52 protein-coding genes (2 of these 52 cut by a window edge) are annotated in these 56,145 nt (G+C 69.7%); 21 read left to right on the forward strand and 31 right to left on the reverse strand.

All coding sequences use genetic code 11. The features are described 5' to 3' along the window. Positions 1-279 carry the 3' end of a RimK family alpha-L-glutamate ligase gene (locus tag ACIQBL_RS33725; RefSeq protein ID WP_401948548.1) on the forward strand. 597 nt of this gene lie to the left of the window's left edge, so the window shows 279 of its 876 coding nt (coding positions 598-876); its start codon lies beyond the left edge, outside the window; its stop codon occupies positions 277-279. Here ACIQBL_RS33725 and ACIQBL_RS33730 read toward each other — a convergent pair whose 3' ends face one another. From ACIQBL_RS33730 to ACIQBL_RS33775, 10 genes are all read right to left on the reverse strand, one after another. Next, positions 280-873, reverse strand: coding sequence for a hypothetical protein (locus ACIQBL_RS33730; RefSeq protein ID WP_401948551.1), 594 nt, complete (start codon positions 871-873; stop codon positions 280-282). It lies immediately after the preceding gene. Next, complete coding sequence (locus ACIQBL_RS33735) at positions 761-1,711, reverse strand: FkbM family methyltransferase (protein ID WP_401948554.1); 951 nt, start codon at positions 1,709-1,711, stop codon at positions 761-763. The genes ACIQBL_RS33730 and ACIQBL_RS33735 overlap by 113 nt, the downstream gene beginning before the upstream one ends. Beyond that, on the reverse strand, positions 1,708-1,917 hold the full coding sequence (locus tag ACIQBL_RS33740) for a Trm112 family protein (RefSeq protein WP_401948557.1): 210 nt from the start codon (positions 1,915-1,917) through the stop codon (positions 1,708-1,710). Before ACIQBL_RS33740 ends, ACIQBL_RS33735 begins: the two co-directional genes overlap by 4 nt. Then, the gene (locus ACIQBL_RS33745; RefSeq protein WP_401948559.1) at positions 1,914-2,819 is read right to left on the reverse strand and encodes a hypothetical protein; all 906 of its coding nucleotides are present in this window, start codon (positions 2,817-2,819) and stop codon (positions 1,914-1,916) included. Before ACIQBL_RS33745 ends, ACIQBL_RS33740 begins: the two co-directional genes overlap by 4 nt. 22 nt (positions 2,820-2,841) lie before the next feature. After that, the gene (locus tag ACIQBL_RS33750) at positions 2,842-3,591 is read right to left on the reverse strand and encodes a methyltransferase domain-containing protein (protein ID WP_401948562.1); all 750 of its coding nucleotides are present in this window, start codon (positions 3,589-3,591) and stop codon (positions 2,842-2,844) included. Next, positions 3,588-4,934, reverse strand: coding sequence for a condensation protein (locus ACIQBL_RS33755; protein ID WP_401948565.1), 1,347 nt, complete (start codon positions 4,932-4,934; stop codon positions 3,588-3,590). The genes ACIQBL_RS33750 and ACIQBL_RS33755 overlap by 4 nt, the downstream gene beginning before the upstream one ends. After that, the gene (locus ACIQBL_RS33760; protein ID WP_401948809.1) at positions 4,931-9,343 is read right to left on the reverse strand and encodes an alpha-(1->3)-arabinofuranosyltransferase family protein; all 4,413 of its coding nucleotides are present in this window, start codon (positions 9,341-9,343) and stop codon (positions 4,931-4,933) included. Before ACIQBL_RS33760 ends, ACIQBL_RS33755 begins: the two co-directional genes overlap by 4 nt. Then, complete coding sequence (locus ACIQBL_RS33765; protein ID WP_401948568.1) at positions 9,340-10,065, reverse strand: class I SAM-dependent methyltransferase; 726 nt, start codon at positions 10,063-10,065, stop codon at positions 9,340-9,342. The genes ACIQBL_RS33760 and ACIQBL_RS33765 overlap by 4 nt, the downstream gene beginning before the upstream one ends. A gap of 104 nt (positions 10,066-10,169) precedes the next feature. Next, on the reverse strand, positions 10,170-11,357 hold the full coding sequence (locus ACIQBL_RS33770; RefSeq protein ID WP_401948571.1) for a glycosyltransferase family 4 protein: 1,188 nt from the start codon (positions 11,355-11,357) through the stop codon (positions 10,170-10,172). A gap of 205 nt (positions 11,358-11,562) precedes the next feature. Next, positions 11,563-12,540: a DUF3068 domain-containing protein gene (locus ACIQBL_RS33775; RefSeq protein ID WP_401948574.1), complete on the reverse strand. Its 978-nt coding sequence runs from the start codon at positions 12,538-12,540 to the stop codon at positions 11,563-11,565. Positions 12,541-12,727: 187 nt separating this feature from the next. Here ACIQBL_RS33775 and ACIQBL_RS33780 point away from each other — a divergent pair, with 187 nt between their 5' ends. The 4 genes from ACIQBL_RS33780 (at position 12,728) to ACIQBL_RS33795 (ending at position 15,936) form a co-directional block, all read left to right on the forward strand. Beyond that, on the forward strand, positions 12,728-12,880 hold the full coding sequence (locus tag ACIQBL_RS33780) for a hypothetical protein (protein ID WP_401948576.1): 153 nt from the start codon (positions 12,728-12,730) through the stop codon (positions 12,878-12,880). A gap of 4 nt (positions 12,881-12,884) precedes the next feature. Next, positions 12,885-14,156: a helix-turn-helix domain-containing protein gene (locus ACIQBL_RS33785; protein WP_401948579.1), complete on the forward strand. Its 1,272-nt coding sequence runs from the start codon at positions 12,885-12,887 to the stop codon at positions 14,154-14,156. A gap of 167 nt (positions 14,157-14,323) precedes the next feature. Further along, the gene (locus ACIQBL_RS33790) at positions 14,324-15,097 is read left to right on the forward strand and encodes an IclR family transcriptional regulator (RefSeq protein WP_401948582.1); all 774 of its coding nucleotides are present in this window, start codon (positions 14,324-14,326) and stop codon (positions 15,095-15,097) included. After that, positions 15,094-15,936 (forward strand): SMP-30/gluconolactonase/LRE family protein, encoded by an 843-nt coding sequence (locus ACIQBL_RS33795; RefSeq protein WP_401948585.1) that lies wholly within the window; start codon positions 15,094-15,096, stop codon positions 15,934-15,936. The genes ACIQBL_RS33790 and ACIQBL_RS33795 overlap by 4 nt, the downstream gene beginning before the upstream one ends. Positions 15,937-16,239: 303 nt before the next feature. On the opposite strand, the gene ACIQBL_RS33800 is transcribed toward ACIQBL_RS33795, so the two are convergent. From ACIQBL_RS33800 to ACIQBL_RS33810, 3 genes are read right to left on the reverse strand one after another with little or no spacing between them, the layout of a single operon-like run. Further along, entirely contained in the window at positions 16,240-17,415 is a 1,176-nt protein-coding gene (locus ACIQBL_RS33800; protein WP_401948588.1) for an MAB_1171c family putative transporter, read from the reverse strand. Then, entirely contained in the window at positions 17,412-18,599 is a 1,188-nt protein-coding gene (locus tag ACIQBL_RS33805) for an MAB_1171c family putative transporter (protein WP_401948591.1), read from the reverse strand. Before ACIQBL_RS33805 ends, ACIQBL_RS33800 begins: the two co-directional genes overlap by 4 nt. Further along, positions 18,596-19,135, reverse strand: coding sequence for a toxin (locus ACIQBL_RS33810; RefSeq protein WP_401948594.1), 540 nt, complete (start codon positions 19,133-19,135; stop codon positions 18,596-18,598). The genes ACIQBL_RS33805 and ACIQBL_RS33810 overlap by 4 nt, the downstream gene beginning before the upstream one ends. A gap of 274 nt (positions 19,136-19,409) precedes the next feature. Between ACIQBL_RS33810 and ACIQBL_RS33815 the strand changes: the two genes are divergently transcribed. Genes ACIQBL_RS33815 through ACIQBL_RS33835 form a run of 5 tightly spaced genes read left to right on the forward strand, consistent with a single transcriptional unit; the run spans position 19,410 to position 25,098 of the window. Continuing rightward, positions 19,410-20,768 (forward strand): extracellular solute-binding protein, encoded by a 1,359-nt coding sequence (locus ACIQBL_RS33815; RefSeq protein WP_401948597.1) that lies wholly within the window; start codon positions 19,410-19,412, stop codon positions 20,766-20,768. Continuing rightward, a complete protein-coding gene (locus tag ACIQBL_RS33820) occupies positions 20,765-21,706 on the forward strand; it encodes a carbohydrate ABC transporter permease (RefSeq protein WP_401948600.1) in 942 nt (313 codons plus the stop codon). The genes ACIQBL_RS33815 and ACIQBL_RS33820 overlap by 4 nt, the downstream gene beginning before the upstream one ends. Beyond that, positions 21,703-22,566 carry a carbohydrate ABC transporter permease gene (locus tag ACIQBL_RS33825; protein ID WP_401948603.1) on the forward strand — a complete coding sequence of 288 codons (864 nt, stop codon included), beginning with the start codon at positions 21,703-21,705 and terminating at the stop codon, positions 22,564-22,566. Before ACIQBL_RS33820 ends, ACIQBL_RS33825 begins: the two co-directional genes overlap by 4 nt. 60 nt (positions 22,567-22,626) lie before the next feature. Then, positions 22,627-23,556: an arabinan endo-1,5-alpha-L-arabinosidase gene (locus ACIQBL_RS33830; protein ID WP_401948811.1), complete on the forward strand. Its 930-nt coding sequence runs from the start codon at positions 22,627-22,629 to the stop codon at positions 23,554-23,556. 21 nt (positions 23,557-23,577) lie between these two features. Then, the gene (locus tag ACIQBL_RS33835; RefSeq protein WP_401948605.1) at positions 23,578-25,098 is read left to right on the forward strand and encodes an alpha-N-arabinofuranosidase; all 1,521 of its coding nucleotides are present in this window, start codon (positions 23,578-23,580) and stop codon (positions 25,096-25,098) included. Between the two features lie 14 nt (positions 25,099-25,112). Here the strand turns inward: ACIQBL_RS33835 and ACIQBL_RS33840 are convergent, their stop codons facing one another. After that, positions 25,113-28,088 carry a beta-galactosidase gene (locus ACIQBL_RS33840; RefSeq protein WP_401948608.1) on the reverse strand — a complete coding sequence of 992 codons (2,976 nt, stop codon included), beginning with the start codon at positions 28,086-28,088 and terminating at the stop codon, positions 25,113-25,115. Positions 28,089-28,206: 118 nt separating this feature from the next. On the opposite strand from ACIQBL_RS33840, the gene ACIQBL_RS33845 reads away from it, so the two are divergent. Next, complete coding sequence (locus ACIQBL_RS33845; protein WP_401948610.1) at positions 28,207-28,665, forward strand: RrF2 family transcriptional regulator; 459 nt, start codon at positions 28,207-28,209, stop codon at positions 28,663-28,665. A gap of 98 nt (positions 28,666-28,763) precedes the next feature. After that, the gene (locus ACIQBL_RS33850) at positions 28,764-29,339 is read left to right on the forward strand and encodes a TlpA family protein disulfide reductase (RefSeq protein WP_401948613.1); all 576 of its coding nucleotides are present in this window, start codon (positions 28,764-28,766) and stop codon (positions 29,337-29,339) included. Positions 29,340-29,531: 192 nt separating this feature from the next. Here ACIQBL_RS33850 and ACIQBL_RS33855 read toward each other — a convergent pair whose 3' ends face one another. Then, positions 29,532-30,383, reverse strand: coding sequence for an intradiol ring-cleavage dioxygenase (locus tag ACIQBL_RS33855; protein WP_401948616.1), 852 nt, complete (start codon positions 30,381-30,383; stop codon positions 29,532-29,534). A 268-nt stretch (positions 30,384-30,651) separates the two neighbouring features. Here ACIQBL_RS33855 and ACIQBL_RS33860 point away from each other — a divergent pair, with 268 nt between their 5' ends. Further along, positions 30,652-31,308: a DUF4360 domain-containing protein gene (locus ACIQBL_RS33860; RefSeq protein ID WP_401948619.1), complete on the forward strand. Its 657-nt coding sequence runs from the start codon at positions 30,652-30,654 to the stop codon at positions 31,306-31,308. Positions 31,309-31,405: 97 nt separating this feature from the next. Here ACIQBL_RS33860 and ACIQBL_RS33865 read toward each other — a convergent pair whose 3' ends face one another. The 3 genes from ACIQBL_RS33865 to ACIQBL_RS33875 form a co-directional block, all read right to left on the reverse strand. Next, positions 31,406-32,185 (reverse strand): intradiol ring-cleavage dioxygenase, encoded by a 780-nt coding sequence (locus ACIQBL_RS33865; RefSeq protein WP_401948622.1) that lies wholly within the window; start codon positions 32,183-32,185, stop codon positions 31,406-31,408. Between the two features lie 595 nt (positions 32,186-32,780). Next, entirely contained in the window at positions 32,781-33,149 is a 369-nt protein-coding gene (locus ACIQBL_RS33870) for a catalase (protein ID WP_401948625.1), read from the reverse strand. A gap of 70 nt (positions 33,150-33,219) precedes the next feature. After that, positions 33,220-33,633 carry a hypothetical protein gene (locus tag ACIQBL_RS33875; protein WP_401948627.1) on the reverse strand — a complete coding sequence of 138 codons (414 nt, stop codon included), beginning with the start codon at positions 33,631-33,633 and terminating at the stop codon, positions 33,220-33,222. Positions 33,634-33,686: 53 nt separating this feature from the next. Here ACIQBL_RS33875 and ACIQBL_RS33880 point away from each other — a divergent pair, with 53 nt between their 5' ends. Beyond that, positions 33,687-34,052, forward strand: coding sequence for a MerR family transcriptional regulator (locus ACIQBL_RS33880; protein WP_401948630.1), 366 nt, complete (start codon positions 33,687-33,689; stop codon positions 34,050-34,052). A gap of 127 nt (positions 34,053-34,179) precedes the next feature. Here the strand turns inward: ACIQBL_RS33880 and ACIQBL_RS33885 are convergent, their stop codons facing one another. Further along, positions 34,180-34,416, reverse strand: coding sequence for a DUF397 domain-containing protein (locus ACIQBL_RS33885; RefSeq protein WP_401948633.1), 237 nt, complete (start codon positions 34,414-34,416; stop codon positions 34,180-34,182). Further along, positions 34,413-35,237: a helix-turn-helix domain-containing protein gene (locus ACIQBL_RS33890; RefSeq protein ID WP_401948636.1), complete on the reverse strand. Its 825-nt coding sequence runs from the start codon at positions 35,235-35,237 to the stop codon at positions 34,413-34,415. Before ACIQBL_RS33890 ends, ACIQBL_RS33885 begins: the two co-directional genes overlap by 4 nt. A gap of 130 nt (positions 35,238-35,367) precedes the next feature. Here ACIQBL_RS33890 and ACIQBL_RS33895 point away from each other — a divergent pair, with 130 nt between their 5' ends. The 3 genes from ACIQBL_RS33895 to ACIQBL_RS33905 all read left to right on the forward strand — a co-directional run bounded on the left by ACIQBL_RS33895 (position 35,368) and on the right by ACIQBL_RS33905 (position 38,914). Then, on the forward strand, positions 35,368-35,826 hold the full coding sequence (locus ACIQBL_RS33895) for an ATP-binding protein (protein ID WP_401948639.1): 459 nt from the start codon (positions 35,368-35,370) through the stop codon (positions 35,824-35,826). A gap of 287 nt (positions 35,827-36,113) precedes the next feature. After that, on the forward strand, positions 36,114-37,298 hold the full coding sequence (locus ACIQBL_RS33900; RefSeq protein WP_401948642.1) for a 4-hydroxybenzoate 3-monooxygenase: 1,185 nt from the start codon (positions 36,114-36,116) through the stop codon (positions 37,296-37,298). Between the two features lie 17 nt (positions 37,299-37,315). Further along, positions 37,316-38,914 carry a methyltransferase gene (locus ACIQBL_RS33905; RefSeq protein ID WP_401948645.1) on the forward strand — a complete coding sequence of 533 codons (1,599 nt, stop codon included), beginning with the start codon at positions 37,316-37,318 and terminating at the stop codon, positions 38,912-38,914. A gap of 80 nt (positions 38,915-38,994) precedes the next feature. Here ACIQBL_RS33905 and ACIQBL_RS33910 read toward each other — a convergent pair whose 3' ends face one another. The 8 genes from ACIQBL_RS33910 to ACIQBL_RS33945 all read right to left on the reverse strand — a co-directional run bounded on the left by ACIQBL_RS33910 (position 38,995) and on the right by ACIQBL_RS33945 (position 49,704). After that, positions 38,995-40,716: a pyridoxal phosphate-dependent aminotransferase gene (locus ACIQBL_RS33910; protein ID WP_401948647.1), complete on the reverse strand. Its 1,722-nt coding sequence runs from the start codon at positions 40,714-40,716 to the stop codon at positions 38,995-38,997. 180 nt (positions 40,717-40,896) lie between these two features. Beyond that, positions 40,897-42,051 carry an aldose epimerase family protein gene (locus ACIQBL_RS33915; RefSeq protein WP_401948650.1) on the reverse strand — a complete coding sequence of 385 codons (1,155 nt, stop codon included), beginning with the start codon at positions 42,049-42,051 and terminating at the stop codon, positions 40,897-40,899. 73 nt (positions 42,052-42,124) lie between these two features. Beyond that, positions 42,125-43,369: a multiple monosaccharide ABC transporter permease gene (gene mmsB / locus ACIQBL_RS33920; protein WP_401948652.1), complete on the reverse strand. Its 1,245-nt coding sequence runs from the start codon at positions 43,367-43,369 to the stop codon at positions 42,125-42,127. Continuing rightward, complete coding sequence (gene mmsA / locus ACIQBL_RS33925) at positions 43,366-44,916, reverse strand: multiple monosaccharide ABC transporter ATP-binding protein (protein WP_401948655.1); 1,551 nt, start codon at positions 44,914-44,916, stop codon at positions 43,366-43,368. Before mmsA ends, mmsB begins: the two co-directional genes overlap by 4 nt. Positions 44,917-44,962: 46 nt before the next feature. After that, positions 44,963-46,075 (reverse strand): multiple monosaccharide ABC transporter substrate-binding protein, encoded by a 1,113-nt coding sequence (chvE, locus tag ACIQBL_RS33930; protein WP_401948658.1) that lies wholly within the window; start codon positions 46,073-46,075, stop codon positions 44,963-44,965. 374 nt (positions 46,076-46,449) lie between these two features. Further along, a complete protein-coding gene (locus ACIQBL_RS33935; protein ID WP_401948661.1) occupies positions 46,450-47,424 on the reverse strand; it encodes a hypothetical protein in 975 nt (324 codons plus the stop codon). 121 nt (positions 47,425-47,545) lie between these two features. Continuing rightward, entirely contained in the window at positions 47,546-48,550 is a 1,005-nt protein-coding gene (locus tag ACIQBL_RS33940; RefSeq protein ID WP_401948664.1) for a zinc-binding dehydrogenase, read from the reverse strand. Beyond that, the gene (locus ACIQBL_RS33945; RefSeq protein WP_401948666.1) at positions 48,547-49,704 is read right to left on the reverse strand and encodes a mandelate racemase/muconate lactonizing enzyme family protein; all 1,158 of its coding nucleotides are present in this window, start codon (positions 49,702-49,704) and stop codon (positions 48,547-48,549) included. Before ACIQBL_RS33945 ends, ACIQBL_RS33940 begins: the two co-directional genes overlap by 4 nt. 223 nt (positions 49,705-49,927) lie before the next feature. Between ACIQBL_RS33945 and ACIQBL_RS33950 the strand changes: the two genes are divergently transcribed. After that, a complete protein-coding gene (locus ACIQBL_RS33950) occupies positions 49,928-50,692 on the forward strand; it encodes a hypothetical protein (protein WP_401948668.1) in 765 nt (254 codons plus the stop codon). Positions 50,693-50,834: 142 nt separating this feature from the next. Here the strand turns inward: ACIQBL_RS33950 and ACIQBL_RS33955 are convergent, their stop codons facing one another. Next, complete coding sequence (locus ACIQBL_RS33955; protein WP_401948671.1) at positions 50,835-51,251, reverse strand: ATP-binding protein; 417 nt, start codon at positions 51,249-51,251, stop codon at positions 50,835-50,837. Positions 51,252-51,410: 159 nt separating this feature from the next. Here ACIQBL_RS33955 and ACIQBL_RS33960 point away from each other — a divergent pair, with 159 nt between their 5' ends. Together ACIQBL_RS33960 and ACIQBL_RS33965 are read left to right on the forward strand one after the other, a co-directional pair. Further along, positions 51,411-51,953: a GntR family transcriptional regulator gene (locus tag ACIQBL_RS33960; RefSeq protein WP_401948674.1), complete on the forward strand. Its 543-nt coding sequence runs from the start codon at positions 51,411-51,413 to the stop codon at positions 51,951-51,953. Beyond that, the gene (locus ACIQBL_RS33965; protein WP_401948814.1) at positions 51,950-52,729 is read left to right on the forward strand and encodes a GntR family transcriptional regulator; all 780 of its coding nucleotides are present in this window, start codon (positions 51,950-51,952) and stop codon (positions 52,727-52,729) included. Before ACIQBL_RS33960 ends, ACIQBL_RS33965 begins: the two co-directional genes overlap by 4 nt. 49 nt (positions 52,730-52,778) lie before the next feature. Here ACIQBL_RS33965 and ACIQBL_RS33970 read toward each other — a convergent pair whose 3' ends face one another. Then, complete coding sequence (locus ACIQBL_RS33970) at positions 52,779-54,872, reverse strand: tetratricopeptide repeat protein (RefSeq protein WP_401948676.1); 2,094 nt, start codon at positions 54,870-54,872, stop codon at positions 52,779-52,781. A gap of 412 nt (positions 54,873-55,284) precedes the next feature. Then, positions 55,285-55,722: a MarR family winged helix-turn-helix transcriptional regulator gene (locus ACIQBL_RS33975; RefSeq protein WP_401948679.1), complete on the reverse strand. Its 438-nt coding sequence runs from the start codon at positions 55,720-55,722 to the stop codon at positions 55,285-55,287. Between the two features lie 105 nt (positions 55,723-55,827). Between ACIQBL_RS33975 and ACIQBL_RS33980 the strand changes: the two genes are divergently transcribed. After that, positions 55,828-56,145, forward strand: partial view of an NADP-dependent oxidoreductase gene (locus ACIQBL_RS33980; RefSeq protein ID WP_401948682.1) — the start only. Its footprint extends 681 nt past the window's final position; only the first 318 of its 999 coding nucleotides appear in the window; it begins with the start codon at positions 55,828-55,830; the stop codon falls past the right edge of the window.

Consider the following 56,145-nt stretch of genomic DNA (forward strand, 5'->3'; position numbering starts at 1 on the left):
GCGCGGGGTACGGCCTACGACGACGACAAGGTGTCCCACCCGGACCTGGAGCCGTGGACCGCGACCGAGGCCGAACTCTCCGTCGCCGAGCGGGCGTTGGCCGCCGTACCGGACGCGCCGGAGCTGCTGTACGCGCGCGTGGACCTCGTGGACGGGCCGGACGGGAAGCCGTGTGTGATGGAACTGGAACTCGTCGAGCCGAATCTCTTCCTCGATCTGCATCCGGGGTCGCCGGCCGTGGTGGTGGACGCGGTGCTGGCGGCTGCCGCCAGTCGCTGATCATCGGTCATTGATCGCCGTTCGCTGGAGCAGGCCCCAGGTGAACTCGGCGGCGCAGCGATGCCGTACGCCCTGCCCGTCCGGGGCGGTGAAGGCCAGGCCCCAGCGGGTGGGGGCCGTGCCCTCCAGGGGGCGGGCGGGGGCGAAGGCGCGGGCCGCCTCCTCGACCGTGCAGGACCAGGGGGTCAGGTCGTCGAGAGTGTGGAGGGCGGGGCCTTCGGTACCCGGGGCGCGGACCAGCCACTCGTTCCATACGGCGCCGTTCGGGGCGGTCAGCACCTCGAAGCGGAGGCCGGGCCAGAGGGGGAGGGGCCACTGCCGGGCCTCGCAGTCCAGGTCGCCGATCCTGCGGTGTGCGGTCGACTCCGGGGTGCCGAGGATCTGGCGGTAGCGGGAGGCCGCGGCCCGGCCGCGCGGGGAGTGCAGCATGGTCTGCCAGCGTCTGTTGGCCTCGCGCATGTCGGCGATCGAGACGCCCAGCTCATGACGGGCGTCCTCGACCAGGTCCGGGTTGTGGTCCGCCATGCGGCGCAGCAGGACCAGTTGGAAGTCGAGGGGGCTGAAGGGGCTCGCGGGGCGTTTCGCTTCGGGCATGCGATCCATCGTCGCGCACGGCACTGACACCGGCGCTCGCACCGGCACTGACACCGGGGCTGCGGCCGTCGGCGAGGAACAGGACCGAGTTGACGTAACGGGGGCCGCGCGCGAAGGGCAGGACGCGGCGCAGCAGTCCCTGGGAGACGACGTACGAGGTCAGGGCCTGGTGTGCTTCCAGGGGGAAGGCGGACAGGCGGACCCAGTCCCTGTTCCTGTCCGGGAGGACCCAGCCCTCGTAGCCGAGCAGCGACAGGTAGGTCACCACCGGGGCGATCGGCTGGATGCGGGACTCCAGTTCGACGAAGAGGGCGGGGCGGTCGCGGGTGAGGAGGCCGGTCGCGCCGTGCAGGACCGCCAGTTCGTTGCCGTCGACGTCGATCTTGATGAAGCCGACGTCCTTGAGGGCCAGGCCGTCGAGCGTGACGCAGGGGACGTGCAGGGCGCGGGCGTGGATGTCCCGGCGGACCAGTGAGGAGACACCCCGGTCGCCCTCGTCGTGCGGCGGCAGCCACAGGCGGGCGGTGCCGGGGCGGTCCGAGGCGGCGGCCGGGATCACCATGGCGTTCGCGGGGGCGGCCGAGGCGAGGAGCCGCGCCAGGTGGGGGACCGGTTCCACGGTCACCACCCGGCGCGCGTGTCTGCAGAGGCGGTGCGTCCAGGGGCCGTACCAGCCGCCGACGTCGACCGCCGTGCCGCAGTCGGGCGGCAACAGGTCGGTCAGGCGGGCCAGTTCGGGTTCGAAGCGGGGGTAGACGGCCCGGGCGGTGGCGGCGACCAGGCGGGTGGGGAGGAGGGGCGCGAGGCGGGCGGTGAGCGTGCGAGGGGTGCGGGTCATGGGATCATCCGTTTGAGGAGTTCCTCGTGTTCGCCGTCGTCGGTCACTTGCTCGCCGGACGAGGGCAGGAGCTGGGGGATGCCGTCGACGATGGGGTAACGGCGGCGCAGCCGCGGGTTGTAGAGGGCGTCCGTGGGCAGCAGATGCAGCGGGCCCTTGTCGAGCGGGCAGGCCAGGATCTTCAGCAGGGGGTCGTCCGGGTTCATGGCGGAGTCAACTCCTTGGCCGCAACCGGGGGTTGGGGCGCGTTGTCGTGCTTCGGCATGGTCAGCAGAACCGTGACCGCCAGTACGGTGCCCCCGATCCGCAGGGCCAGTCGCAGCGGGTCGTGCGGCAGGGCCTCGCCGAACGAGAGCGTGCCGAGCACCGCCGTGAACAGGCTCGTCACCGTCGTACAGACCGGCACGATCAGCGAGGCCCGGCAGCGTTGCAGCGCCGCCTGGGACATGACCAGGCCGAACGCGCCCGTGAAGAGAAGGAGATAGGGGTACGGGGACTTGAGCAGGGCAACCACCGCCCCTCCCAGGTCACTTGTGGTCAGATAGCTCGACACCCCCTTGATGGCGAGCGAGCTGACCCCGTACAACAGGCCCACCGCCACGCCGTATTCGACACCCGTGGTGGGCAGCCGGTGGCGGTGGCCGGCGCTGCGCTCGGTGGACCGGTACAGCCAGACGCCGGCCGCCAGCGAGGGCACGCACACCAACAGGATCAGCGGATAGGGCGCGTTGCGGCTGACGTGGTCCGAGCCCTCCTTCAGCGACAGCACCACCATCAGCAGCGCCACGAGGATCGCCGCCAGCGCGTACCGTTCACGGCCGCTGGTCTCCTCGCCGAGCATCCGCGCGGACAGCAGCACGAGCAGGACCAGGCCCGACACGAAGATGCCCTGCGCGGCGGCGATCGGCAGCGTCCGGTACACGGCGAGCTGCGCGCCGAACCCGGAGGCGAGCGCGAGGGACCCTCCGATCCACAGCGGACTTCCGAGCACCAGCCGCAGCAGCCGCACCGGTTGACGGACCGTCACCTCGGGCAGGGCCGCGAGCGCCCGTTTCTCCAGGACGAAGCCGGTGCTGTAGAGCACGTTCGCCAACAGGGCCGCGGCCACCCCCCACCACACGGCCGCGCCCCTATGTCTTCCGCGCGTGCAACAGCAGGATCGACGCCAACGACGGTCTGGCACAGGCCAGTCGGTCGAGCGGGCGCAACGGTCGCGGTACGCCGTGGAAGGGAGCGCCCGTGAGCCGTACGACCTCGAAGCCGGCCGCCGTCACGAACTCCCGCAGCGCACGCGGGGTGTAGAGCCGCAGATGCCCTACGACCTCCTTGCCGGGGCGGCCGTGGATCGCGCGCAGGCTCACCTCCGAGAACACGGGCTGGACGCCGGCGAGCAGCAGGGCGCGGTTGTACCAGGCCGCCAAGTTCGGTGTGGACAGCATGAGATGGCCTCCCGGGCGCAGGACACGGCGGATCTCGGCGAGCGCCGTGTCCGGGTCGACGAGGTGCTCGATCACCTCGCTGAACAGCACGGCGTCGGCGGAGGCCGTCCGCAGGGGCAACGCGGTGAGTTCACCGCGGACCGTGTACGGCAGATGGGTGCGGGCGCGGGTGAGGGCGTCCTGGGACCAGTCGACGCCGACGACGCGGTGGCCGGTGAGGAGAGGCGCGGCGGTGGCTGCGGCGGTGCCGTCGCCGCAGCCGATGTCGAGGATCGTGCGGGCCTGCCGGGTGGCCGTCGCCGGGCCCAGGGCGGCGGCCAGGACGCGGGCCTGGCGGAGCGTGCGGGAGGGGCCGGAGGCGACGGGGACGGCGGGGTTCTCGTAGAAGTCGCGGAGGTCGTCGTGTGTCGTGGGGTGGTGCGGGGGCGTGGTGGTCGTCATCGCGAGTGCTCCTCCGTCGTGTGCAGGTAGTGCTCGAACAGGTCGCGGAGGTGGGCGCCGTCGCCGGGGCCGAGGAGGGTGCGGGACCAGCGCAGGGCCACGTGCAGCCTGCCCGCGGTGGAGGCGGTCGTCACGGTCAGGCCGCGGGGCATGCGGGCCGGGGCCGAGAACCACACGGCGTGCGCACGGCCCGCCTCGTCGCCGAAGTCCAGGGTGTAGGGGATGCGGCCGATGTTGCTGAGCAGGGTGGTCGAGGTCCAGGGGGCGGCGGCCCTGCGCAGGCCGCGGGTGAGGGTGGCGCGCCAGGCGACGGGGACGACGGGGGTCGTCAACAGGGTCGCGCCGTGGCCGAGTTGGGGGCGGGGGAGGGCTTTGAGGGCGCGCGTCCGGGTTGCTGTGCGGTGGAGCAGTTCGCCCATCCGGGCGGGGTCTGCTCCGGTGGTCAACTCGTCTGGGGCGAAGGTGACTTCCACGAGTCGCGTGCCGTTGCCTATCGGCATGTCCGTGTCCCGGGGGCGGTCGTCCACGGGCATCGTGATGCGCATCGGGCGGGGGTGTTCGCCGTGTTCGCGGTTCCAGTGGGCGATCATCAGGGCCGTCGTGACCATGAGTTGGTCGTTCACCGTGTACGGGGAGCCCTTGGGGCGGTGCGGGACGGGGAGTTCGACGAGGAGGAGGCCGTTGCCGCCGGGGGAGGGGTCGGGGGTGCCGGGGGCGACTCGGGCGGGCGGGGTCCAGACGGACGGGGTGTCCGTGGGGGGTTCGGGGGTGTCCGGGGGGCGGGTCGGTGGGGCGGTCGGGGAGTTGTCCTTTCCGCCGTACAGCTCCGCTGCGGTGGCGAGGACGCGGAGGCAGGCGGGGCCGTCCAGTGCGGTGTGGTTGACGGTGAGGACGAGGGCGGTGCGGGGGCCCGTGCCGGGGGCTGAGCCGCTGTTGTGGGCGAGGGGGATTGCTTCGAGGCGGATGGGTGGGGATGCGGTGAGGGGTGGGGTTCGGTCCAGGGCGCGGGTGCGGGCGTGTTGGAGCGCGTCGCGGGTGGGGGGCGGGAAGGTCACCACCTCTACGTCCGGGGAATCCGTCAGCTCCCATTCGTAGCGGCGGCGGTACCAGGGGCCGGGGGCCTCGCGCATGAGGATGCGGGGGTGGCGGTGCAGGGCTTCGGTGACGGCGGTGCGGAGCCGTTCCGGGTTTAGGGGGCCGGGGAGGTGTACCTCGATGTGGACGGTTTCCGGTTCGGTGGACTGGTGGCAGTGGCGGGCGATTTCGTCGACTGTGGGGAAGGGGATGCGGGGGAGGGGGCGGGCGGGGTTGTTGGCTCGGGCGGGTTGGTCCAGTGCGGTCATTGGGGTGCGTCCTTTTGCTGCGGGTCCGTGGGGGCTGGGCGCGCCCACGCGGCGGAGCCGCAAATGTCAGAGCCCCGCGCCCCTTCGGGGGCGCCCTCGGGTGCCGTTGGTTGAGAGCTGGGCCCGGGGATCGGAGTAACGGGGGCCTGGTGTTCCGGGCCCCGTGCGGAGATCGTCGAGCTGGACTCCACCGGTCCTGGCCTCTCCCCCGCGCCCAGCGCGCTCGTCCCCCGTTCCCTGTGCGGCAGGGGTGCCGGTGGCAGCACCAGCGTGGAGCCCAGAGCGCCCGGCTCTCTCCACTCCCGCACGCTCACCAGACCCGCGAACAAGCCGATCAGCGCGAGGAGTTGGGCGGTGTGGCTGAACGCTCCCTCGCCCGCGCCCACCGGGGCACCGGCGCCCGTCGCCGCCGCGACACCCGAGCCCGCCAGCGCCACGAACGCGATCGGGACCAGCAACGCGTGCCGGCGGTATGCCAGTAGCGCCAGTGCGGGTACCAGCAGGGCGAACCAGCCCGCTATCACCACGCCGACCAGCGTCAGTGCCACCGTGCCGAGCCACAGGCCGGGGAGGGGTGGGGGTGGTTGCACCTCGTCGGAGTTCGGTTCGTCGCGGCGCCAGATCACCAGGGCCAGGAGGATGACCAGTGCGGCTCCGCTGCCGATGAGGCCGGCCTTGTACGTCGTCGCGGGTTCGTAGGAGAGCTTGACCGTGCCGCCCGCGCCTGCGGGGATACGCCAGCCCTGTTGCCAGCCGTCCAGGCGGACCGAGGTCAACTCCTTGCCGTTCAGGGTGGCTTTCCAACCGTTGTTGTAGTTCTCGTAGGTCGTGAAGTAGGAAGCGGCACCCGCGCCCACCGTCACCTCGCGGCGGTCGCCCAGCCAGTCCTGGATCGTCGACTTCCTTGTGTCGGCGGTGGGTTCGGTCACCGTCCCTCGGGTCAGGGTCACGTCCGTGAGTTCCAGGGGGCCGGCGTCTCCCGCCTCCACCCGGTGGGTGCCCGACGTCAGCTCCAACCCGCCGTCGCTCCGCCCCTGTTGACAGAGCGTCACATCCACCGCCCGCCGCTCCGTCAGGTCCCCTACCGTCCCCGTCACGCTCGTCTGGTACAGCTCGCCGTCCACCGCCACCACCGGCCCCTTTCCGCAGGCCAGCGTGAAGGTGCGGGTGGGGTCGGGCTGGGGGGTGCGGTACTGGTCCAGGGCCGGGATGTAGGCCTCGGTCAGGCCCACGGGGAGCTGGAGGTTCTCGTCCGCTATCGGGTTGTGCAGGGTGAGCGGGGCCGTTTTCGTGATCGTGATGTCCAGGCGGTCCGTGGTGATCGGGTCGAAGCGGACCACGCCGTTCTCGTCCACGCCGGCGATCGTCGCGCCGTCGGGGGAGGTGATGTCCACCTCGGTGGCGCGCGTCGACAGGCCTCCGGCAGGGGCCAACACCACTTCCCCTACGGCCTGTTTGCCGGTCCAGCTGAGATGGATCGTCGGTCGCGCGCCCGCTATCCAGCCCGTCGTCAGGTCTCCGTCCGTGAGGTTGCGGGCCGAGAGGCCCGCCCCCAGCGCGGCCGTGGAGTCCGCCGTCGCCGTGATGCGGTGCTGCTGGGCGGGGGCCACCTCGTAGAGCAGCTTGTCCAGCTCCTCGCCGGGGACCGCCACCGCGCTCGCCTTCATCTCGTACGTTCCCGCCGTCGGCGTCGAGAACGTGCGGTGCAGGCCCGCCTCCGTGCCCGTCGCGGAGAGGCCGGTCGGGTCGGCCGTGCGGTGCAGGGAGATGATCTCGGCGGCCGAGTCGGAGGAGTCGGCGTCGGTCGGGAGCTTCAGGAGCCGGGTGACCTGGACGTGCGGCAGGGCGATCTCGGAGAAACCCGCGCCGGTGAGTCCGGTGCGGCGGGCCACCGAGTCGACGATCGTCAGCTTCATCCAACTCGTCGTGCCTGAAGGGGCTTTGATGGTCTGGGTCATGCCGTTCGGCTGGAGGTAGCTGGTCACCGATCCCTTCGCCGTCTCCACCCGCACCTCCGTCGCCGCCGCCCGCACGCTCTCCTGGGGGAGAGGGGTGACCTTGAACGAACCCGGCATGTCGTACGACCCGCCCGTGAAGCCGATCCGCAGCCACTGCCCGTTCGGGGAGCCCGCCGCGCCCTCCGCCCACGCGGTGTCGGGGTTGCCGTCGAAGGCGTTCACCGGGTCGTACTGGGGCAGGTAGAACAGCCAGTTGCCGCTGGAGGACGCCGTCACCGAGCGGGCGCCGCGCAGTTCCGCCACCGTCTGGTGGGCGATGCCCTTCGTCGGCAGGATCTGTTTCGGCTTCTTGCCCGCGTCCTGGACGGCGTCCGGGGCGTTGCGTTCGTCGGGGGTGTACGTGTACGAGGTGTTGGCGTCGACGAGGCCGAACCGGGTGTCCGCCCGGCGCAGTCCGTCGCCCACCACCTGGAGCGTGGGGGAGCCCAGCCCGGGGTGGTTGTCGCCCGTCAACACCGTTGCCCTGCCCCGGAGTTCGGTGGCCAGGGGGAGGATCGACTCCGGGCCGCCGGAGACCACCGCCGTGTCGGCCACCGGCATCAGGCCCGCCTGGCCGGGGCGGATCACGTCCTTGCTCGTCGGCTCGTAGATCTCGACCGCCCGTTGGCGCGGGTAGAGGCCCTCGACCTGGAGCGGGGTGTCGTTCGCTATCCGGCCGCCGGTCATCACCGGGCCCAGGCCGGTGACCCGCTGGTAGCCGGACTGTTCCAGGGTGCGTTTGACGGTGGTCGTCGGGACGTAGCCGATCTGGTCGGGGTCCAGGTCGTTGCGGACGACGACGTAGTAGACGCCCGCCCGGCTCAAGTAGTCGGCCAGGCCCGGGACTTCACTCCCGCTCGCCAGTGCCTGTTCGACCGCGTCCATCGCGCGCCGGTTGCCGGGGGTGCCCATCGGGACGTAATCCCGTTCCGCCCAGCGGGAGTTGGCCAGCACGTCCAACGGCTCGTCGATGGGGGAGCCCCAGGTGTAGAGGCCGTGCGCGGTCGCCGGGACGACCAGGGCCCGGGAGTCCGGGGAGTACTTCTCCAGCCAGTCCGCCGTGGCCTGCCAGTACTTGGGGAGCTGCTGGAACGAACCCGGGTTCAGGATCGACCCGTTGAGATACGGCCAGGCCAGACCGGGCAGGACGAGGACCAGCGCGATCAGCGGGGCGAGGCGGCGGCCCCTGATCGGACGGGCGCCGCGGGTCTCGGCCGCCACGCCCACCAGGTGGGCCAGACCCAGGACGAGTGCGAGAGCGAGCCCCGCCTGGAACTTGTAGATGTTCCTGAAGGGCACGAGCGGGCCGTTCAGCCAGTCCTGCACCAGCCCGTGGAAGGGTGCCCCGAACGAGCCGCCGTACCCGGCGAACAGGACCAGTGCCACCGACACCCCGATCAGCACCAGCCAGCGCCGCTCGGGCATGTCCCGTCTGGCCAGTCCCGCGAGGCCGAGGCCCGCCGCGAGTGCCGAGCAGACGATCACGATCACCGAGGAGGCGACCGTCCAGCCGGCCGGTATCCAGGCCTCGCCCAGGTGCAGATAGGCGACCCAGTTCCCGGCTCCGCGCAGGCCCTCCGTCGCCGACATGGTGTCCGTCGTGGTCTGCGAAGTCTCCACGTAGGGAAGGAAGTTCTCGCCGTAGACGCCGAGCATGAGGAGCGGGATCCACCACCACGCCGTCGCCAGGACCACTCCCGGCACCCACCAGGCGATCAGCTTGCGCTGTCTCGGTCCCGGCGGCCGGGACAGCAGATACAGGCCCACCGGCAGCAGGGACGCGAGGGTCGCCGCCGCGTTGACACCGCCCATGAACGGGACGATCAGTGCCGAGCGGAGGGCCGCGATACGGGCCGTACAGCGCTCGTCGGTCAGCGGCAGCAGGACCCAGGGGAGGAAGGCTCCGGGGAGCGCGGCGGCCGAGGTCGAGCCCACGACGATCGTGAACACCGGCCACAGCGCGTACGTCACGGCGGCGAGCAGCCGGGACGCGGGACTCCCGATGCGCAGGCGTTCGGCAAGCCGCAGCGCGCCCCAGAAGGCGACCGACACGACCAGCGACAGCCACAGCCGTTCCGCGAGCCACACCGGCAGGTGCACGGCGTGGGCCAGCCAGTAGAACGGCAGCATCGGCCACAGGTAGCCGACGTACTGGTCCTGGATGCCGCCGAAGGAACCCCGGTCGTGCCACAACTGGCCCAGGTCGGACAGGAATTGACCCGGGTCCACGGTGACGCCGAGCTTGGTGTCGAAGGTCTGGCGTCCCGGGTGCACGGCGAGGAACAGCACGAACACCACGGCCCAGAACCCCAGCAGCCAGCGCCGCGACCTCGGGCCCTCCGGGGGGCCCGCCAGTGTCGTGGTGGTGGGGTCGGCCGCCGGGGGCGGTGCCTGGACCGTGGTCGCCGTCATGGTGGACACCGCCGGAGGATGAGGAGGAGGTTCCAGGTGGCCAACTCCCTTATCCCGGGCACTTTTACGACGGCTCGGTCGAGGAAGGGCCAGTAGCGGGAGCGCGCCGCGACGACCATGACGTCGTCGCGGGCGCGCACCTGCCGCAGGGTGGTGCCGATGTGCACGGCGAACAGGTTCTCGCCGAGGGTGTGCTTGGCGTCCTTGCCGGTTCGGCGCCGGTAGCGGGCGCGGGCCCGTTCGGCGCCGAGGTAGTGCCAGGGCGCCCACTCGTGACCGCCCCACGGGGACAGCCAGTTGGTGAACGACACATAGATCAGCCCACCGGGCCGCGTCACCCGAGCCAGCTCACTGAGAAACGTCTCCGGATCGGCCACGTGCTCAAGGACGTTGGACGTGAACGTCACATCCGCGATTCCGTCGGAGAGGGGCAGGAGATACCCGTCGGCGATCACCGTCCCGTCGGGCGGCTTCTCCCCCAACTCCCGTACGTCAGGCTCGAAGAGGTAGGCGTGGGCGCCACGCCGCCGGAACTCCTCGGTGAAGTACCCGCTGCCGCCACCGACGTCCACGACAGTGCGTCCGGCAACAGGCCCGTAGTGGGCCTCGACTTGATCAACGGCGTCGCGGGCGAGCAACGAGTAGCAGAAGTCGGGGTCCTCCTGTTCACGCAGGAAGGCACGAAAGAGGGCGAGGGACCGACGAAGAGAGGGATCCTTCAAATGCCGGTCGACTGGGGCGTCCCGATAGGGGCGCGGGGAACTGCGCGACCAGCCACGACGATTCCGCAGTCGCGTGACAGCCTCACCGGCACGGCGTATGGGCGTCACGGCGTCCAGCCCCTCACCGCCTCGCTGGCCACCAGGCGGAACTGTCTCACCGTTCGATCCCAGCGATAGCGTCCCGCACGATCACGAGCCGCCTTGCCCATCACCTCACGCCGACGCCCGGACAACGCCAACGTGCACCAGGCCGCCGCGAACGAGGACTCCCCCCGCGCCAGTACACCCGTCTCGCCATCGACAACGGAGTCACGCAACCCCGGCACGTCGAAGGCGATCGCGGGCGTCTCGCGGGCCGCCGCCTCCGTCACGACCAAGCCCCACCCCTCCAGCGCGGACGGATGCAGCAACAACCAGGCCGCACAGAGCAGTTCGTGTTTCCGAGACTCCGAGACATGCCCCGTGAACTCCACCCCGGGCCCCGCGAGCCGCTCCAAAGACGCACGCTCAGGACCATCACCCACGATCACAAGACGCCCGCCGACCACGGGACGTACCCGCTCCCACAGCCGCAGCAGCAGATCGATCCGCTTGTACTCGACGAGCCGCCCCACCGCCACGAACAGCGGTTCCGGCGAGCGCTCGGCACGGGGCCCTGGCTCCTCGACCCCGTTGTGGACGACCCGAATCCGGTCCCGCTCGACCCCGATCCCGCGCAGCGCGTGCGCGGTCGAGGGGGAGACCGCGACCAGCAGGCCGTGGTGCTGCGCCCCGGTCAGCGCCCAGTGTTCGAGTCTCCGGCCGATTCTCGCCGCCGGTGCCATCGGCCCGCCGAACCGCATCTTCCACAGGTCGGTGTGGACGTGGTTGACCAGGCACAGGGTCGGACCGTGGTGCCACACGGGAGCGAAGTAGGGCATGCCGTTGCACACCTCGACCAGCAGATCGCAGTCACCGACCTGCCGGGTGAACGCGGTACGGGCGCGCAGGTAGTGGCCGTAGGCACCGCCCGCCGACACGACTCTGTAGTCGCGGTAGGCGGCGGGGCCGCCGCACAACAGGGTGACCTGGTGGCCGAGTCGGGTCAGGCCGTCGGCCAGTCGGTCGACGAGGAGTTCGGAGCCGCCGGCCGAGGGGTTGTCGAGATCGCGGTGCGCGAGGAAAACGATGCGGCGCGGTTGCGGCACGGGTGCCGGCGGGTGCTGCGCGACCGGAGGAAACGGGGTGCGGTGGGGGTCCCCCCACCCGAGTGAATTCGAGGGTGGGGGAGGGTAGGGCACGTGCTGGGGCATGGGCGCTCCAACTCGTCTCAGGGTGCGGAACTCTGCAGGGTGAGGGCGGGGCGCGGTGCGGAGTTCTGTGGGGGGTCTGAGCTGTGGTTACGGACAGGTTGTGGACGGGCTGTGCTCGGGTGGGATTGGACAGTTTTCGCCCCGCCGTCCGACTCTGCTACTCACCGAGGTGACAATTTCCGGGGTTATTAGAACTGACGTCACGTCACATCGTGGGCTCGGAACGGGCCGAGTCGGGTGATTCCGGTCGCCGACGCCCTCGTAGCGCCAAAACGCCACCGATCACGGCGAGGACGAATCCGGCCACAGCGGTACCGATCGGCAACGACTGGCCCACCAGGCGCAGTTGGCCGCTCTCCTTCTTCGCCAGTTTCACCTGTTCCTTCTGGGTGGCGGTGGTGAAGGAGAGCTTGTCGGCGTCCAGGAGCAGTACCGCGTCGTAGGCGTGGCCGGGGGCGCGGAGGGTGCGGCGGGGGCCGACCTGGGCGTAGATCACGCGGCCCGTGCGCTGGTCGACGACCAGCTCGATGCCGTGGTTGGAGTACCACTCCTCGGCCAGCACCTGGGGGGAGCCCGGCTGGTCGACGAGGCTGCCCGGTACCAGCCGGGTGCCGATCTTCGTGGGCGGGACCGTGCCCTTGAAGACGTAACCCGAGTAGCCCTGCACCTTCTTGGTGCCGGAGTAACGCAAAGTCACCGTGGAATTGAGGGAGTTGTCCCACCACTGGTAGGCGTGTTTCCGCACGTCGAACGGGAACTTCAGGAAGGCGTCGCCCTCGAAGTAGGGGTTCTCGTGGCAGCAGTGCACGGGCTTGTTGGTCTTACGGTCCGTGACCCAGCGGCTGGGGAAGAACTCCAGCGCGTCGTGCGGATCGGCGGCCGGCAGCGACTTGTCGGTGTCGACGGTCGTGGTGACGTCCCACACCGCGTCCCCGCTCTTCTCGCTGTCCGCGACATCGCCGCGGACCTGCTGGGTCACGGTGATCCGCTTGTCGTCCACGGTCCGCAGCTCGCCGGTGTCGAAGTAGCTGCCGGTGCCCTGGTAGACGGCGGTGGTGTCGATGTTGATCGGGGTCACGGCGGCCCGCGGTTCGACGTACCACGCCAGCATCGGCGCCAGGACCAGCAGAAACGTGCCAAGTCCCAGCAGGATCAGGGAAAGTGGAGAGGCTGTACGGCGCATCCGGGCACTCCAGTGAAGTTTGGTTACGGAGTTCGGGCCGCTCTATGGGCCGGGAACCGTAGACCGCCCCTTGACGGAGTGTCAATGTCTGCCGACACTGGGGCCGACGGGCAGGGGTGGGACGACCTGGGGACACAACCCCCGGGAACTCGGGACACAACCTCGGAACAGAGAGGCCGACCCTGCGATGTCCAGACTGCTCGCCGTCGCGCTCACCATGGCCCTGGCCGCCGCCCTCGCCGTGGGTGCCGCGCTCGGCATCGTCGCGCTGCTCGACGCCAGGCCCGACCAGCCGAACACACCGTTGATCACGTACGAGCAAGCGGGCCAGGGGAGTTGACCCCATGGCCGCTCGACCGGCGACCGCACCACCGGCGACCGTCCGCCCGGCGACCGTGACCGCGCGCTCGGCGTGGCTCGACGTGCCGCGCCACCAGGTGCGCGAGTTCGCCGCGATCGCCCTGGCCGAGGCGCCCGCGCTCGCCGAGGAGATCCTGCGCGAGATCCGCCGCGAGTACCCCCAACTGCCCCTGGTTCTCGACGAGTCGGGCGAACCCATGGCCATGATCGGCATCCGCCGCGCCATCGAGGTCTTCGTCCAGCACCTGGAGACCGCCGAGGGCCGCCCGACCGTACCGCCGGGCGTCTTCCAGGAGTTCGGGCGCGGCGAGGGCCTGCACGGCCGCAGCCTCGACTCGCTCCAGGCGATCTACCGCATGGGCGTACGGCTCGCCTGGCGCCGCTTCGCCGAGATCGGCCAGCGCGTGGAGATCCCGCCGCCCGCGATGTACGAACTCGTCGACGCGGGCTACGAGTACCTCGACGGACTGGTCGACCAGTCCGTGCGGGGGTACGCGGAGGCCGCCGCGAGACAGGCGGGGGAACGGCTGCGGCTCCAGCGCCGGCTCATGGAACTCCTCCTCGCCGAGCACCACCGCGGCGACCCGGCCGAGGCCCTCGCCGAACGCGCCGCCCGGATCGGCTGGCCGCTGCCCGACAAGGTCGCCGTCGGTGTCCTGCTGCGCCCGGCCCGCGAGGCCGTCGCCCCCGCCGTGGGCCAGGAGGTCCTGCTCGACATGGAGTACGAGCAGCCCCGCATGGTCGTCCCCGAACCGGACGCCGCCGGCCGCCCCGACCTGCTGCACCGGGCCCTGACCGGCTGGGCGGGCGCGATCGGGCCCCCGGTGCCGCTGGCCGACGCGGTGAAGTCGGCGCGCTGGGCCGAGGCCGCCGTAGGGCTGATGGAGCGGGGGCTGCTGCCGGCGGGAGGGGTGCTGTACTGCACCGAGCACACCGAGGCGCTGGTGCTGCTCCAGCCCGAGGAGCTGATCGACGATCTCGCGCTGCGGTGTCTTGCGCCGTTGCGGCACTGCGGGCCGACGCACCGGCGGCGGCTCGCCGAGACGTTGCTGGCGTGGCTGGAGACGCGCGGCGGGGCGCCGGAGGTGGCCGCGCGGCTCGGTGTGCATCCGCAGACCGTGCGCTATCGCCTCCGGCAGATCCGCGAACTGTGGGGCGACGAGATCGACCACCCGGACCGCCGGTTCGAGCTCGAACTGGTCCTGCGGGCACAGCGGTTGCGCGGTGAACTGGGTGATCCGAGGGGCGGTCGGTAGTCGAGCGGTCACCCGACCATTGCCCGGGCACCGCGGTATGGCTAGCCTGTGTTCGTTATCCCGATCGTCAGTTGAAATCTCGAACACGCGCGAGATTCGGCAGGCGGTGCAGCACGCGATACAACACTTGGTCCAGCCACTCACAGACACCTAGAAGGGGGCCGGTTGTGGGACGCCTCGTACCTGCCGTGACCCGGGCTCTCGACATTCTCGAGCTCTTCCTCGACGGGGACGGGACGCTCTCCGCCCCCGACATCGTGCGCAAGCTGCAGCTGCCGCGCACCACCGTGCACGAACTGGTCACCACTCTCTCCGCCCGCTCGTACATCGTGCCCGTGCCCGGACAACCCGGACGGTACCGGCTCGGGGTCCGCCCGTACCAGCTCGGGAGCCGGTACGCCGAGCAGCTCGACCTCGCCGCCGAGGGCCAGCAGGTCGCCCGGTCCGTCGCCGAGACCTGCGACGAGACCGTGCACGTGGCGATCCTCGAAGGCACCGACGTCATCTACATCGCCAAGGTCGACTCCACGCACGCCGTGCGCATGGTGTCGGCGGCCGGCCGGCGGCTGCCCGCCCACTGCACCTCCGTGGGCAAGATGCTGCTGGCGTCCCTCCCCGACCCGGAGCTGACCGCCCGCATCCCCGCCGACGCCTCGCTGGTCGCGATGACGCCCAACAGCATCGTGCAGCCGGCCGCCCTGCGGGAGGCCCTCGCCGAGATCCGCTCGCGCGGGGTCGCGGTCGAGAGTCGTGAGTCGAATCCGGATGTGTCCTGTGTGGCCGCTCCGGTCCGGGACCGCACCGGACAGGTCGTCGCCGCGCTCTCCATCTCCGTCCCCATGATCCGCTGGAGCGACGAACGCCGGGTCGAGCTGGAGCAGCTCGCCGTGAAGGGCGCGGCCGAACTGTCGGAGCGTCTCGGGTACCGGAGCGTGGCATGACGTACGAGGTGGCGGTACGGGCCGAGGCCACCCTCGGCGAGGGGCCGACGTGGGACGCGGCGGCCGGGCGGCTGATCTGGATCGACATCCTCGGCTCCCGGGTGCATACGTACGACCCCGCGTCCGGCGCGCGCACGGTCCGGGTGACCGAGCAGCACGTGGGCGCGGCGAAGCCGCGGGTCGGCGGGGGGCTGGTCCTCAATCTCCGGGACGGGGTCGGGCTCCTCGACGAGGACGGCGGGTTCCGGTGGCTGCACCGGGAGCCGGTTCCCGGGCGGCGCGCCAACGACGCGGCCGTCGCGCCCGACGGGGCGTTGTGGGTGGGCACGATGCGGTACGACGAGGCGGCCTGTGGTGGCACGTTGTCCCGGGTCACCGGGGACGGTTCCGTGCGGCTGGTTCTTGACGATGTCGCGGTGAGCAACGGGACGGGGTGGAGTCCGGACGGGCGGCTCATGTACTACATCGACTCGCCCACGCGTCGGGTCGATGTGTTCGAGTACGCGGACGGGCGGGTGACCAAGCGGCGGCGCTTCGCTGAGGTCGAGGTCGGTGCGGGGTTCCCTGACGGGTTGACCGTTGATGCCGAGGGGTGTGTGTGGGTGGCGTTGTGGGGTGGGGGTGCGGTGCGGAGGTATACGCCGGACGGGGAGTTGGAGCGGGTGGTTTCGTTGCCGGTGCCGTTGGTGACCGCGTGTGCGTTCGGGGGGGCGGGGTTGACTGACTTGTACGTGACGACGGCTCGGGTGGGGTTGGAGGCGCCGCATCCTGTTGCTGGGTCGCTGCTTGTTGTGCCGGGGGCGGGGAAGGGGTTGGCGCAGCCTGCATTTGGGGGGTGAGCGTTGAGTTTCGGGCGCGGGCGCGTTGTGGCTGGTCGCGCAGTTCCCCGCGCCCCTGAAGACTTGGCCCCGGCGTGTCTGAAGGGTCCAGCCTCCTGTGCCCTTAAGGACTCGGCCCTCGCGTGTCTGAAGGGTCCAGCCCTCCGCGCCCCTAAAGGCTTGACCCCTGCGTGTCTGAAGGGCCCGGCCCCCTGCACCCCTAAAGACTCGGCCCCGCACGTCTAAAAGGCCCAGCCCCCTGCGCCCTGAAAGGCTCGGCCCCCGCGCGTCCAAAAAGCCCAGCCCCCCGCGCCCCTAAAAACATCACCGCGGCGTTGCCTTCATCGTGTTCTCCGGTATCGCTGTCGTGAGGCGGGAGTGGGCCAGGGCGCGGGCCAGCTCGACCAGGCCGTCCGTGTCGGAGACCTCCGTGGCGTAGAGGCGGTATGTGCTCGGGGTGAGGAAAGGTTCCTCTCGGGCGGCGGCGCGGCGGGCGGCGTCGGCGACCATGGCGGCCTCGGCCGTGACGCGGGCCTCGTGGGCGGAGTGGCCCGCGTGGAGGGCGGCGTCGCGGGTTTGTTCGCGGACGCGGTCGTCGAAGTACGGGGCGAGGGCCAACAGGCCGTCGTGGATGGACACTTCGCGCCAGTGCAGCCGCATCCGGGGGAGCTGCCACAGTCCGCTGGGCGGCTTCGGGGCGATGGACGCGAAGCGGACCTCCGACCACAGCGGGCCCAGGCCGCGCAGGTCGCCCAGGTCGCGCCAGTGCGCGCGGGCCATGGGCAGCAGCCTCGGCAGGGCGAAGCCCGCGGAACAGGTCAGGGCGGCCAGCGAGGCCATCGGCGGGGCGATGCCGGTGGAGAGGAAGTCCAGGTCGTGACCGGTCCAACGGGCCACCACCGCCGTGTACTTGACGAACTGGAAGCCGACCACGTCCAACAGGGTGCCGATGAGGATCAGTTGCAGTCCCGTTTTGAGCAGACCGGTGACCTTGCGGACCCAGGTGACGCACACGGTGCACATCACGAGCGTGGCCGCGCTGTGCCCGAGGAGGTACAGCACGATCATCTCGCGCATGTACGGGGTGTTGGCGTAGTACGTGTCCAGGTCGGTGAGCCGTTCGGTGTTCGGGTTCGCGAGCATGAAGAGGACGACGATGGCGACGATCAGCGCGCCGTAGGCGGCCATGCTGCGCAGCACCATGCGGCGGATCCGGGCGGGGGAGCCGCCCCGCCACTGGATCAGCAGGACGAGCAGGGAGCAGCTGTACGCGGAGAGCATGCCGTAGGTGAGCGGGGCGCCGAAGTTCGTGATGCCGGTGAGGCCGTTGACCGCGCTCAGGGTCGGCGGCGCGGAGCAGACCAGGGCCAGGGAGCCGAGGACGATCGCCGCGCAGGTGGACACGGTCAGCGGGTCGCGCGGGAAGCTCAGGGGGCGGCGCAGCAGGACGGTGCAGGACAGTCCGAAGACGGCGGCGGCGACGTACACCATGAGGCTCATGCCCGGGTGCTCCCTTCCGTCGTGCCGGTGCGGACCCGGGCGGCGGCGACGAGCGGGGACCGGGTCAACTCGTCGGCGATGTGCGGGAGAAGGGCCGTGCCGGGGGCCCGGTCGGGGAGCCGGTCCGGGTCGCCGGCGGGCGCGGGGCGCGGGTCGTCGTGGGTCCGCTCCTCGGCCACGGCCGCGGCGACGACCGCCGCCCACGCGGTCGCCTCGGCCTGCTCCGGGTCGCCCGTGGTGCGCGCCGCGGCCTCCCACGTCCGTTCGTACAGGGCCCGGTCGAAGAACGCGTCCAGGTGGCCGAGCGCGTTGTGGATGCTCGTCTGGCGCCACACCAGCCGGGTGGCGGGGGAGGACCAGCGCGGCCTCGGCAGGCGCAGCGCGCGGCGGGTGAGGAGTTCGTCCAGCTCGTGTTCCAGCGGCCCGAGACGGGCGTACGTCCGCCGCTCCCGCCGCCGTTGGGTCAGCCGGGGGCCGGCCAGCGGGATCAGGACGCCGATGACGGTCAGGACGGCGCCCAGTCCGGCGGCGACCGGCGAGACGGTCGTACCGAGCTTCGTCCAGTCGCGCCCGCTCCACCGCGCGATCACCGCCGCGAACTTGGTCAGGCTGTACCCGGCGCCGCACAGCGAGCCGACGCCCAGGGTGATCAGGCCGGCCCGGAGCCAGCCGCGCACCTGCCGGGCCCAGCGCAGCGCCGACACCGCGGTGACACTGACGGCGGCGAGATGCCCGGCCAGGTACAGCACGATCATCTCGGCGATGAACGGGGTCGTCGCGTAGTAGGTGTCGAAGTCGGTGCGGCGCTCCACGGGGGTGTCGCCGAGCGCGAACATCACGGCGATGCCGACGAGGACGAGGGCGTAGGCCATGATCCAGCGGCGGGCGGTGCGGTGGACGTGCGGGCCGCCCCGCCAGTAGACGATCAGGACCTGCGAGGAGGCGCCGTAGGCGGTGACCGACGCGTAGGTGAGCGGTGCGGCGAGGTTCGGGACGCCGCTGAGGTGGTTGATCGCGCCGACGGTGGGCGGTGCCCCGAGGAGGAAGCAGGCGCCGGCCAGGCCGAGGAACACGCAGATGACGCGGAGATAGGGGTCGCGCCAGTGGCGTATCAGGTCCGGGGCCTTCACCAGCAGGCCCAGCCACAGCAGGCCGCAGCTGAGGTAGTCGATCAGGCCGCTCATTTTCTGGTTCCGCGGTAGTTCAGGGCGGCCCCGATGCGCCCGGCGACCCCCTGCTGCGTTCCGTCGTCGGCTGCGCCGGGGCCGTGCGCGGAGTTCCCGGCCGCCGCGGACTCCAGCCAGGGCCGCAGCCGTCCGCTCATCAACATGCCGAAGCGGTCGGCCTCTTGTTCGTCGGCGAGGCTGAAGTCGGTACGGGCGGCGACGGGTCGGGGGCTGCCGTCGGCGGTCGGCGCGGGAGTGGGCCGGGCGGTCCCCTGGTGCATGTGCCACACCTCGTGGCAGAAGATCACGATCTGGTGCCAGGCGGCGGCGCGCCTGTCGATGACGATGATGTCCTGCGTGTCGCCCTCCAGCCACAGGCCGCTGGCGGTGTGCGGCGGGAACACCTCGCGGCGCACCACGACTTCACGCCCCCGCCAGCGGATGACGGAGTCGACCAGCGCGTCGAACAGGGCCTCGGGATCGGCGGGGACCGGAACGCGCATGGGGTCGATGAGGGTGCCGGCGAACCGCCGCATCTCCTTCTTCGTGCGCACCGCTGCAATATGCCAGGACATACGCCGACTCAGCCACCTCACCGTTGCACAGCCGGTCCGAGATTACGCGCCCACAACTGCCGACGTCATGTCATTCGATGGCCGTTGTGGGACCGGGAACGACCGCTGTGTCCGGAAATCGCCCCCGTGAATGAACGTTGCACTGTGCTCAACCCATTGACGCGGAAGCGCTTCGATTTTACGGTCCCGTTCGAAGTTACGAGCGCCATACGACATTTCGAACACGATAGGACTCCTACTGTAAGGGCAGGGAATGGGACTACCTGACCTCAACCGCAGGCAACTACTGGCCGCGGCGGGCGGCCTCGCGGTCGCCGGCAGCTTCGGTTTCGCGGCCCTCGGCACCGGCGCCGACGCACTCGCGGCGGGCGCCCGCACCCGTGTGACGTACTGGAACCTCTTCAGCGGAGGCGACGGCGGCAACATGGTCGCGATGGTCGACGCCTTCCAGAAGGCCACCCCGGACGTCGCGGTGAAGGCCTCGACACTCACCTGGGGCGGCCCCTACTACACGAAGCTCGCCATGGCCGCCGCAGGCAGCCGCGCACCCGACCTCGCGGTCATGCACCAGGGCCGCGTACCCGGCTTCGCACCCGGCCGTCTCCTTGATCCATGGGACATGGACCTCCTCACCAAGTACGGCGTGAAAGAAGCCGACTTCAACCCCGTGCTGTGGCAGCGCGGCATCGTCGACGGCAAGCTCTACGCCCTGCCCCTCGACATCCACGTCCAGCTGAACTTCTACCGCACGGACGTCTGCGAGAAGGCCGGACTCCTCGACGCCGACGGCAAGTTGCCCTCCGCCACCTCCACCGACGACTGGTTCCGCATCCTCAAGTCGGCCAGGAAACAACTGAAGCCGGGCGTCCAGACCCTCGGCCTGCACGCCAACGACCAGAACTTCTCCTGGTGGTTCTTCGTCGCCTTCTACCAGCAACTGGCCGGAACCTACTTCGACGACGCCCGCACCGACGTCACCTTCGACACCCAGAAGGCCACCCGGGTACTGGAGTTCTTCCGCCAGCACGTCACCGACGGCTACGCGGTCGTCGGCGAGGCCGACGCCGAGGCGTTCCTCGCCGGATCACCCTTCACCTGGGAGGGCGACTGGTCGGTGCCGTACTACAGCGGGGCGAAGGTCGCCTACGGCGCCCAGCCGCTTCCGCCCGTCTTCGGCACCCCGGCCACCCACGCCGAGTCGCACTCCTTCGTCCTGCCCCACCAGTCCGACCGCGGCGGCGCCGCCAACGAGGGCGCCCACCGGCTCGCCGCCTACCTGGTCACCCACGCCACCGCCTGGGCGGGCGGCGGCCACGTCCCCGCCTACCTCCCCACCTTCAAGGACCCGGCGTACCTCGAGCTCACCCCGCAGGACGAGTACTCCAGACCCGCCATGGAACACCCCGCCACCGAACCCCACATCTGGTTCGCCGGCTCCACCGGCATCCTCGCCCAGCGCCTGGGCCCGGTCATCGCCGCCTCCAACCTCGGCTCCACCAAGCCGGAAGCGGCGGCCCGCAGGATGAAGTCCGCCCTGGAACAACTCCTCGCGATGAAGAACCCCATGGACGGCCGCACCGCCGCCCAGGAGCTGACGGGAGCCGGCACATGACCGCCACCGTGGCCACCGCCACCACCCCGCGCCCCCGCACGACCACCGCCGCCGACTCCGCCCGCCTCCGCTGGGGCCGCCGCTTCCAGCACGGCGGCTGGTTCGTCGCCCCGTTCTTCGTCCTCTACGGCCTCTTCGTCGTCGTACCGGTCGTCCGCGGCCTCTACCTCAGCTTCACCGACGCCAACATCTCCGGCGACCACACCAGCTTCATCGGCCTCGCCAACTACCGCGAGGCCCTCCAGGACGACCTCGTGTGGTCCTCGCTGTGGCACAGCGTCAAGTTCACGCTGTGGGTCGTTCCGATGATCGTCGTGGTGGCGTTGCTGATGGCACTGCTCGCCCACCACACCGTCCACTTCAAGTGGCTGTGGCGGCTGTGCTTCTTCGCCCCGTTCCTGCTGCCCTCGGCGGTCGTCGGCAACCTGTGGTGGTGGCTGTTCCAGCCCACCAACGGCATGGTCAACCACGTCCTGGGCCTCCAGACCCCCTGGCTCGCCCAGAAGTCCACGGCCATGCTGGCGGTCGTCATCGCCACCCTCTGGTGGACGGTCGGCTTCAGCTTCCTCCTCTACCTGGCCGCCCTCCAGAACATCCCCCAACACCTCTACGAGGCGGCCGAGTTGGACGGAGCGGGCCCCTTCCAGCGCCTTCTCCACATCACCGTGCCCAACCTCCGCAACATCACCGGCCTGGTCCTCGCCCTCCAGATCCTCGCCTCGCTCCAGGTCTTCGACCAGGCCGTCGTCATGTACCAGTTCGGCCCAGGACCGGAGGAATCGACCCGCACCTTCGTCCAGTACACCCTCGAACAGGGCTTCACCAGCTACCGCGTGGGCTACGCCTCCGCGATCTCCTTCATCCTGTTCCTCGTCATCGCGGCCGTGGCCCTCGGCCGGATGTGGCTGCTCCGCCGACGCGAGGAGGACGCCCGATGACCACGACCACACCAACTCCCGTACGACGCAAGCGCCGTGGCGCCTGGAGCCCGGCCCAGATCGCCCTGACGACGGTCGCCGCCGCCCTCTCCCTGATCTGGCTCTCCCCGCTGGTCTGGGCCCTGTCCACCTCCCTCAAGACCCCGGCGGAGTCGGTCGAGTCCCCCCACTGGATCCCGAACCACCTCACCCTGGAGTCCTGGAGGGGCGTCCTCGACGCGGGCAACATCCCCAACTGGTTCGTCAACTCGGTCGTCGTGTCGGTCTGCGTCACCGTGCTCGTGCTCCTGGTCGCCTCGCTCGCGGCCTACGGCTTCGCCCGCACCGAGTTCCGCGGCAGGAACGCCCTGATGGCGCTCACGATGGCGGGCCTGATGTTCTCCCCGGCGATCCTGGGCGTACCGCTGTTCACGACGGTCCAGTCGCTCGGGATGGTCGACACGTACTGGGGCATGATCCTCCCGCAGTGCGCCCCGGCCGCGATGGTCTACATCCTCTACAAGTTCTTCCAGTCACTGCCGAAGGAGCTGGAGGAGGCCGCGTTCATCGACGGCGCGGGCCGCTGGCGGATCTTCTTCACCATCGTCCTGCCCCTGTCCAAACCGTCCCTCTCGGCGGTCGGCATCTTCACCTTCATCGCCTCCTGGAACAACTTCATCTGGCCCTACATGGTCACCAACAACCCCGACCTGATGACCATGCCCAACGGCATCGCCACCGTGCAGAACGCCTTCGGCATCGTCTGGCCCCAGCTCATGGCCGGCGGCCTCATCGCCGGCCTCCCGCTGATCGTCGTGTTCGTCTTCGTCCAGAGCCAGATCGTGCGGGGCGTAGCCCACACCGGTCTGGCAGGCCAGTAACTCACCGACGGAGGTACTGAGTTGAAGAGCCTGAGACTTACGACCCTGATCACCGCGGCGATGTTCGCGCTGCTCCCCACCACGGCCAGGGCCGACGTCACCTACCCCGACCCCCAGCCCGTCACCGGCCAGCAGATCATCCACGACCCCACCGTCATCCACCTCAAGTCCGGTGGCTACGTGGCCTATTCGACCGGCGGCGTCATCGGCGCCCGCACGTCGAAGGACCGGGTCCAGTGGGACGACGCGGGCAACGCCTTCGCCGCGCCCCCGAGTTGGTGGTACGACTACAACGTGACCGGCGACCCCTGGGCCCCCGACCTCTCCTACCGCGCCGGCCGCTACTGGCTCTACTACGCGGTCTCCTCCTGGGGCACCAACCACTCCGCGATCGGCGTAGCCACCTCCCCGACCGGCCTCCCCGGCACCTGGACCGACCATGGCGAGGCGTTCACCTCGGAGACCACGGACGCCTGGAACGCCATAGACCCGGCCGTCGTGCAGGCCGACGGCAGACTCTGGATGGCGTTCGGCTCGTACTGGACGGGCATCCGCATGGTCCAACTCGACCCCGGGACGGGCAAGGCGCTCGCCAACGCCCCCGTGGAACACCTGGCGACCCGCCCGGACGCGCCGTACGCGGTGGAGGGCGCGTATGTGCTGAAGCACGGCGCCTACTACTACCTCTTCGCGTCGTACGACGCGTGCTGCGCGGGTGTGAATTCCACGTACAAGATCCGGGTGGGCAGGGCGACGACGGTGACAGGCCCGTACGTGGACAGCACCGGTAAGCCAATGCTGGACGGCGGCGGCGACCTGCTCCTGGCAACCCACGGCCGCTACATAGGACCGGGCGGCGAATCCATCTTCCAAGACAAAGGTAAGGATGTCTTGGCATACCACTACTACGACGGAGAGGATGCAGGCACCCCGAAGCTGGGGCTCAACACCCTGAGCTGGACAAGAGACGGCTGGCTTCTTCTCAAGTAGGCACCCCTCCGAAAGGACCCCATGAGTACGCGCACCGCCCGCTTCACCCTCGACCCCGCCTTCACCGTCGGCGAAGTCAACCCCCGCCTCTTCGGCTCCTTCGTGGAACACCTCGGCCGCTGCGTCTACACCGGCATCTTCGAACCGGACCACCCCACGGCAGACGCGGAGGGCCTGCGCCAGGACGTCCTCGACCTCGTCCGCGAACTCGGCGTCACCGCCATCCGCTACCCCGGCGGCAACTTCGTCTCCGGCTACAAGTGGGAGGACTCGGTAGGCCCCGCGGAGAACCGACCCCGCCGCCTCGACCTGGCCTGGCGCTCGACGGAGTCCAACCGCTTCGGCCTCTCCGAGTACATCGCGTTCCTGAAGAAGGTCGGCCCCCAGGCGGAACCGATGATGGCGGTCAACCTCGGCACCCGGGGAGTCGCCGAGGCCCTGGAACTCCAGGAGTACGCCAACCACCCCTCCGGCACGGCCCTCTCCGAGCAGCGTGTCGCCCACGGCGACAAGGAACCCTTCGGCATCAGCCTCTGGTGTCTCGGCAACGAGATGGACGGCCCCTGGCAGACGGGCCACAAGACCGCCGAGGAGTACGGCCGGCTCGCCGCCGAGACGGCCCGTGCGATGCGCCAGATCGACACCGGTGTCGAACTCGTCGCCTGCGGCTCCTCCTCCCAGGCCATGCCGACCTTCGCCGCCTGGGAGGCGACGGTCCTCCAGGAGACGTACGACCTGGTCGACTACATCTCGCTGCACGCCTACTACCAGCCGACCGACGGCGACCTCGACTCCTTCATCGCCTCCGCCGTCGACATGGAGTCCTTCATCGAGAACGTGGTCGCGACCGCCGACCACGTGGGCGCCCGCCTCAAGTCGAAGAAGAAGATCAACCTCTCCTTCGACGAGTGGAACGTCTGGTACACGTCGGACTGGGAGGAGCAGGCGAAGAACGCGGACCCCGCCGACTGGCCGGAGGCCCCGCGCCTCCTGGAGGACAACTACAGCGTCATGGACGCGGTGGTCTTCGGATCGCTCCTGATCGCCCTGCTCCGGCACGCCGACCGTGTCACCGTCGCCTGCCTCGCCCAGCTCGTCAACGTCATCGCGCCGATCATGACCGAGCCGGGCGGCCCGGCCTGGCGGCAGACGACGTTCTTCCCGTTCGCGCAGGCGTCGAAGTACGGCCGGGGCCAGGTGCTCGACGTCCGCGTCGACTCCCCGACGCACGAGACGAAGAAGTACGGCGAGGCCGACCTGCTGCACGCCACGGCGGTGCGCGGCGAGGACGGTTCGGTCACGGTGTTCGCCGTGAACCGGAGCCGTACCGAGTCGCTCCCGCTCCAAGTGGGCCTGAACGGGCTGGACTTGACGTCGGTCGTCGAGCACAGCGCGCTCGCGGACGCCGACCCGGACGCCCGCAACACCCTGGCCGACCCGGAGCGGGTGGCCCCGCACCAGGTCGAGGGCACCGCCCTCCAGGACGGCACCCTGACCGCCGTACTGGAGCCGCTGTCCTGGAACGTGATCAGGCTCGCGTAGATCGCAAGAAGGGGCTAGCGGCCGGGGGAGGCCACCGGGGACACCGGTACTCCTCCGGCCGCGCTGCCCAGCAGGGTCAGCCGTACGTCCTTCGGGCCCGCCGGTGTGGTGCCGTCGGACAGGACGGCCAGCGCGAGTGTGTTGGTGCCACGTGTGCGGAGGATCCCGTTCGGCAGGGCGAAGGTGTGCTGCGGGCCCACATCGTTGATGTACTGGCCCATGTTCCAGCCGTTCAGGAAGATCTGGACGCGGTAGGCGCGTGCCGGGTCGTCGTCGAGGACCAGGCCGATCGAGGCGTCGATGCCGGTGTCCACGGCGAGCTTGAAGGTGGTCCGGTACCAGGCCACGCCCTGCCGCTGGTCGGCGCGGGGGAGGGTCACCGCGTCCCAGCCCGCGTCCGCGTGGTCCGGCAGATGCCAGCCCTCGCGTTCGCCGTACAGGCCGCCGTTGTTCTGCGGCCCGCGCACCGGGTCGGGGGTCGTCTCGCCCTGGAGTCGCCAACTCACCTTCGGGGAGGCGCCCTTGAAGGTCGCCGCGGTCAGGCCGCGGGCCACCTTGTGGGTGTCGAGGGCCTTGCCGTCCTGGTCGTGCTGCATGCGCCGGACGAGGACGGACAGGACGTGCGGACCGGGCGTGCGCAGCTTCTCCGGGACGGAGAGGGTCGGCTTGGCGGTCCAACTGCCCTGCCGCACACTGCTCGTGGTCGGGACCGGCATCCGGTGCGTGCCCAGCGGTTCCCCGTCGAGCCAGGCCATCAGCAGGCCCTGGGTGCCGGTGCTGTAGGCGAGGGTCACCGACTCCAGGGCGTCGGTGGCGGTCGTCGTGAAGCGGCCCCGGTACCAGACGTCGCCGTAGTGGAAGCCGTAGTCGTCCGCGAAGAGCACGGGCTGGCCGGAGGGGACGGGCGTCGTGCTGAACGTCGAAGTCCTGTTCGCCGCCGTCCACTTGGAGTCGTCGAAGGCGACCGCGGCTTCCTGGTTCTCCACCTTCCGGCGCCAGCCGTCGAGCGCGGGCAGCGGTACGGCGGGCACCCCGGGCAGCAGCGCGTCCGGGTTCGAGCGCAGGCTGCCCGCGTTGGTGACGGTCGCGGGCACGGCCTGCCCGTTCCAGGTGACCTCGGTGATGCCGCGCGGGCCCCACACCTCCAGGCCGGTCTCGCCGATGGTGTCGCCGGTGAGGTGGGCGGTCGTGCCGGTGACGGCGGCCTCGCGCAGCAGTGCCGGGCCGTAGACCAGCGCGGTGCCCGAACCGGTCTCGTAGGGCCACAGGCGTACGGAGGTGGCCTCGTCGGCGAAGAGCAGCAGGAGGGGGTTGTCGACGCCGCCGCCCTGGACGAGGACCCGGGTGAGGCCGCCGATGCCGAGCGGGACGTTGACGTGCAGGAGGCCGCTGTTCCACACCCAGGCGGCCTGCGCGTCGAGCCGGGTCACCACCGGCTCCTCCGGGCACTCGACCACGACGTGGGCCATCTCGCCGCGCTTCCCGGCGAACACGGCGAAGTCCTGCCGGCCGGTGGTGAGGGACATCATCGGCGTGACCGTCGAGTACCTCAACGTGCGTCCGTTGAGCGAGAGGTGGGTGACCAGGAGAAGCGCGTCCTGGGCCGGGACGGTGACCTCGATGTCGTCGGTCGCGGTCGGCAGTGTCGAGGTGACGTCCGCCGTGCCGTCGTTGCGCAGGACGTAGACGTGGGAGCCGGTGTCGGCGTTGGTGAGGTGGTAGACCTTCAGGCCGTCGGCCTTGACGTCCGCCGCCTTGTCCAGCTTGGCGAAGTCGGGCACGGTGCGCAGCAGATGCCCGAGCTGGTGCATCGGGACGAGCTTCGCGGTCGGGTTGCGGCCCTCGTCGAAGGCGGCGCCGTAGTCGTACGACGTGTAGACGACCGGCGCGGGCAGCCAGCCCCACGAGGTGCCGCCGAAGGTCATGTAGACGCTGTGCAGGGTGAGTCCGTTGGCGAGGTTGGTGAGGTAGAAGCGCCGCTCGTACGCCGCGTCACGCGTCCGGCGCGACTCCGCGTACCCCTTGCCCTCGAACCAGGACCCGCCCCACGGGTCGAACCAGCCGCCCCCGAACTCGGGCACGAAACCAGGGGTCTTGGGGCTGGCGGTGGCCCCGCCCTTCGCCCCGCCGATCCCGAAGTGCCCCCAGTCCGGCGGCAGTTGGGACGGTGATGGATACCCGTCGAAGCCGTACAGCCAACCGCCCTTGTCGCCGCCGGTGTCGAACGACCCGGGGGTCCAATAGCCGTTGCGGCCCTTGTCGTTGTGGAACAGGGGGACGTCGATGCCGTCGGCGCGCACCTTCTTGTACAGGTGGGACATGTAGGCGGTGCCGGTCGGCTGGGTGGTCTGGGCGTCGTACTCGTTCTCGATCTGGTAGAGCAGCACCGTGCCCGTGCCCCGGGTGAACAGGTGGCGGGAGACGATCGCGTCGACCTGGGTCAGCCACTCGTCGACGTGCGAGAGGTAGGTCGGGTCGGAGGTTCTCGCGGTGCCCCTGGTGGCCGTCAGCCAGCCGGGGAAGCCGCCCGCGTCGATCTCCGCGTTGATGTACGGGCCCGGGCGCAGGATGACGTAGAGGCCCGTCTCGGCGGCCATGCGCAGGAACAGGTCGAGGTCGCGGACGCCCGTGAAGTCGTAGCTGCCCTGGGCGGGGGAGTGGTAGTTCCACGAGACGTAGATGCTGACCGCGTTGTAGCCGAAGGCGCGCATCTTCTGCAGGACGTCGAGCCACAGGGACGGGCTCGGCAGCCGGAAGGGGTGCATCTCGCCCGACCACAGGACCAGGCGTTTTCCGTCGACGATCAGGGAGTAGCGGTCGTAGCCGATCGTGTGCGGCAGCCCGTCCGCGCCCGGCGGGGCGGGGGCCGGGCCGGTCGGCACGATGTGCGCGGCGTACGCGTCACCGCTGCCGCCGCTGCCACCGCCCAGCGCGAATCCGAGCGCGGCCGTGCCCGCGAGGGTGCTGAAGGTACGCCTGCTCAGCTCCACTGGAAGCTCCTCCCGGGTCCGGATCGTCGGCGGCACGTGCGAAGCCATTTTCCGTGGTGATCCCAGGAGGCCGTCGTGCGGGGTCATTCTCTATGCCGGAACGGCCCACAATGGACGCATGAGGATCTCGGCACGGGCGGATTACGCGGTACGGGCGGTATTGGAACTCGCCGTACGGGGTGACGACGGCCCGCTGAAGGCCGAGACCATCGCCACGACGCAGGACATCCCGCACAAATTTCTGGAGGGAATTCTCGGCGACCTCCGGCGCGCCGGGATCGTCGACAGCCGGCGTGGCGGGGGCGGCGGGTACCGGCTGGCACGCGCGGCCGGCGCGATCACCGTCGCGGACGTCATCCGCGCGGTGGACGGCCCGATCGTCTCCGTCCGCGGCGAACGCCCCACCGGTCTCACCTACACCGGCACCGCCGAACCCCTCCTCCCCCTGTGGATCGCCCTGCGCGCCAACGTCCGCAAGATCCTGGAGGGCGTCACCCTCGCGGACATCGCGGCGGACGCGCTGCCGGAGCCGGTTCGGGCGCTGGCGGCGGAACCGGCGGCCTGGGAGAACCCGTAGTCCCGTAGTCCCGTGGTCCCGTGGTCCCGTGGTCCCGTAGTCCCGTAGTCGTGGTCCCGCAGTCCCGTCGTCGTGGCGCGGTGAGGACAATGGCCGTGATGACGACGACGATGACGATGACAACTCGACGCGCGTACGCGGCCGTTGCGGCTGCCTGTGTGGTCCTCGCGGGGTGCTCGTCCCCGGTGGCGAGCGGTGACGCCAGCCCCGGGGATCCGCTCACCAGGACGTTCGAGGACGGCCGGCGTCCCGCCGTCGCGGACCTCGCCGGGACCTCGCTGGACGGCGACCGGATCCGGCTGTCGGACTACCGGGGCAAGGTCGTCCTGATCAACGCCTGGGCCTCCTGGTGCGGTCCCTGCCGGGCGGAGGCGCCCGAGCTGAGGCTGATCCAGGAGACGTGGAGTGGCCGTGGGCTTCAGATTCTGGGCCTCGACAACGACAGCAGCCGTGCCGCCGGTCTCGCGTTCCAGAAGAGCCACCGCCTGGCCTACCCGTCCCTGCACGACCCCTCGGGGAAACAGGCCCTGCGGCTGCCGCGCGGCCTGGTGAACACGCAGGTGATGCCGTACACGATCGTCATCGACACGGAGGGGAGGGCGGCGGCGACGCGGATGGGGGCGGTGACCCGGAACCAGCTCGCGAAGGTCGTCGAGCCGCTGCTGCCGAAGTAGTCCTCGTTCTGTGCGGGATGCGGGATGCGGGATGCGGGATGCGGGCTGCCGCCCCGGCGTACTCGGTCCGCGCCTGGCGCCGGGAGAGGGCGGGGCAGGCGGGGACCGAGTCCGAGTCCGCCGAGGGGCGGCAGCCGGTAGGGGTGTGATCGGCGGTGTCCGATCAGTGCTTCCTGGTCATCTGCCTCCTGGTCAACTCGTGCTGACGCCCACGGTCAGGGTGGCCGTGTAGCCGTCGGACACGGCGGAGCCGAGCGCGGTCAGCGTGAGCAGACCGGACGCGGCGCCTCCGTCGTCGTAGATCGTGTCGTCGGCGAGGGTGGTCTCGGCGGTGGTGTTGTCCGAGTACGGCGAGGTCGCCTGCACCGCCTCGTTGAGGTCGGCGTCGAAGAAGAGCTGGCCGGTGTGGACGACCGTGCCGCCGGTGTAGGTGCCGTCGGCGACGGTCACGTCCGTGTGCACCCGCATATGGACGTGGACGGCGCGGGAGACGTAGTGCCCCGGCCAGATGGAGACGATGCTCGCCTGGCCGCTGGAGTCGGTGAGGACACCGCCGCGCAGGAAGGTGCCGTCGTCGTCCTCGGTGTGGCCGTTCTTGCCGACGTAGCCGGAGTACTCGCCGAGCGCGTCGCAGTGCCACAGCTCGACGAGGGCGTCGGCGAGCGCCGCGCAGTCGTTGTCCTGGTCGACGACCGTGAAGGTGTACTGGACCTCGACGCCCTCCTTCTCCTCTCTGATGTCCTCGCGGATCAGGGCGCCGTCGAGCGAGTACGGACCCTCGGTGACCTCGGCGGTGAGGGTGCAGACGCCGGCGCTCGCGGACGCGTCCGCAGAGACGGTGGACGTCGCCTCCGCCGCCGAAGTCGCCGTGGTGGACGTGGAGTCGGTGGTGTCCGCCGAGGCGAAACCGGCCGCTGCGAGACCGCCCGCCACGGCCACGGTGCCGCCGCCGATCAGGACGCGGCGACGCTGGAGGCCCTTGTCCCGGCGGTGCCGGGCGGGTTGTTGGTCGTGCTGCTCGTGGTGCTCTCGTTTTCCCGTCATGGCAGGGAAGTTAGGGCCGCACCTGAAGGATTCCTTAATGTGCGGCTGTGAAGGCCCTGGGGACGGAACGGTCAACGCCCCCTTATTTCAACAGAGTTCACACACTGTGGAGAGAGTGTGAAAGGCGCGTCTGTGAATGGCTTGAGTTCACCCTGACCACTGCCTGTGCGGCTCCCTACGATGCGAGCGCGCCGTCGGTCTTCACAGGAAATCCATTGTTTCCGCAAAGACTTGGGGCGCAGCCACCCCCCAACCCAAGGAGAAAACCATGCCTGGTGGGCTCCTCCTGAGTGGTGCGGTCGCCGCACTGCTCGCCACCGCGCTGCCGTCCGCGCAGCACTCGTCGTCGCCCGTGTTCGACGACCCGCCCCCGGACAAGATCGTCATCAACGTCGCCACGGTGAACGGCTCGGGCTGCCCGCAGGGCACGACGGCGGTCGCCGTCTCCGAGGACAACACCGCGTTCACGGTGACCTACAGCGCCTATCTCGCCCAGGTCGGCGGCAACTCCGACCCCACGGCGTTCCGCAAGAACTGCCAGCTCAACCTGGTCGTCCACGTCCCGCAGGGCTTCACGTACGCCATCGCGAGCGTGGACTACCGCGGTTTCGCCTCGCTCCAGCGCGGCGCGAGCGGCGCGCAGAAGGCCTCGTACTACTTCCAGGGCTCGTCGAGCACCGCGTCCAAGAACCACCCGTTCAGCGGCCCCTACGACGACGACTGGCAGGCGACCGACAGCACCGACTGGGCCCAACTGGTGTGGGCGCCCTGTGGAGTTCAGCGCAACTTCAACATCAACACGGAGCTGCGGGTCGCCGCCGGTTCCTCGTCGTCCAGTGCGGTCAGCTTCATGACCATGGACTCGACGGACGGCGACATCAGCACGGTGTACCACATGGCGTGGAAGGAGTGCCCGACCTCCTGACCCGAGGTTCCGGGTTCCGTGACGTGACATGAGGGAGGGGTGGCCCGTATCGCACCGCGGGCCACCCCTGTTCTCGTGGGGGGATGTTCGGGTCGCGTCAGCTCTGGCTCACGCCCAGCGTCAGCGTGCCCGTGTAGCCGGAGGAGGTCGAACTGCCCAGCGCGGTCAGGGTCATGAGGCCGGACGCGGCGCCTCCGCCGTCGTAGATCGAGTCCTGGGCGAGGGTCGTGCGGGTGACCGTGTTGGTCGAGTAGGGGGAGATCGCGGCGACGGCGGTGGTGATGGTCTCGCTGATGAACAGCTGACCCGTGTGGAGTTCGCTGCCGCCGGTGAACGAGCCGTCCGAGGTGAGCGTGACGCCGGTGTGCACCTTGACGTGGATGTGCACGCAGCGCCCGCGGTACCAACCGGGGTAGATCGTGGTGATGTTGGCGACGCCGCTGGAGTTGGTGAGGACACCGCCGCGCAGGAAGGTGCCGTCGTCCGCCTCGCTGTGGCCGTTGTTGCCGACGTAGCCGGAGTACTCGCCGAGCGCGTCGCAGTGCCAGATCTCGACGAGCGCGTTGGGGATCACGGTACAGCTGCTGTTCACGACGGTGAGGGCCAGCTTGAGCGGGATGCCGGCCTTGCCTTCGGTGACGTTGGCGCGGACGAGGGCGCCGTCGAGGTAGTAGGGGCCTTCGGTCATCTCCTCCGTGAGGGTGCAGACTGCCGCCGCGGCAGCGGGAGTCGTACCCGCCGAGTCCGCTGTCGTGACGGTCGTGGGGGCTTCGGGCGCGGCGGCGCCGACGGCCAGTACGGCGGCCGTGGTGCCGGTGGCGATCAGTACGGTGCGGCGCCCGATCGGGTTGGTTCCTGCTCCAGAAGTGTCTGTCATGAACACGGCACCTTAGGGGCGGAGTCTGTCCGGAGGCTGTGAGGGCGGCAAAGTGACGAGCCGTCAAGTTCCTTGCGAGACAGGGCGCATGGTTGTTGCCGATACCTGCCTCCGGTCGGCGCGATGGCTCGGGAGAGGATCATGGTCTGGGGCTGGGACGAGGAGATCGACGAGCGGGTCCACGTCGCCCTGTCCGACGGCACCTGGCAGGGCAACGGCCTCGCGGAACGGCCCGGCGACGCCCCCGACCCCCTCGGCGCCGTAGCGGACGCGGCGGCACGCATCCTCGTCCCGAGGGGACGACGGCCGACTGGAAGGGGGAGGAACGCGGGAGCGGTCGCGTGGTGTGGTGGTGCCGGGGCCGTCACGGCGCCGACTGCCACGACCTCGCGCCGGTCGGGGAACCAGCCGGTGTCCTGCCCGGGAAGCAGCGGCGGGAGATACGGCGCAGGGAGCGGAGGCGGGGCGGGGGGAAGGGGCACTCTGCGCCCGGAGGGTGAGGCGCGAAAATGTGACACTCGGCGCTGAAGTGTCACAATTTCGTGGAGAGGGTCTCCTTCGGCGGGCATCGGCAAGGGGCCGCACCGCTCCAAGCTCACGTCAGGGAGCGAGCCGGCCACGCCTGGGAGGGATCGGGGGTCCACCCGACTCGTCGACGAGGACGAAGGCATGCAGGTCGTCGTAGCGGGCGGTGGCGAAACTCGCCGGTGCCCGCCTTGCCCAACGCCTCGACGAGGTCGATGAATCCCTCGGGATCGTGACTCGGGAAGACCCGGAAGGTCGCCGCCACCAGATCCCGGACGCCCTTGTCGGCATCGAGGAACTTCACCGCCATCCCGCGTACGCCACGCACCCGGTCGTCGGCGTCGAACCGCCCCGAGCCGTTCGAGAAGCGGACGACCGCCTCGGACTCGGCGAGGAGCGGGGCGGCGGTCGTCCACTTCGCGAGCTGCCCCCTGGGCACGAAGCGCGCGTCGTAGACGGCCCCACGGGCACGCGGCCGGCGATCGTTCGATGACTGTGCCGGGGCCGCATCATCGCATTCGTGACCGGTTCCCGACCGACACCCAGGGCACCAGCTGGAGGACCGCGAACACCGCCTCCACACCCAGGAACAGCCACAGGAACCGTGGGGCGCCCTGGACGAGGGCGTAGGCCTGCCAGGTCGTGAAGAGGATGCGTGCGGCGCCGTCGAGCAGGCCGTGCAGAGCCAGCGGCCGGACGAGTCGCAGCACGGCCCACACGACCACCACCGAGCCCATCAAGTTCGCGTACAGGGTCTGGACCGGGTCGAGTCCGGGCAGCACGCCCAGCCCCCAGGCCCGGCCCAGCGACGACAGCGCGTCGTGCACCAGCGCGTACGTCCACGGGGTCGCGAAGCCGGCCGTCACGACGAGGTCGTACCAGGCGCTGGCCCGCACGACCCGGAGATAGGAAGCGATCTTCATGCCGCCGACGCTAAACAGTGGAGTGCGGTCCAAGGTCAAGTCATCATGTGGGCATGCGTATCGGGGAGTTGGCGGCACGGGTGGGTCTGAGCAGGGACGCCCTGCGGTTCTACGAGGAGGTGGGCATCCTCACCAGCGAGCGGCGGCCGAATGGCTACCGTGACTACCCGCCCGAGGCGGTGCCCTGGCTCCAGTACGTCCGTACGGCGCAGCGCCTCGGGTTCTCGCTGGCCGAAATCGCGCACCACGGGCAGGAGTTGAGCGAGGCGCCGGACCAGGCGGAGGCGCTGTCGGCCCTGTTCGCCGACAAGATCAGCGTCATAGACACCCGCATGGCCGAACTGGCCGCCCTGCGCGCCGAGTTGACGGACCGGTCCGGTACCGCGTGCCCCCTGCGCCGGGAGCAGGCCGCTCGCTGAATCCCCTGCCCAGCTCCTCCAACAGGTCTGGGGCATCGCCTTCGTCCTGCGGACCGAGCAGACCGGGGGGACCGGACCGTGAACTTCCGTCCGTGCGGCCCGCGTTCACAGCGGGCGACCCTGGGGCTCAGAGGGCGCGGATGAACTCCGTCCAGGCGGTGGGGGAGAGGGCGAACTGGGGGCCCTGCTTGGCCTTGGAGTCGCGGATGTGGATGGTGGAGGGGCAGGTGGCGATCTCGACGCAGTCGCCGGAAGCGCTGCTGCTGTAGCTCGACTTGTGCCAGGAGAGGGCGACTTCCACGCAGTCACCGGAACCGCCGCTGCTGTAGCTGCTCTTGAACCAGGCCAGCTCAGTGGTGCTCATAGGTCTCCTCGCATGCGCTGCAACAGGCTCAAGGAGTCCTGGATGGTGAGAGCCTGCGAACGCATTCTGGCATATCGCATCTGGAGCATGCTCACCACTTTTCGATCAGTGATGAGCAGTCCGCTCTCCTGCCCCTCGCAGTATGCGTACCACCGGTTGTTGGGCTCTTCGAGCAACTGCATAGGGCCGTCCAGCCCTGCATGGCTTTGCCGGATCTGCGGCATGACCTGGACCTCGACGTTCCGCAGCGCGGCGATCTCCAGTACGTGGTCGATGAGCCCCCGCGTCACCTCAACTCCGCCTGTGCGGCGCAGAAACAGTCCCTCTTCCAGGATGAAGCTGAACGCCGTGTTCGGCCGCTCCCACAACAGCCGTTGCCGCTTCTCCCGTTCCACCCACTGCGCCTCGATCTGCGCGTCGTCCATCGGTGGCAGCTGCTCGGTGAACAGAGTCCGCGCGTACGCCTCCGTCTGCAACAGCCCGGGAATCAACCGGCATTCGTACGTGTACAGCGTGATCGCCGACTTTTCCTTCAGCGCCCACTGTCGGAACCAAGACGCCAACCCAGGTCGCCGCTCCAGATGCTCCGCAGACTTCCGTACTGCCCCCGTGTTGCCCAGCACCGGCTCGGACCGGTCCACGAACGCCGCGTCCGGCATCCGCCTCCCCAACTCCACGGATTCCACCGTGTGTTTGGAGTACCCGATCTGCCGCCCGAACTCCTCCCGGCTCAGCCCTGCATGCTCCCGCAATGCCTGCAACATCGCCCCGAACGTTCGCAGGCTGTCCGACGCTTCGGGTTCGCCGCTGCCGTCGACCATGGTCACCCACCTCCCGCGCACATGGTTACGGAACGTAGCGCGTACTGTCCAGTGTGTGACCCCGTACGCTGCCGCAGCGTACGCGGTGCGGACCTGGTGAACCGCCCTCCCGAACCGCCACATTGGGCCCATGACCACCCAACCCCCCGTCACCGTACGTACATTCACCCAGCGCCTCAGCCCAACTCCCCGCGGCGCCCGCCTCGCCCGCCACCTCGCCCTGAACCAGCTCCACGCCTGGGGCATCCCGCACGGCACTGACGCCTCCGACGCCGTCGCCCTGATCGTCGCCGAACTCGCCGCCAACGCCGTGACGCACGGGCGCGTACCGGGACGGGACTTCGAGCTGCGGCTCTCTCTCGTCACCGGGAGTGTCAGGGTCGAGGTCACCGACACCCGCAGTGGGCCGCGTCCCCCGGGACCCGGGGCCGTACGGGAGCCATTGCCGCTGGCGGAGTCCGGGCGCGGGCTCGTGCTCGTCGACGCGGTCGCGGACCGGTGGGAGGTGGTGGACCGGGAGCCGCTGGGGAAGACCGTGCGCGCGGAGGTCGACGTGCCGCGCTGGTTGTCCCTGGTCGCAGGTTGCTGACAAGAACGCTTCAGGTGCGGCGGGGACCCTGATCACCCTGCATGGACACCGACCCCACAGCCCCGCATCCGAGCGCAGCCGCCGCTGGTTCATGAACAAGGCGCTGCTCGCCGGCGGCCCTCCCGGCGGCGACTACGGCGTGGACCTGCTGAAGCTGTACCCGGACAACGACCACTGACATATGCCTAATTAGGCCTTAAGCGCTATTTAGTCATTATGAATTCCTCATCACCGCGATCTTGCTGATATGAAACCCCTTGGCCGAAAAAGCAAGATCAGGGGTGGATGTGGGGAAACGATTCGACTCCGGGGCGCGGACCGGGGTGGTGATCGTCGGGGCGGGCCCGGCGGGGCTGGTCCTGGGGAACCTGCTCCTGGACCACGGCATCGACTGCGTGATCCTGGAACGGCGCGAACGCAAGGCGGTGGAGGGACGGGCCAGAGCAGGCTTCCTCGCCGCCCACTCCGTCCGCGTACTGACCCAACACGGCCTGGCGGAAGGGCTCTTGACTCGCGGCCGGTCCCACCGGACCTGCCTCTTCCGCAGCGAGCGGGGCGAATTCACCCTCGACTACGGCGAGTTGGGGCGCGGCGAGGTCCACACGGTCTACCCCCAGCAGGAGTTGGTACGGGACCTGCTGGCCGAGTACCTCCGGCGCGGCGGCGAGATCCGCTTCGACACCGAGGTCGAGGAGATCTCCGAGGGCCGGGTACGGGTACGCGACGGCGCCGACGTGACCGGGCGCTACGTCGCCGGCTGCGACGGACACCGGGGAGTGGGCCGCGCCGCCCTCGCCGCACTGGGCACCCGGACGGCCCGCCGGGACCACGGGGTGAGCTGGCTGGCGGTCCTGGTCGCCGCCCCGCCCAGCCTCGCGGCCGTCGGATACGCCCTGCACGAACGGGGGTTCGCCGGGCACATGGCCCGCACGGACACCGTCACCCGCTACTACCTCCAGTGCCCGCGGGGAAACGATCCCGCCGACTGGAGCGAGGACCGGATCTGGACCGAGCTGGCGACCCGGCTCAGGACCGCCGAGTTCGGCCCGCTCAAGGACGGTCCCGTGCTGGAGACGGCGGTCGTCGACCTGCGCTCCGACGTACTGGACCGGCCGGGCACCGGACGACTCTGGCTGGCGGGCGACGCCGCCGGGCTCATCAGCCCCTCCGCCGCCAAGGGCGCCAACCTCGCCGTACTCCAGGCGGAACGTCTCGCCGAGGCGTTCGCGCGCGTCCTCAACCACGACGACGACAGCGGTCTCGCCCGCTACGCCGCCGACTGCCTGCCCCGGGTCTGGCGGGCCCACGAGTTCTCCCACTGGATGAGCACGCTGCTGCACGGCCCGTCCGCCGAGGACACCGGCGACGCCGAGGCCCGCTACGGCCGCGCGCTCCAGTACGCCCGCCTCGAAAGCCTGCGCACCTCCCGCACGCACCAGGACTTCTTCGCCGAGAACTACACCGGCATCTGAACCGAGGGACCCCTCACATGAACCTCCCCGTCGTACAGGCGCGCCTCGCCGACGCCGACGCGGCACGCATCCAGCGGGCGGCGGCCTACGTCGAAGCCCACGACACGGACGACGTCCTGGCCGAACTGCTCCCGGACCTCACCCCCGCCGAACGGGCGGACGTCTCCCGCCACTTGGTCTTCGACCACACCGCTGTCCTCGTCTTCCCCGACTCCCTCGACGGCCTCTGCGAGGAACTCCGCCGCCTCGGCCTCGAACCGGGCCCCGTCACCCCGAGCGTGGTCGTCCGCGACCGCCTCACCCGCCGCTACGGCTCCGCCCTCGCCGACATTCCGGTGGGCATCGTCCATGTGGCGGTCGCCGCGCGCAGCGTGGAGATCTTCGCGCTCCCGGTACCCCCCGACTCCGCGCTGGAGGCCGTAGCCGCGGACGAACGCGAGGCCGAACACGAGTCGCACCACGCCTTCGCGGTCACCGCCCCCGGCCCGGTCGTCCCCGCAGGCCTACGAACGCTCCTCAAGGAACGCGGCGGCGCGGTCCCCGACGGCGGCGGCTACAACGGCCACGAGAACGTCACCGTCCTCTACCACCGCACCCGCACCCACCGCCGCTTCGAACTCCGCCTCCCCGGCCGCCACGACCCGCTGCCCGACCCGACGGCCACCCTCCTGAACGTCATGACCGGCGCCTGGGCCACCCAAGCGGTCGCCACGATGGCCGAGTTGCGCATCGCCGACCACCTGGCCGACCACCCCGGCATGCCGGCCGACACCCTGGCCCACCTGACCTCGACCAACCCGGACGCGCTACGACGCCTCCTCCGCTACCTCACCACCCTCGGCCTGCTGACCTCGGCCGGCGACACCTACCACCTCACCGCCGCCGGCCAACCCCTGCGCACAGGAACCGAGTTCTCCCTCCACCCGCTCGCCCAGCTCTACGCCGGCCCGTTCTACGACTCCTTCGCCGGCCTGACCCACTCCGTACGCACCGGCCAGGAAGCCTTCGCCCACCGCTACGGCCAACACCACTTCACGTATTTCGCCGAACACCCCGAACTGGGCCCCCTGTTCCACCGCGCGATGGCGGCCAGCGCCGAGATGTTCACACCGGTCCCCACCCTGGTCGACTTCTCGGCCGCACGCCGCGTGGTCGACGTGGGCGGCGGAAACGGCGCCCTCCTCGCCCGACTCCTAAGGACCCACACCCACTTGGAGGGCGTCCTCCTGGAACGCCCGGAGGCCCTGGAGGCGGCGCGCACGGAGTTGCCCGAACGATGCACCTTCGTCCCCGGCGACTTCACCCAGTCCGTACCGGAGGGCGGCGACGTCTACCTCCTGTCCCGAGTCCTCCACGACTGGGACGACGACCGCTGCCTGACGATCCTCCACAGGTGCGCGGAGGCAATGCGCCCGGGCGCCCAACTCCTGGTCGTAGAGCGCCTGTTGCCCACACCGACGGCAGTCGCCTGGGATGTCCACATGCTGTGCAACGTGGGCGGCCAGGAACGCGACGAGGACCATTACCGGCAACTACTGGAGAAGGCAGGCTTCGAGGTACAGGGCTGCGACGCGCTACCGCTGGGGGCGTCACTGATCAACGCCGTACGAACTTAGGGGCGCGGGGCTGTGACATTGTGCGGCTCCGCCGCGTGGGCGCGACCAGCCCCCACGCACCCGCACCCGGCAACGAACCCCTAGCCCGCCTGCCCCATCCCCGCCGCGTTGGGCCAACTCTGCGCGTTGGGCCACCCGGTGGCGGGTGCCGGCGCGAGGTTCTGCATCCCGTTGGGACTGGTGGCCCCCCGCACCTGCGCGGCAGTGAGCCCGTTGCGCGCGGGGACACCGGTCGGCGTCGGCCCCTGAGGTGCGGGCGCGGGGGCGGGCGTGCCGTACGGCTGCTGAGCCTGGGGCTGCTGCGGCACCTGAGCCATCTGCTGCTGGGGCATCTGCGCGACGGCCTGCATGGGCATCCCCATCCCGTTGGACTGGTTGGCCATCGCGGTCATCGGCATCTGCTGAACCTGCGCGGCGGCCACCATCGGCTGCATCTGCGGCTGGGGCTGCGCGGGCATCGGTACCTGCATCGGCATCTGCGCGGGCACCGGCACCGGCTGGGGCTGCATCTGGGCCACCGCGGGCATCGGCATCTGCATGCCGACCCCCGACGTGCCCATACCGAGGGCCTGCGCCGCGAGGTTCTGCATCCCCGCCCCGTTCGTCGCCCCGACGAGGCGATCCACGGCCGCCGTACCCGAGCTGTAGTTGGTCCCTGTACCCAGCTCGGGCACGGCGGCACCCCTCCTGGTCCCGTAGAGCACCTGTTCCATGCCGGACACCAGGCGACGCACGTCCGTCTGGGGGCGCACCACGAGCCGCAGGAAGCGGCTGGACGAACCGATCTTGTTGCCGCACTCACGGACCAGGATGCGGTGCTCGGTGAGCATCCGGTCCCGGACCACGGTGCCTTCGGCGCCCACGGGGAGGCGCACGAAGAGGAAGTTGCCCTGCGACGGATAGACCGTGAGGCCGGGCAGCGCGGAGAGATGGCTCGCCATGTCGAGTCGGTCGCGGCGCACCTGCTGGAGGCTCTGCGCGTACTCCGCGCCGTGCTCCTTGAGGATGAACACCACGTGTTCCGCGAAGGCGTTGAGGTTCCACTTCGGGAGCATCGAGCGGATGCGGCCGGCGAGGGCCGGGTTGGCGACGAGGTAGCCGAACCGTATGCCGTGCAGGCCGAAGTTCTTGCCGAGGCTGCGCAGCACGACCACGTTGGGGCGGAGCATCGCCTCCTGTACGACGCTCGGTTCGACCTCGGCGTCCGCGAACTCCAGGAAGGACTCGTCGATGATGACGAGGTCGAGGTCGGCCATCGCGTCCATGAACTGGACGAGGGCCTGCTTGTGGATGAAGCCGCCGTCGGGGTTGTTCGGGTTGCAGATGACCGCGACCTTGGTGTTGCGCTTGCGGATGAACTCGGCGTACTGCGTGAGGTCGAGGGCGAAGCCGCTGGACTCCTGGAGCGGGAACATGTCGACCCGCTTGCCGGTCTCCATGGGCTGGTCGGTCCAGCGGCCGAACGTGGGGACGGGGATGGCGAGGGACTCGCGGACCATCAAGTGGTCGATCCAGGTGATCAGTTCGGTGGAACCGTTGCCCATCGCGACGCAGCTCGGCGGGAGTTGGAGCAGGTTGCAGAGCTCGGCCGTGATGGTGTCGGCGCTGCTCGGGTAGTACGTGATGATCTCGCGCAGCCGGGCCGCCATCGCGTCGAACATGGCGGGGGTGGGGAAGTACGGGTTGCACGGGATACAGAAGTCCACCGGGCCGGTGCCGTCGCTCTCACGCGCCAGCGCTGCCATCGACGGGCTGTGCGCCGCCGTACTGCGGAACAGCGAGGTGACGTTGGAGTCGGCCAATGGAACCTCCGTATGAAGGCGGGCCCGGCGGGGACGACCGGGCCCGTCGTCTTGGGTGGCCCGCGCGGGGGAGCACGGGCCGCCCTTAAGTACGGAGACAGGTGTGGCACTGTTCAACGGATGTGAAAATGGTGTGAGTTCGGGAACCCCGGGTCCGAACCGCGCGTCGGCCGTGAGGCGTCAGGAGCTGAACCGGTGGATCGTCGACGTCCGATACGTCTGCCCCGGCCTCAGCACCGTCGACGGGAAATCGGCGTGGTTCGGCGAGTCCGGGAAGTGCTGGGTCTCCAGGCACAGCGCGTCGCCCTGGCGGTAGGTGTGGCCGCCGGTGCCGGTCAGGGTGCCGTCGAGGAAGTTGCCGGTGTAGAACTGCAGCCCCGGCTGGTCGGTGGCGATCTTCAGGGTGCGGCCGGAGTGCGGGTCGTGCAGGGTCGCGGCGTGCTCGGGCTTCGCGGTGATGCCCTTGTCGAGGGCCCAGTTGTGGTCGTAGCCCTTGGCCTGCACCTGCTGGACGTGGCCGGCCCGGATGTCGCGGCCGATCGGCTTGGTCTTGCGGAAGTCGAACGGGGTGCCGGAGACCTTGGCCAGTTCGCCCGTGGGGATCAGCCCCGAGTCGGTGGGCGTGTAGCGGGAGGCGGGGATCGTGAGTTCGTGGTGCTCGATCGTGCCGCTGCCCTCACCGGCGAGGTTCCAGTAGACGTGGCTGGTCAGGTTGAGGACCGTGGCCTTGTCGGTGGTGGCCTCGTAGTCGATGCGCCAGTCGCCGTGCCTGTCGAGCGTGTACGTCACCTTCGCCTTGAGGGTGCCGGGGTAGCCCATCTCGCCGTCGACGCTGGTGTAGTACAGGTGCAGGCCGACGTCGGAGCCGGAGGTGAAGCCCTCCACGTCCCAGATGTGCTTGTCGAAGCCCTGGGTGCCGCCGTGCAGGCTGTTGACCCCGTCGTTGACGGAGAGCTGGTAGCTCTTGCCGTCCAGAGTGAACCGGCCCTTGGCGATACGGTTTCCGTAGCGGCCGATGAGCGCGCCGAAGTACGGGGTCTTCGCCACGTAGTCGGCGATGTTGTCGAAGCCGAGTGACACGTTGGCGTACTTGCCGTGCCGGTCCGGGAGTTCGAGGGACTGGACGACTCCGCCCCACGACAGCACCTTGAGCCGGGTGCCGCCGTTCTCCAGCGACCAGCGGTACACCTTGCTGCCGTCGGCGAGGGTGCCGAAGAGTTCCTTCACGGGCTTTCTGCCTCCCGAGGCCGCCTCCGCGGTACCCGTACCGAGTGTGCTCGCGGCGATACCCGCCGCCGCGGCGCCTGCAATGACCGTGCGTCTGTTCAGTTCCATTGAGCGGCTCCTGCACATGGAAGGGGCCCCGCCGTGCTGTGCGAATGACAGACGTGCGGGGCCCGGGCTGAAGTTACGAACCGGACTTGCGTTTGTTCCAGACGTCGAAGCCGACCGCGGCCAGCAGGGCGAGCCCCTTGATGACCTGTTGCCAGTCGGTGCCGACACTGAGGAGGTTCATGCCGTTGTTCAGCACGCCGAGGACGAGACCGCCGATGATGGCGCCGAGGACGGTGCCGACACCGCCGCTCATGGACGCGCCACCGATGAACGAGGAGGCGATGGCCTCCAGTTCGAAGCCGTCGCCCGCCTTCGGCGAGGCCGCGTTGAGGCGGGAGGTGACCACCAGACCCGCCAGGGCCGCGAGCACGCCCATGTTCAGGAACACCTGGAAGGTGACGCGCTTGTCCTTGACGCCGGACAGCTTCGCGGCCGGCAGATTGCCGCCGATCGCGTAGATGTGGCGGCCGAAGACGGTGTTGCGCATCACGTAGCCGTAACCGGCCACCAGGACACCGAGGATGATCAGGATGATCGGCGCACCGTCGTAGCTGGCGAGCAGCAGGGTGAGCCAGGCGATCGCCGCGACGATCGCGACGAGCTTCAGCAGGAACAGCTTGACGGGCGGCACGTCGAGCGAGAACTCCTGCTGCCGACGCCGGTCGCGCACCTCCTGCCACACCACCGCGGCGATCATCACGAGGCCCAACAGCAGCGTGATGTTGTGGTAGTTGGTGTTCGGGCCGACCGCGGGCAGGAAGCCGTTGCCGATCTTCTGCAGGCCGTTGGGGAAGGGGCCCAGGGTCTGGCCCTGGAGGAGGATCTCCGTGAGGCCGCGGAAGAGCAGCATTCCGGCGAGGGTGACGATGAAGGACGGTATGCCCGCGTAGGCGATCAACAGGCCTTGCACGGAGCCCGCGACGGCGCCCATCAGCAGGCACAGCACCAACGCGACGGGCCACGACACATGGTGATTGACCATCAGGACCGCCGCGAAGGCGCCCACGAAAGCCGTCAGCGAACCGACCGACAGGTCGATGTGCCCGGCGATGATGACCAGCATCATGCCGATCGCGAGGATCAGGATGTAGCTGTTCTGCAGCACCAGGTTGGAGACGTTGCGCGGCAGCAGCAGGTCGCCGCCGGTCCAGATCTCGAAGAGAATCACGATCAGACCGAGGGCGATCAGCATGCCGTACTGGCGCATGTTGCGCCGCAGACCGTCCAGCACCAGCTGCAACAGGCCGCCGCCCGTGCCCGATCCGCCCTTGCCCGGCGGTGCCGCGGCCGGGATCTTGTCGGTGACGTCCGTGCTCATCGGGTTACCTCTTTGTCCTTCGTCATCTGGCGCATCAGCACTTCCTGCGTGGCCTCGGCCCGGGGCACCTCACCGGTCAGGCGGCCCGCCGCCATCGTGTAGATGCGGTCGCACATGCCGAGCAGCTCCGGCAGTTCGGAGGAGATGAAGACCACCGCCTTGCCCTCGGCGGCGAGTTGGTCGATGACCGTGTAGATCTCGTACTTGGCGCCCACGTCGATACCGCGCGTGGGCTCGTCCAGGATCAGCACCTCGGGACCCGCGAAGATCCACTTGCTGAGGACGACCTTCTGCTGGTTGCCGCCGGACAGCTTGCCCACCGGCTCGAAGACGGTCGGCGCCTTGATGTTCATGGACGTGCGGAAGCCCTCGGCGACCTGCCGTTCCTCCTGCTCGTCGACCACACCGCGCCGGGCGACCTTGTTCAGGGCGGTCAGCGAGATGTTCCGGTTGATCGTGTCGATGAGGTTGAGGCCGTAGTGCTTACGGTCCTCCGTGACATAGGCGATGCCGTGCCCGACGGCCTCCGCGACCGACTTGGTGCGGATCTCCTGGCCGTCCTTGAGGACCGTGCCGCCGGCGTAGCGGCCGTAGGAGCGCCCGAAGACGCTCATCGCGAGTTCGGTGCGGCCGGCGCCCATGAGTCCGGCGATGCCGACGATCTCGCCCCTGCGCACATTTATTGACACATCGTCAACTACCTTGCGCTGCTGGTCGATCGGGTGGAACACCGTCCAGTCGCGGATCTCCAGGGCGGGTGCCGCCTCGGGCTCGCCCGCGTACGGGGTGCGCTCGGGGAAGCGGTGGTCGAGGTCGCGGCCGACCATGCCGGAGATGATCCGCTCCTCGGTCGTCTCCGGCGCCTTCACGTCGAGGGTCTCGATGGAGCGGCCGTCGCGCAGGATCGTCACCGAGTCGGCGACCCTGCGGATCTCGTTCAGCTTGTGGGAGATGATGATGCAGGTGATGCCCTGCTTCCTCAACTCCAGGATGAGGTCGAGGAGTTTGCCGCTGTCCTCGTCGTTCAGGGCCGCGGTCGGCTCATCCAGGATGAGCAGTTTCACCTTCTTCGACAGCGCCTTCGCGATCTCCACGAGCTGCTGCTTGCCCACGCCGATGTCGGCCACGCGGGTCTCCGGGTGGTCGCCGAGGCCCACCCGGCGCAGCAGTTCGGTGCCGTGCCGCAGCGTCTCGTTCCAGTTGATGAGCCCGCGCGTGGCGTGCTCGTTGCCGAGGAAGATGTTCTCCGCGATGGAGAGGAACGGCACCAGTGCCAGCTCCTGGTGGATGATGACGATGCCGCGCTGCTCGCTCGCCCGGATGTCGCGGAAGCGGCACTCCTCCCCTTCGAAGAGGATGTCGCCCTCGTAACTGCCGTGCGGATGGACGCCGGAGAGCACCTTCATCAAGGTGGACTTCCCGGCGCCGTTCTCACCGCAGATGGCGTGGACCTCGCCCTGACGGACCGTCAAGGTGACGTCCGACAGCGCTTTGACACCGGGAAAGGTCTTGACGATCGAGCGCATTTCCAGGACGGGTCCCGCCATGGTCGTGCCTACCAATCAGTGTGGGGTCGGGTAACTGGACGCGTACTTACTTGAGTTGGGCGTCCGTGTAGTACCCGCCCTTGACCAGCACGTCCTCGTAGTTGGTCTTGTCGACGCTCACCGGCTGGAGCAGGTAGGCGGGGATGACCTTGGTGCCGTTGTCGTAGGTCTTGGTGTCGTTGGTCTTCGGCGTCTTGCCGTTGAGCACGTCGTCGATCATGGTGTCCGCGACCTTGGCGAGTTCGCGGGTGTCCTTGTAGACGGTCTGTGTCTGCTCACCGGCGATGATCGACTTCACCGAGGCCAGCTCGGCGTCCTGGCCGGTGATCACCGGCAGCGGCTTGCCGGCCGAGCCGTAGCCGTCCGACTTCAGCGCGGACAGGATGCCGATGGAGATGCCGTCGTAGGGCGAGAGCACCGCGTCGACCCGGCCGGTCTTGTAGGAGCCGGTGAGGATGTCCTCCATGCGGTTCTGCGCGGTGGTGCCGTCCCAGCGCAGGGTGGTGACCTTGTTGAGCGCGGTCTGCCCGGACTTGACGACCAGTTCCTTCTTGTCGATGTACGGCTGGAGCACGCTCATCGCGCCGTTGAAGAAGTACTTGGTGTTGTTGTCGTCGTTCGAGCCGGCGAACAGCTCGATGTTGAACGGGCCCTTCTTGCCGCTGTCCAGACCGAGCTGCTTGATGATGTACGAGCCCTGCTCGACGCCGACCTTCGTGTTGTCGAACGAGGCGTAGTAGTCGACGTTCTTGGTGCCGAGGATGAGGCGGTCGTAGGCGATGACCGGGATCTTCGCGGCGGCGGCTTCCTGGAGCACGTTGTTCAGGGACTTGTTGTCGATCGCCGCGATGATCAGGCCCTTGACGTTCTGGGTGATCATGTTCTCGATCTGGGAGACCTGGGTGTCCGGGTTGTCCTCGCCGTAGACCAGCTTGGTCTTGTAGCCCTTGGACTTGAGGTCCTTGACCATGTTGTCGCCGTCGGAGATCCAGCGTGCGGAGGACTTCGTCGGCATCGCGATGCCGATTGTGCCGCCCTTGGCGCTGCTTGCCTTCTCCTTGCTGCCGCCGGATCCGCTCTGTCCGCAAGCGGACAGGGTCAGCGCGAGGGTGGCGGCGCCGGCTATGAGGGGGAGGGCGCGGCTTCTGCGGATGCGCATGTGAACTGGCCTCATTCTTCTCGTCGTTGAGAGGTGCAGCGAGCGTGCGGGGTGGTTCGGGGTGGGGTGCGGTGCGGTGGTGCGGGTTGTTGTTGTGCGGGTTCGTTGGTGTGGGGCTTGCGTGGTGCGGGTTGTGTTGTGTGGTGCGGCCCGGTGGGGGCTGGTCGCGCAGTTCCTCGCGCCCCTTGGAAGCGGGCCTGGGTTTGAGAGGTGCGGGTTGTTTTGTGTGGTCGGGCAGTTCCTCGCGACCTCAGGAACGCGGGCCCGGTTTTTAAGGGCCCCGAACTCCCCGCGTCCTTTGAGCGCCGGTCCGGGTTTTTCAGGGGCGCGGGGAACTGCGCGACCAGCCACAGGCGGCCCGCAGCCCCCAGCGGTCATCCCATGGCACTCTCGGTCGGGAAACGGTGCAGAGACCCCGGCAACCTGGACCCCAGCGGAGCCATGTCCCCGTCCGCCCCGTGCCGCGCGAGCAGGTCGAGGGCCAGCCGGCCCCGACGGACCCGCTCCCGCGCCGTGTCGAGCGTGACGTCCCGCAGGTGGGTGCCCCACGGGTAGATGCCGGGGGCCTTGGAGAGGCCGAACTTCAGGTACAGGGGGGCACCTCGGCGGATCAGCTCCGCGACCTCGTACATCCGGATGTAGCCACCGAGGTCGTCGGGCGCCTCGATGTACATGTCCATGGGGGCAGCGGAAACCCGGCGGATCTCCGTCAGGTGATCCAGCGTCAGATCGCTCGGCACGTTCAACGAGTCCGCGCCGAGCCGCTCGTACACCGCGTACGCGGCCGGGTTGACCGGACCGATCAGCGCCGAGACCTTGAGCGTCGTGTCGGCCGGGATGATCCCGGCCACCCGCGCCCGGTGCAGCGTCCACAGCACGCCCTCGTCGGCGACGAGCAGGCACTTGACGCCCAACTCCGTTGCCCGGACGGCGTCTTCGACGCACCCGGCGACCGCGTCGTGACCCCGGGCGCGCAGCCCGCCGCCACGCGAGTCGGACCGCACCGAGCCGCCGATGTCCCACGTCCCGCGCGGACCGGTGAACAGGCACAGCTCGATGTCGCGCTCACCGGCGGCCTCGACCATCTCGGTGATCTCGGAGTCGGTCAGCATCCACACGCCGCTGCCCTGGCTGATCCGGTGGATCGGCACGTCGAGGCGCGAGGACTCCTTGAGGATGACCGCCAGCGCCTCGGGACCCTCGCACGAGGGGATCTCGGTGCGCCAGCGACCGCCGCCCGGGAAGGTGTGGGACGAGGCGTCGGCGGGGTCGAGGGCGGGCGCGCCCAGGCCGAGCGCGGAGAGCGCCTGCTCCCCGGGCCTGCGGGCTGCCGTGGCGGTGTCGGTCACTAGCTGTCCTTCTCGTTCGGTATTTCGGACGCGGTTCGCGGCTCGGGGTAGAAAAAGACTCTGGTGGTACGCCGGCACGGGGTGGTCAGGACACCCCGTGCCGGCGTACGGCTGGGGTTTCCTACGGCCGCAGCAGCACCTTGCCGACCTCGGGATCGCCGGACCCCACCAGCTCGATGGCCCGTGGGAACTCGGCGAGCGGCAGCTCGTGGGTGACGAGAGAAAGCGGATCGAGCAACCCGGCCCCGAACACCCGCACCGTGTGCGCCCAGGCGTCCGGCGGCGCCCCGAAGACGGTGTGCACCTCCAGCTGCCGTACGACGAGACCGGTCGGGTCGAGACCCTCGGCGCCCGGCGCGGGGATGCCCGTGAGGACCAGGCGTCCGCCGCGCCGGAGCAGGGAGGCGGCGGTGCGCGCGGCGGACGCGGACCCGGCGGTCTCGATCACGACGTCGAAGTCGTCGGGCAACTCCTGGTCCCTGGTGAGGAATCGGCTCGCGCCGAAGTCCATCGACAGCTTCTCGCGGTCGGGCCGGGTGCCCACCACGAGCAACTCGGCGGGGGAGCCCGCCTTCAGGAACTGCACCGCGAACATCCCGAGCGTGCCGGTGCCGACCACCGCGACCCGCTCACCCGGCCGCGCGTTGGCCTTCAGAGCCGCCGCCGCGATGCAGGCGGCGGGCTCAAGAAGCGCCGCGGCCGTCAAGTCGGCCTCGTCCGGGAGGACATGGAGGAGACGGGCGGGGAGGGTGAGGGTGGTGGCCATCGCCCCGGGCTGGGTGAAGCCGGTCTCCTCGTAGCCCGCCGTGCACAACGTTGTCTCGCCCGCGTGGCAGCGGTCGCAGACCTGGCAGTTGCGGAAGCCCTCGCCAACCACCTTGCGGCCGACCAGGGTCGAAGGCGCCCCGGCGCCGACCGCTTCCACCGTGCCGGACCACTCGTGGCCCGGGGTGAGGGGGTAACGGACGTATCCCTCGGGCCTGTTGCCCTGGTACACCTCGCGGTCGCTGCCGCAGATGCCGACCGCGTGGACGCGCACCAGCGCCTCGCCCGCGTCCGGCTGCCGGGGCTCGTGCGCGGTCAGCCGGTGCTCGCCCGGTGCCGCGATGACGACCGCCGCGCTCACTTCGAGCCCTTCGGCTTGCGTTGTTCCCAGCCGTCCGCCCAGAGGTCGAACCGCGCCTGCTGCTGCGGGAATTCGGCCGCCGCGTCGGTGTCCAGCTCGACGCCGAGACCGGGCGCGTCGGAGAGGTGGAAGTAGCCGTCGATCACCTCGGGCGCGCCCTTGACGACCTTCTTGATCTCCGCGTCCGCGAAGTCGTTGAAGTGCTCCAGGATCTTGAAGTTCGGGGAGGAGAAGCCGACTTGGAGCGAGGCGGCGGTCAGGACCGGCCCGCCGACGTTGTGCGGGGCGACGAGGACGTAGTGCGCCTCGGCGGTCGCGGCGAGCTTGCGGGTCTCCCAGATGCCGCCGATGTGACCGACGTCGGGCTGGATGATGTCGACGGCCTGGCTCTCGAACAGCTCGCGGAACTCGATCCGGTCGTGGATGCGCTCACCCGTGGCGATGGGGATGTCCACCTTGGCGGCGACCTTCTCCAGCGCCTTCAGGTTCTCCGGCGGGCAGGGTTCCTCCAGCCACGCCGGCTTGAAGGGTGCGAGTTCGTGCGCCAGCCGTACGGCGGTGGACGGCGAGAACCGGCCGTGCATCTCCAGCATCAGCTCGGCGTCCGGACCGATGGCGTCCCGCACGGCCTCGATGAGGGAGACCGCGTACAGGGTCTGCGCGTGGTCGAGTTCGAAGTGCCCGGTCCCAAACGGGTCGATCTTCAGCGCCTTGTAGCCGCGCTCCACGACTCCCTGGGCGGCCTTGTGATAGGCCTCCGGGGTCCGCTCGGTGGTGTACCAGCCGTTGGCGTACGCCTTCACCTTGTCGGTGACCTTGCCGCCGAGCAGCTGCCACACCGGGACGCCGAGGGCCTTGCCCTTGATGTCCCAGCACGCCATCTCGATCACGGCGATGCCGGACATGACGATTTCACCCGCGCGCCCGTAGTCGCCGTACTTCATCCGGCGTACGAGGTCTTCCACGGCGAACGGGTCGGAACCGAGAATGTGGTTTGCCTCGGCCTCGCGCAGGTAACCGATCAGCGCGTCGGTGTGGCCCAGCATCCGGGTCTCGCCGACACCGGTGACGCCCTCGTCGGTGTGCACTTGGACGTACGTCAGGTTGCGCCATGGCGTCCCGACCACGTGCGTGCTGATTCCCGTGATGCGCACGGCAGATGCCCCCTGTGCTCTTCGGTGCTGTTCGAAATTTCGGCTCGCGTTCGAAATGCTGGGCAGACAGTAAGGACGCCGGGGCTGGGGTGTCAATGGGTCGAACGCGTAACGGTTCGGCAAGGGTTTCGCCCGACGTTTCGGTCAGGCGCGCGGTTCCTTGCACAATTTTCACAGCGGCGGCTATGAACGTTACCTGGGGGGAACTTAGTCTTCCGGCGTCATGGACTACTGCCACCCCTGCGGCCGGCACCTGAACGGCGCCCTCGCGTGCCCGGGGTGCGGCGCATCAGCCGAAGCGACAGCCGAGCCGACTCACGCCCACGCGCCGGGAGTTGACGCGCGTTCGCAAACGGACGGCGCCTCGCGCGAGAGCGGGGGCGCGCACGACGACGCGCCCGGCGAGGGCGACGCGGACGGCGAACGCGCGGGGCGCGCCGCGCGCCGTAGGAACCGAGGGCGCGGCCGGGGCGACGGCGACACCGAGGGTCCGGGCGCGGCGGACACGAGCCGTCGCGATCGCAAGGCCGCGGCACACCGCAGACGGCGGCGCCGGGTGCTGCTCGTCACGGCCGGCTTCGTCCTGGCGGCCGGCGGCCTGAGCCTGGCCGAGCTGGGCACGGACGCGCCGTTCTCGACCCCGAGGTCGGCGGCGTCGAGCGACGCGTCGGCGGAGGGCGGGGCGTCCTCGGAGGCGAGCGGGACGGCCGAGCCCGTGAACGACACGAAGACCGGCGGAACAGCCACCGGCACGGCGTCCCCGGACGCCTCGGCATCCCGGTCCGCGTCGCCGTCGGCGTCCGCGACGGGCACGAAGGGCCCCGCCGAGTCGGACACGCCCACGACGGGCGGCGCCGGCACGTCCCCCGCGTCGACGTCCACGGCGGACCCGTCGACCACCCCGTCCTCGTCGCCGTCGTCCTCGGACCCGAGCCCGACACCGTCGCCCTCGGAGACGTGCAAGCAGGTCCTGTGGTGGTGCTCCTGAGCCGCGAGGCAGCGACAGCCCGTCTCGGGGGTCAAGTTCGGGTGCTCCCGGTCCGGAGCTGGGGCGCGCCTGGCCTCGCGACCATCTCGGTGCTACCGGTGCTGTGCCGCGCTGCGAGCCGGAGACGTCTCGGCAGCCGTGGTCATGTCCGGGTCCAGTCGGCACGCTCCGGCTGACAGGCCGTCTTGAAGGCCGCCCAAACGGTCTTGCCGACGATGTGCTCCGTCACGCCCAGGTCGTCGGCCAACTCCCGCACCAACAGCAGGCCCCGGCCGGAGCAGGCATCGCTGTCCGGAATGCGGGGCGGGGTGCACTGATCGCCGCTGTCCCGGACGCCGAGACGAATTACCCCGCTGTCGAGCGAAAGAGTCACGCAGTACTCCCTGCCGGGCGGTGCTCCGTGCAGCAAGGCGTTGGTGGCGAGTTCCGAAGCGCAGAGCCGGATGTCGTCCAACCGGTCGGAGCATCCCCAGTCGGTCAGTGCCTGATGGACGAAGTCACGAGCGTCGCGCACCGATGCGCGCGACCGAGGAAAGCGACGTTGCCGTGGCAGGGGCACGGTGTGGACCTCCGCATACCTGAGGTGTTCGACGGCGACTACCTTACTGCTATTCGCGAAAAGCGGCAATATGTGTCGCGAGAGTGACGCGCGGCCTGGGCGGGTCGCTTAACGTGTAAGGCGGCAAGGTCCGAATGCAGGCCGTCGCGGGAGGGCGTCATGAGCGAGAACAGCTGGGTCAGCGCTTCGTTGCCATATCTGACGCCGAGGCGCGGCATGCAACGCGACGCCTGGGGTGCCGAAGCGGCGGCCCAGGGTAGGCGCGGCACCCAGCGGATCGTGCACGCGGGAGAGGCGTCGGCGCCGGCTTTTGTCGCGGAGTTGCTCGGCATCCAAGAAGGCGAAACGGTCGTTGTACGGAGGCGGCTGATTCTTCTCGACGAGCAGCCCAACGAACTCACGGACACCTACTATCCGGTCGGCATCGCCCGGGGCACCGCGCTCGCCAGAACAGCCAAGATCCGCGGCGGCGCCGTCACGCTGCTCGCCGAACTGGGGTACGTCGGTGTGCTCGCGAATGAGGACGTGACGGCTGCGATGCCGGACGAGGAGGAGCGGGAGGTTCTGCGGACCGCACCGCATGAGCCGGTTCTACGGCTGACGAGGCTCACGGTGGACCGCGACGACCGGCCGATCCAGGTCGACCGTATGGTGATGCCTGCCCTACGGCAGAGACTGCGCTACCAGATCAGGATCGGATAACCGTGCCCAAGGCCGAATCGGATGCCGCCGACCGCCGCTCGCTCCACGAACGGATCGCGGCCGATCTGCGTGATGACATCATGACTGGCGAACTGGCGCCCGGGTCCCACCTGCCCTCCACCGCGCAGCTGAAGGACCGCTTCGACTCTTCCAATGCCACGGTGCAGAAGGCCGTCCAACTCCTCAAGGAGGAAGGCCTGGTGGTCGGTCGGGCCGGCGCGGCGGTCACGGTCCGTGAGCACCGCCAACGGACCGTGCGACCTGCGGCGCTGATGGGGCCGACTGCCCCCGGAGAGACGTACCGATGGCTCACCGAGGCGGCCAAACATGGCGAGCACGCCCGCAGCGCGATCCTGGATGTGAGTGAGAGCCGCCCGCCCGCCGACGTGCGTGCGGTCTTCGGCCTTTCGGAGAATGGCACGGCTCTGCTTCGGAGTCAGATCCTCCTCGTCGACGATGAGCCGGCGGAACTCGTCCATTCCTACTATCCGCTGGACATCGCCCGGGGCACGGCTCTGATGGACCGCCGCAGGATCAAAGGAGGAACTCCCGCCCTCCTGGCCGAACTTGGCTATCCGCCCCTCCTGAGCTCGGACCGGGTCTCCGCCAGGATCCCTACCCAGGATCAGTATCAGGCGCTGCGCCTTACCAGCAGCATGCCGGTCCTCCGCACTCTGCGTGTTGTCCGCAGCAATCACGATCGTCTTGTCGAGGTGACGGTCATGATCAAGGCGGGGCATCTCTACGAATTGCAGTACGAGTTCGGGACCGGGTGACGTGGCTGAGGGAGCGGGCGGAATGCACTCGGCAGGGGCGTCCTGGTTGTCAGGTCAGCCGTGTGGCATGGTGCGCGGCCTTTGTGTGCCATTCCTCGGCTCCCGTGGCATCTCCCTCCTGGGCCAGGCGAGTTGCGTGCGTCAGGAGAATGTCCACGTGACACCGCACACCGGGCTCGCCGTACGCGTCGAGCAGTGATGACCAGCTGCGGGTGAGCAGGCTGTCGGAGGCCTCGGCAGCGGTACGCCTCCATGCTCGGGCGCCCGCCGTGTCCCCTCGTTCGGCCGCAAGCTCGGAGAGCGCTGCTGCTGCTCGGGCGTCACCTCGTTCGGCGATCACTCGCAGCCAGTATTCGGCCTCTTCCCGCGCCTGGTCCGTCCCGACCTGAGCGAGGAGCATACGGACGAGACCGAGAATGGATTCGGAGACGCCTTGGTCGCGTGATTCCCCGGGCCAGGGGCGGAAGAAGGACGGGGATTCCTCCATGAAGGCGAGGGATCGTTCGGCGGCTCGGCGGTACCACTCCAGGGCCTGTTCGTGGTCTCCGCGTTCGTTGAGAATGACGGCCAGATTTTCCATGGCGCCCGGAACGCCGAGAACGGCTCCGCGACGATTCCACTCCTCGGCTCCGGCGAGATCTCCCCGCCCTTTGAGCTGGTATCCGAGGTTCGCCATCACTACGACCTCACCGAGCTCGGCCGCGCGTCGGTACCAGGCTTCACCTTCGACCGCGTTGCCCTCGGCGAAGAGCATCATGCCCAGGTACACCATGGCCCCGGTGGAGCCGAGTTCGGCGGCTCGGCGCACCCAGGTCTCGGCTTCGGCCCGTTCGCCCAACTCCCTCAAACACCCGGCCAGTCCCACCATCGCGGGGCGGTACCCCAGGTCGATCGCACGCCGGAACCATGACGCTCCTTCTCGAATTTCCCCGAGGTCGGCGTGGAACCGTCCCAGGCAGGACATGGCCCGTCGATCCTCGTCGTGAGCGGCGCCGCGCCAGGCCCGGACCGCCAACTCGACCTTTCCCGCCGCATCGGCGGCGAGCCCGATGTCGGTCAGGACGAACGGCGCCGCGTGTTCCAGCAGGGCGGTCCACACGTCGTCACGGACCAGCAGGGAATCAACAGGGTTCTGGGTGGACACGTAGGAGTGCTGAAGGAGGACGTCGGACACCCGATAACCGTCCGCCGTGCCCGGGACGGTCGCGGACCTGCGCAGTGCCCTGATCCTTCCGGTGACGGGGTTCTCGGCCCACGCGACGGCGGTCGTCAGCCACTCGGCCGTCGGCGGGACGGCCTCCTGCCCGGCCAGGTGGAGAAGGGCCAGGGTCTCCAGCACCGTCAGGGGAATCGGTTCCGGGTGACCGCAGCGGCGGGCGACAACGGCCGCCGTGATCACGGCTTGCCCGCTCGGGTTTCCTGCGGTGTCCAGCGTCCAACGATCGATCAGTTCCGGTGCGCCGGCCAAGGTCGCGGTGATCTGGCCGTCCTCGGCCCCCCGAAGGGCGATCCGAATGCGTGGATCGCTCTCCGCGAGGACACGCGCTCGTGCCAACTCGTCCGGTGTCAACTGGCCGGCGACATGGAACCGGATGGCACGTTCGGCCACGCCTCCGCGGGGTGACCAGCGGGCCACCATTTTGATCACCTGCTGCGCGTGGTTGTACGCAAGAGTCGCTGAACCGCCGACAGTTGGGGACGCAGAGAACGCGAGCCGGTCCAGTTCTTCGGTCCGGATGGTTGCGGCGAGGAGCACGGGCCCGTACCGGCCAAGGAGCAACTGGCGTACGGAAGCGGCTGTGAGCATCTCGTCGGCGAAGAAGTTCTGCAGCTCGTCGAGCCAGATGACCGAACGGGACAGGGCCACCCCTTCACGGACCAGCGTGTTGAGCTGTGCGCCCGTCTCCACTTCAGGTATCCGCCAGTCCGGTACCTCCGCGCGCAATGCCTCATACAGACAACGGGTCTTGCCCGCCGCGGCGTCGCCGACCAGCACGAGCAGTCCGCCGGTCTCCGTGTGGCCCCTGATCCATGCTCGGACGTCGGCGTCGATTCCACGGGGGATGTAGTGGGGGAGCGTGCCGGACAGGCTCGGGTCGGCGTCGGCGGGCAGCGGGATCGCCGTATGGATACTGAGGGCCATCCGCCGGCCGGAATCGGAGACGCGCCGGGCTTCGTCGAAAACCGCACGATGCACGGCGGAGCGCCTGGTCATCCGTTCCAGAGGATCGGCCCACCGGGTTCCGAGTGCCTCGACGACTCGCTTGCCCGGAACGGTTGCTGCCGCGATCAACGCCCCCACGCCCGCCGTCACCCAACCCGGTCCGGGCAGGTGTCCCCCGGAGAACCACGCGGCGGCAATGATCAGACAGCAGCCGACCAGGACAGCGACCGCCACCTTCCACCGGAGTCCGTGTCGCGTCACATGACCACGATTTCGCACTTTCTCCCGGCAGGGAAGGAGGACCGTGTTGTTCGCCGTCTCTCCATCACACCGAGTCCCGCTACGACGCGGGCGTCCGCAGCAACAATCCCCGCAACGCCAGCTGCCCGGCTCAGGCCTCCAGCATCCGCCGCAGCAGCCCCCGCAACGCCAGCCGCTCCTCGTCCGACAGTCCCGCGAGCGGTGCGCGGGCGAACCGTAGCGACTCCCGCAGGCTGCGGGCCACCCGGCGCCCCTCGTCCGTGGCCGCCGCCAGCTTCACGCGCCGGTCGGCGGGGTCGGGGCGGCGCTCCACCAGGCCGCGCGTCTCCAGCCGGTCCACGATCCCCGTGACGTTCGACGGCTCGCACTTCAGCTTCTGCGCCAGCTTGCGCATCGGCAGCGGCTCCAGGGACAGCAGGCTCAGCAGCCGGGCCTGCGCGCCGGTCAGCGCGTGGTCGCCCGCCGCCTCCTCGTAGTCCTCGTAGAACCGCGCCACGACGTCGCCGATCAGCTCGACGACCTCCATGGTCAGCGGGTCGGGGCGGCGCGTCTTTTCGGGTGTGGCCATGGACTCGAGCGTACCCCGTTACTTGACATCATGAAATATTCAGAGGCATGGTTGTTTCAGGTACTGAAGTATTTGAACGCCACGCATTGAGGAAAGGCGCTTGTGATGATCAACCGCGAATGGCACCTGCTCAGCCGCCCGGTCGGCTGGCCGAAGCCCGAGGACTTCGCCCTGGTGGAGACCGAGACCCGGACCCCGGGCGAGGGCCAGGTGCTGGTGCGGAACAAGTACCTGTCCGTCGACCCGTACATGCGCGGAAGGATGTCGGCGGCCAAGTCGTACGTCGCCCCCTTCGAGCTGGGCAAGGTCATGCAGGGCGGCGCGGTCGGCGAGGTCGTCGAGTCGAACGCAGAGGGCTTCGCGGCCGGCGACCACGTCCTGCACTTCGGCGGCTGGCGCGAGTACGCGACCATCGACGCCAAG

The sequence above is a fragment of the Streptomyces sp. NPDC088350 genome (assembly GCF_044753545.1).
Classification (GTDB): Bacteria; Actinomycetota; Actinomycetes; order Streptomycetales; family Streptomycetaceae; genus Streptomyces.

Coding starts and splice junctions, on each gene's coding strand:
- ACIQBL_RS33865 (WP_401948622.1), bottom strand. CDS start 32,185: ATGACAGACACTTCTGGAGCAGGAACCAACCCGATCGGGCGCCGCACC.
- ACIQBL_RS33960 (WP_401948674.1), top strand. CDS start 51,411: ATGAGCGAGAACAGCTGGGTCAGCGCTTCGTTGCCATATCTGACGCCG.
- ACIQBL_RS33755 (WP_401948565.1), bottom strand. CDS start 4,934: ATGACCGCACTGGACCAACCCGCCCGAGCCAACAACCCCGCCCGCCCC.
- ACIQBL_RS33885 (WP_401948633.1), bottom strand. CDS start 34,416: ATGAGCACCACTGAGCTGGCCTGGTTCAAGAGCAGCTACAGCAGCGGC.
- ACIQBL_RS33775 (WP_401948574.1), bottom strand. CDS start 12,540: ATGCGCCGTACAGCCTCTCCACTTTCCCTGATCCTGCTGGGACTTGGC.
- ACIQBL_RS33950 (WP_401948668.1), top strand. CDS start 49,928: ATGGACTACTGCCACCCCTGCGGCCGGCACCTGAACGGCGCCCTCGCG.
- ACIQBL_RS33730 (WP_401948551.1), bottom strand. CDS start 873: ATGCCCGAAGCGAAACGCCCCGCGAGCCCCTTCAGCCCCCTCGACTTC.
- ACIQBL_RS33850 (WP_401948613.1), top strand. CDS start 28,764: ATGACGACGACGATGACGATGACAACTCGACGCGCGTACGCGGCCGTT.
- ACIQBL_RS33915 (WP_401948650.1), bottom strand. CDS start 42,051: ATGGAACTGAACAGACGCACGGTCATTGCAGGCGCCGCGGCGGCGGGT.
- ACIQBL_RS33830 (WP_401948811.1), top strand. CDS start 22,627: ATGTTCGCGCTGCTCCCCACCACGGCCAGGGCCGACGTCACCTACCCC.
- ACIQBL_RS33895 (WP_401948639.1), top strand. CDS start 35,368: ATGACCACCCAACCCCCCGTCACCGTACGTACATTCACCCAGCGCCTC.
- ACIQBL_RS33825 (WP_401948603.1), top strand. CDS start 21,703: ATGACCACGACCACACCAACTCCCGTACGACGCAAGCGCCGTGGCGCC.
- chvE (WP_401948658.1), bottom strand. CDS start 46,075: ATGCGCATCCGCAGAAGCCGCGCCCTCCCCCTCATAGCCGGCGCCGCC.
- ACIQBL_RS33975 (WP_401948679.1), bottom strand. CDS start 55,722: ATGGCCACACCCGAAAAGACGCGCCGCCCCGACCCGCTGACCATGGAG.
- ACIQBL_RS33740 (WP_401948557.1), bottom strand. CDS start 1,917: ATGAACCCGGACGACCCCCTGCTGAAGATCCTGGCCTGCCCGCTCGAC.
- ACIQBL_RS33785 (WP_401948579.1), top strand. CDS start 12,885: ATGGCCGCTCGACCGGCGACCGCACCACCGGCGACCGTCCGCCCGGCG.
- ACIQBL_RS33820 (WP_401948600.1), top strand. CDS start 20,765: ATGACCGCCACCGTGGCCACCGCCACCACCCCGCGCCCCCGCACGACC.
- ACIQBL_RS33855 (WP_401948616.1), bottom strand. CDS start 30,383: ATGACGGGAAAACGAGAGCACCACGAGCAGCACGACCAACAACCCGCC.
- ACIQBL_RS33890 (WP_401948636.1), bottom strand. CDS start 35,237: ATGGTCGACGGCAGCGGCGAACCCGAAGCGTCGGACAGCCTGCGAACG.
- ACIQBL_RS33795 (WP_401948585.1), top strand. CDS start 15,094: ATGACGTACGAGGTGGCGGTACGGGCCGAGGCCACCCTCGGCGAGGGG.
- ACIQBL_RS33845 (WP_401948610.1), top strand. CDS start 28,207: ATGAGGATCTCGGCACGGGCGGATTACGCGGTACGGGCGGTATTGGAA.
- ACIQBL_RS33780 (WP_401948576.1), top strand. CDS start 12,728: ATGTCCAGACTGCTCGCCGTCGCGCTCACCATGGCCCTGGCCGCCGCC.
- ACIQBL_RS33860 (WP_401948619.1), top strand. CDS start 30,652: ATGCCTGGTGGGCTCCTCCTGAGTGGTGCGGTCGCCGCACTGCTCGCC.
- ACIQBL_RS33735 (WP_401948554.1), bottom strand. CDS start 1,711: ATGACCCGCACCCCTCGCACGCTCACCGCCCGCCTCGCGCCCCTCCTC.
- ACIQBL_RS33835 (WP_401948605.1), top strand. CDS start 23,578: ATGAGTACGCGCACCGCCCGCTTCACCCTCGACCCCGCCTTCACCGTC.
- ACIQBL_RS33800 (WP_401948588.1), bottom strand. CDS start 17,415: ATGAGCCTCATGGTGTACGTCGCCGCCGCCGTCTTCGGACTGTCCTGC.
- ACIQBL_RS33875 (WP_401948627.1), bottom strand. CDS start 33,633: ATGAAGATCGCTTCCTATCTCCGGGTCGTGCGGGCCAGCGCCTGGTAC.
- ACIQBL_RS33770 (WP_401948571.1), bottom strand. CDS start 11,357: ATGCCCCAGCACGTGCCCTACCCTCCCCCACCCTCGAATTCACTCGGG.
- ACIQBL_RS33905 (WP_401948645.1), top strand. CDS start 37,316: ATGAACCTCCCCGTCGTACAGGCGCGCCTCGCCGACGCCGACGCGGCA.
- mmsA (WP_401948655.1), bottom strand. CDS start 44,916: ATGGCGGGACCCGTCCTGGAAATGCGCTCGATCGTCAAGACCTTTCCC.
- ACIQBL_RS33880 (WP_401948630.1), top strand. CDS start 33,687: ATGCGTATCGGGGAGTTGGCGGCACGGGTGGGTCTGAGCAGGGACGCC.
- mmsB (WP_401948652.1), bottom strand. CDS start 43,369: ATGAGCACGGACGTCACCGACAAGATCCCGGCCGCGGCACCGCCGGGC.
- ACIQBL_RS33750 (WP_401948562.1), bottom strand. CDS start 3,591: ATGACGACCACCACGCCCCCGCACCACCCCACGACACACGACGACCTC.
- ACIQBL_RS33760 (WP_401948809.1), bottom strand. CDS start 9,343: ATGACGGCGACCACGGTCCAGGCACCGCCCCCGGCGGCCGACCCCACC.
- ACIQBL_RS33805 (WP_401948591.1), bottom strand. CDS start 18,599: ATGAGCGGCCTGATCGACTACCTCAGCTGCGGCCTGCTGTGGCTGGGC.
- ACIQBL_RS33970 (WP_401948676.1), bottom strand. CDS start 54,872: ATGGCCCTCAGTATCCATACGGCGATCCCGCTGCCCGCCGACGCCGAC.
- ACIQBL_RS33815 (WP_401948597.1), top strand. CDS start 19,410: ATGGGACTACCTGACCTCAACCGCAGGCAACTACTGGCCGCGGCGGGC.